Annotated in this window: 46 protein-coding genes and 1 pseudogene (2 of these 47 running past the window's edge); 16 read left to right on the top strand and 31 right to left on the bottom strand. The window is 73.5% G+C overall.

The genetic code is table 11. From position 1 onward, the window contains the following. Positions 1-22, top strand: partial view of a methylmalonyl-CoA mutase subunit beta gene (locus HCN51_RS00800; RefSeq protein ID WP_168005631.1) — the 3' end only. It extends 1,760 nt beyond the left edge of the window; only the last 22 of its 1,782 coding nucleotides appear in the window; the start codon falls outside the window, past its left edge; the stop codon is at positions 20-22. After that, positions 19-2,166, top strand: a complete 2,148-nt coding sequence (scpA, locus tag HCN51_RS00805) for a methylmalonyl-CoA mutase (protein ID WP_168005633.1) — start codon at positions 19-21, stop codon at positions 2,164-2,166. Before HCN51_RS00800 ends, scpA begins: the two co-directional genes overlap by 4 nt. A 47-nt stretch (positions 2,167-2,213) precedes the next feature. Here the strand turns inward: scpA and HCN51_RS61005 are convergent, their stop codons facing one another. Continuing rightward, complete coding sequence (locus tag HCN51_RS61005) at positions 2,214-4,412, bottom strand: protein kinase domain-containing protein (RefSeq protein WP_168005643.1); 2,199 nt, start codon at positions 4,410-4,412, stop codon at positions 2,214-2,216. A gap of 111 nt (positions 4,413-4,523) precedes the next feature. Between HCN51_RS61005 and meaB the strand changes: the two genes are divergently transcribed. From meaB to HCN51_RS62885, 3 genes and pseudogenes are all read left to right on the top strand, one after another. After that, on the top strand, positions 4,524-5,483 hold the full coding sequence (meaB, locus tag HCN51_RS00815; RefSeq protein WP_168005645.1) for a methylmalonyl Co-A mutase-associated GTPase MeaB: 960 nt from the start codon (positions 4,524-4,526) through the stop codon (positions 5,481-5,483). Between the two features lie 154 nt (positions 5,484-5,637). Then, entirely contained in the window at positions 5,638-7,839 is a 2,202-nt protein-coding gene (locus HCN51_RS00820) for a CehA/McbA family metallohydrolase (protein WP_240972293.1), read from the top strand. 4 nt (positions 7,840-7,843) lie between these two features. Beyond that, positions 7,844-8,032: pseudogene (locus HCN51_RS62885) on the top strand (hypothetical protein); the annotation flags it as partial. Between the two features lie 114 nt (positions 8,033-8,146). Here the strand turns inward: HCN51_RS62885 and HCN51_RS62890 are convergent. From HCN51_RS62890 to HCN51_RS00840, 4 genes are all read right to left on the bottom strand, one after another. Next, a complete protein-coding gene (locus HCN51_RS62890) occupies positions 8,147-8,308 on the bottom strand; it encodes a hypothetical protein (protein ID WP_428981526.1) in 162 nt (53 codons plus the stop codon). A gap of 95 nt (positions 8,309-8,403) precedes the next feature. Further along, entirely contained in the window at positions 8,404-8,802 is a 399-nt protein-coding gene (locus HCN51_RS00830; RefSeq protein ID WP_168005649.1) for an acyl-CoA thioesterase, read from the bottom strand. Next, positions 8,799-10,553, bottom strand: coding sequence for an AMP-dependent synthetase/ligase (locus HCN51_RS00835; RefSeq protein WP_168005651.1), 1,755 nt, complete (start codon positions 10,551-10,553; stop codon positions 8,799-8,801). The genes HCN51_RS00830 and HCN51_RS00835 overlap by 4 nt, the downstream gene beginning before the upstream one ends. Before the next feature lie 49 nt (positions 10,554-10,602). After that, positions 10,603-10,776: a hypothetical protein gene (locus tag HCN51_RS00840; RefSeq protein ID WP_168005653.1), complete on the bottom strand. Its 174-nt coding sequence runs from the start codon at positions 10,774-10,776 to the stop codon at positions 10,603-10,605. A 319-nt stretch (positions 10,777-11,095) separates the two neighbouring features. Here HCN51_RS00840 and HCN51_RS00845 point away from each other — a divergent pair, with 319 nt between their 5' ends. Together HCN51_RS00845 and HCN51_RS00850 are read left to right on the top strand one after the other, a co-directional pair. Continuing rightward, a complete protein-coding gene (locus tag HCN51_RS00845) occupies positions 11,096-12,688 on the top strand; it encodes an ABC-F family ATP-binding cassette domain-containing protein (protein ID WP_168005655.1) in 1,593 nt (530 codons plus the stop codon). A gap of 37 nt (positions 12,689-12,725) precedes the next feature. After that, positions 12,726-13,715, top strand: coding sequence for a hypothetical protein (locus HCN51_RS00850; RefSeq protein WP_168005657.1), 990 nt, complete (start codon positions 12,726-12,728; stop codon positions 13,713-13,715). 74 nt (positions 13,716-13,789) lie between these two features. On the opposite strand, the gene HCN51_RS00855 is transcribed toward HCN51_RS00850, so the two are convergent. Continuing rightward, complete coding sequence (locus HCN51_RS00855; protein ID WP_168005659.1) at positions 13,790-14,047, bottom strand: TFIIB-type zinc ribbon-containing protein; 258 nt, start codon at positions 14,045-14,047, stop codon at positions 13,790-13,792. 59 nt (positions 14,048-14,106) lie between these two features. Then, positions 14,107-14,961, bottom strand: a complete 855-nt coding sequence (locus tag HCN51_RS00860; RefSeq protein WP_168005661.1) for a phosphotransferase — start codon at positions 14,959-14,961, stop codon at positions 14,107-14,109. Between the two features lie 18 nt (positions 14,962-14,979). Between HCN51_RS00860 and HCN51_RS00865 the strand changes: the two genes are divergently transcribed. Beyond that, a complete protein-coding gene (locus HCN51_RS00865) occupies positions 14,980-15,873 on the top strand; it encodes a TIGR03619 family F420-dependent LLM class oxidoreductase (protein ID WP_168005663.1) in 894 nt (297 codons plus the stop codon). A gap of 117 nt (positions 15,874-15,990) precedes the next feature. Here the strand turns inward: HCN51_RS00865 and HCN51_RS00870 are convergent, their stop codons facing one another. From HCN51_RS00870 to murQ, 12 genes are all read right to left on the bottom strand, one after another. Then, positions 15,991-16,374, bottom strand: coding sequence for a VOC family protein (locus HCN51_RS00870; RefSeq protein WP_168005665.1), 384 nt, complete (start codon positions 16,372-16,374; stop codon positions 15,991-15,993). A gap of 9 nt (positions 16,375-16,383) precedes the next feature. Next, positions 16,384-17,559, bottom strand: coding sequence for a cytochrome P450 (locus HCN51_RS00875; protein WP_168005667.1), 1,176 nt, complete (start codon positions 17,557-17,559; stop codon positions 16,384-16,386). Between the two features lie 62 nt (positions 17,560-17,621). Continuing rightward, positions 17,622-19,691 (bottom strand): beta-ketoacyl synthase N-terminal-like domain-containing protein, encoded by a 2,070-nt coding sequence (locus tag HCN51_RS00880; RefSeq protein WP_168005669.1) that lies wholly within the window; start codon positions 19,689-19,691, stop codon positions 17,622-17,624. Next, positions 19,691-22,921: a non-ribosomal peptide synthetase gene (locus HCN51_RS00885; protein WP_168005671.1), complete on the bottom strand. Its 3,231-nt coding sequence runs from the start codon at positions 22,919-22,921 to the stop codon at positions 19,691-19,693. The genes HCN51_RS00880 and HCN51_RS00885 overlap by 1 nt, the downstream gene beginning before the upstream one ends. Further along, the gene (locus HCN51_RS00890; RefSeq protein WP_168005673.1) at positions 22,921-26,796 is read right to left on the bottom strand and encodes a non-ribosomal peptide synthetase; all 3,876 of its coding nucleotides are present in this window, start codon (positions 26,794-26,796) and stop codon (positions 22,921-22,923) included. The genes HCN51_RS00885 and HCN51_RS00890 overlap by 1 nt, the downstream gene beginning before the upstream one ends. Beyond that, entirely contained in the window at positions 26,793-31,409 is a 4,617-nt protein-coding gene (locus tag HCN51_RS00895; RefSeq protein ID WP_168005675.1) for a non-ribosomal peptide synthetase, read from the bottom strand. Before HCN51_RS00895 ends, HCN51_RS00890 begins: the two co-directional genes overlap by 4 nt. Next, positions 31,406-32,455: a MupA/Atu3671 family FMN-dependent luciferase-like monooxygenase gene (locus HCN51_RS00900; RefSeq protein ID WP_168005677.1), complete on the bottom strand. Its 1,050-nt coding sequence runs from the start codon at positions 32,453-32,455 to the stop codon at positions 31,406-31,408. Before HCN51_RS00900 ends, HCN51_RS00895 begins: the two co-directional genes overlap by 4 nt. An 11-nt stretch (positions 32,456-32,466) precedes the next feature. Continuing rightward, positions 32,467-36,063, bottom strand: a complete 3,597-nt coding sequence (locus HCN51_RS00905; protein ID WP_168005679.1) for a condensation domain-containing protein — start codon at positions 36,061-36,063, stop codon at positions 32,467-32,469. After that, positions 36,060-36,263 carry an MbtH family protein gene (locus HCN51_RS00910; RefSeq protein WP_168005681.1) on the bottom strand — a complete coding sequence of 68 codons (204 nt, stop codon included), beginning with the start codon at positions 36,261-36,263 and terminating at the stop codon, positions 36,060-36,062. The genes HCN51_RS00905 and HCN51_RS00910 overlap by 4 nt, the downstream gene beginning before the upstream one ends. 1 nt (position 36,264) lies before the next feature. Further along, positions 36,265-37,566: an MFS transporter gene (locus HCN51_RS00915; RefSeq protein ID WP_168005683.1), complete on the bottom strand. Its 1,302-nt coding sequence runs from the start codon at positions 37,564-37,566 to the stop codon at positions 36,265-36,267. 190 nt (positions 37,567-37,756) lie between these two features. Continuing rightward, complete coding sequence (locus HCN51_RS00920) at positions 37,757-38,800, bottom strand: serine hydrolase domain-containing protein (protein ID WP_168005685.1); 1,044 nt, start codon at positions 38,798-38,800, stop codon at positions 37,757-37,759. Between the two features lie 68 nt (positions 38,801-38,868). After that, the gene (gene murQ / locus HCN51_RS00925) at positions 38,869-39,768 is read right to left on the bottom strand and encodes an N-acetylmuramic acid 6-phosphate etherase (RefSeq protein ID WP_168005696.1); all 900 of its coding nucleotides are present in this window, start codon (positions 39,766-39,768) and stop codon (positions 38,869-38,871) included. A 58-nt stretch (positions 39,769-39,826) separates the two neighbouring features. Between murQ and HCN51_RS00930 the strand changes: the two genes are divergently transcribed. Then, positions 39,827-40,939, top strand: coding sequence for an exo-beta-N-acetylmuramidase NamZ family protein (locus HCN51_RS00930; protein WP_168005698.1), 1,113 nt, complete (start codon positions 39,827-39,829; stop codon positions 40,937-40,939). A 5-nt stretch (positions 40,940-40,944) separates the two neighbouring features. On the opposite strand, the gene HCN51_RS00935 is transcribed toward HCN51_RS00930, so the two are convergent. The 8 genes from HCN51_RS00935 to HCN51_RS00970 form a co-directional block, all read right to left on the bottom strand. After that, on the bottom strand, positions 40,945-41,796 hold the full coding sequence (locus tag HCN51_RS00935; protein ID WP_168005700.1) for a GNAT family N-acetyltransferase: 852 nt from the start codon (positions 41,794-41,796) through the stop codon (positions 40,945-40,947). Further along, positions 41,796-42,806: an ABC transporter ATP-binding protein gene (locus HCN51_RS00940; RefSeq protein ID WP_168005702.1), complete on the bottom strand. Its 1,011-nt coding sequence runs from the start codon at positions 42,804-42,806 to the stop codon at positions 41,796-41,798. Before HCN51_RS00940 ends, HCN51_RS00935 begins: the two co-directional genes overlap by 1 nt. Further along, positions 42,803-43,795, bottom strand: coding sequence for an ABC transporter ATP-binding protein (locus HCN51_RS00945; protein WP_230466379.1), 993 nt, complete (start codon positions 43,793-43,795; stop codon positions 42,803-42,805). The genes HCN51_RS00940 and HCN51_RS00945 overlap by 4 nt, the downstream gene beginning before the upstream one ends. Positions 43,796-43,799: 4 nt before the next feature. Continuing rightward, on the bottom strand, positions 43,800-44,705 hold the full coding sequence (locus tag HCN51_RS00950) for an ABC transporter permease (RefSeq protein WP_346433481.1): 906 nt from the start codon (positions 44,703-44,705) through the stop codon (positions 43,800-43,802). Beyond that, positions 44,702-45,709, bottom strand: coding sequence for an ABC transporter permease (locus HCN51_RS00955; protein WP_080040816.1), 1,008 nt, complete (start codon positions 45,707-45,709; stop codon positions 44,702-44,704). The genes HCN51_RS00950 and HCN51_RS00955 overlap by 4 nt, the downstream gene beginning before the upstream one ends. A 3-nt stretch (positions 45,710-45,712) precedes the next feature. Beyond that, the gene (locus HCN51_RS00960; protein ID WP_168005704.1) at positions 45,713-47,545 is read right to left on the bottom strand and encodes an ABC transporter substrate-binding protein; all 1,833 of its coding nucleotides are present in this window, start codon (positions 47,543-47,545) and stop codon (positions 45,713-45,715) included. Between the two features lie 145 nt (positions 47,546-47,690). After that, entirely contained in the window at positions 47,691-48,659 is a 969-nt protein-coding gene (locus HCN51_RS00965; protein ID WP_168005706.1) for a zinc-binding alcohol dehydrogenase family protein, read from the bottom strand. A 1-nt stretch (position 48,660) separates the two neighbouring features. Beyond that, on the bottom strand, positions 48,661-49,851 hold the full coding sequence (locus HCN51_RS00970; protein WP_168005707.1) for a M20 metallopeptidase family protein: 1,191 nt from the start codon (positions 49,849-49,851) through the stop codon (positions 48,661-48,663). Between the two features lie 53 nt (positions 49,852-49,904). Here HCN51_RS00970 and HCN51_RS00975 point away from each other — a divergent pair, with 53 nt between their 5' ends. From HCN51_RS00975 to HCN51_RS00985, 3 genes are all read left to right on the top strand, one after another. After that, positions 49,905-50,693 (top strand): HAD-IIA family hydrolase, encoded by a 789-nt coding sequence (locus HCN51_RS00975; protein ID WP_206066382.1) that lies wholly within the window; start codon positions 49,905-49,907, stop codon positions 50,691-50,693. 50 nt (positions 50,694-50,743) lie between these two features. Beyond that, complete coding sequence (locus HCN51_RS00980) at positions 50,744-51,367, top strand: hypothetical protein (RefSeq protein WP_168005709.1); 624 nt, start codon at positions 50,744-50,746, stop codon at positions 51,365-51,367. A gap of 150 nt (positions 51,368-51,517) precedes the next feature. Continuing rightward, positions 51,518-51,859 (top strand): hypothetical protein, encoded by a 342-nt coding sequence (locus tag HCN51_RS00985; RefSeq protein WP_168005711.1) that lies wholly within the window; start codon positions 51,518-51,520, stop codon positions 51,857-51,859. An 18-nt stretch (positions 51,860-51,877) separates the two neighbouring features. Here the strand turns inward: HCN51_RS00985 and HCN51_RS00990 are convergent, their stop codons facing one another. Beyond that, positions 51,878-52,411 (bottom strand): NADPH-dependent FMN reductase, encoded by a 534-nt coding sequence (locus HCN51_RS00990; RefSeq protein ID WP_168005713.1) that lies wholly within the window; start codon positions 52,409-52,411, stop codon positions 51,878-51,880. 194 nt (positions 52,412-52,605) lie between these two features. After that, entirely contained in the window at positions 52,606-53,535 is a 930-nt protein-coding gene (locus HCN51_RS00995; protein WP_168005715.1) for an acyl-ACP desaturase, read from the bottom strand. 77 nt (positions 53,536-53,612) lie between these two features. Here HCN51_RS00995 and HCN51_RS01000 point away from each other — a divergent pair, with 77 nt between their 5' ends. Further along, a complete protein-coding gene (locus tag HCN51_RS01000) occupies positions 53,613-54,053 on the top strand; it encodes an NUDIX hydrolase (RefSeq protein WP_168005717.1) in 441 nt (146 codons plus the stop codon). Between the two features lie 2 nt (positions 54,054-54,055). Here HCN51_RS01000 and HCN51_RS01005 read toward each other — a convergent pair whose 3' ends face one another. Continuing rightward, positions 54,056-54,685, bottom strand: coding sequence for a TetR/AcrR family transcriptional regulator (locus tag HCN51_RS01005; RefSeq protein ID WP_168005719.1), 630 nt, complete (start codon positions 54,683-54,685; stop codon positions 54,056-54,058). 65 nt (positions 54,686-54,750) lie between these two features. On the opposite strand from HCN51_RS01005, the gene HCN51_RS01010 reads away from it, so the two are divergent. Next, positions 54,751-55,551: an SDR family NAD(P)-dependent oxidoreductase gene (locus tag HCN51_RS01010; RefSeq protein WP_168005721.1), complete on the top strand. Its 801-nt coding sequence runs from the start codon at positions 54,751-54,753 to the stop codon at positions 55,549-55,551. 86 nt (positions 55,552-55,637) lie between these two features. Here the strand turns inward: HCN51_RS01010 and arfB are convergent, their stop codons facing one another. After that, entirely contained in the window at positions 55,638-56,045 is a 408-nt protein-coding gene (gene arfB, locus HCN51_RS01015) for an alternative ribosome rescue aminoacyl-tRNA hydrolase ArfB (protein WP_168005723.1), read from the bottom strand. Positions 56,046-56,215: 170 nt separating this feature from the next. Between arfB and HCN51_RS01020 the strand changes: the two genes are divergently transcribed. Together HCN51_RS01020 and HCN51_RS01025 are read left to right on the top strand one after the other, a co-directional pair. Continuing rightward, positions 56,216-57,046: a hypothetical protein gene (locus tag HCN51_RS01020; RefSeq protein WP_080040805.1), complete on the top strand. Its 831-nt coding sequence runs from the start codon at positions 56,216-56,218 to the stop codon at positions 57,044-57,046. Beyond that, positions 57,043-57,462 carry the 5' portion of an HAD family hydrolase gene (locus HCN51_RS01025; RefSeq protein ID WP_168005725.1) on the top strand. Its footprint extends 180 nt past the window's final position, so the window shows 420 of its 600 coding nt (coding positions 1-420); its start codon is at positions 57,043-57,045; its stop codon lies beyond the right edge, outside the window. The genes HCN51_RS01020 and HCN51_RS01025 overlap by 4 nt, the downstream gene beginning before the upstream one ends.

A 57,462-nucleotide genomic window follows, 5' to 3' on the forward strand; every position in this document is an offset into this window, starting at 1 on the left:
CGACCTGGAGGTGACCCGATGATCCCGGACTTCTCCGGCATCCCGCTCGACCCCCTCAAGGAGCGGCCGGCCCAGGCGCCGCAGCCGGCGGGCGAGCCGTGGGAGACGCCCGAGGGCATCGCCGTCAAGCCCCTCTACACGGCCGCCGACCTGGAGGGCCTCGACTTCCTGCGCACCTACCCCGGCGCCGCCCCCTACCTGCGCGGCCCGTACCCCACCATGTACGTCACCCAGCCGTGGACGGTCCGCCAGTACGCGGGCTTCTCCACGGCCGCCGATTCCAACGCCTTCTACCGGCGCAACCTCGCGGCCGGGCAGAAGGGCCTGTCGGTGGCGTTCGACCTGGCCACCCACCGCGGCTACGACTCCGACCACCCGCGCGTGGCCGGCGACGTCGGCATGGCGGGGGTGGCGATCGACTCCATCTACGACATGCGCCAGCTCTTCGACGGCATCCCGCTCGACCGCATGTCGGTGTCGATGACCATGAACGGGGCCGTGCTGCCGATCCTCGCCCTCTACATCGTGGCGGCCGAGGAGCAGGGCGTCGCGCCGGAGCAGCTGTCGGGGACCATCCAGAACGACATCCTCAAGGAGTTCATGGTCCGCAACACCTACATCTACCCGCCGGGCCCGTCGATGCGGATCATCTCCGACATCTTCGCCTACACCAGCGAGAAGATGCCGAAGTTCAACTCCATCAGCATCTCCGGCTACCACATCCAGGAGGCCGGGGCGACCTGCGACCTGGAGCTGGCCTACACCCTGGCCGACGGCGTCGAGTACCTGCGGGCCGGGGTCGCGGCGGGCATGGACGTCGACCGGTTCGCGCCGCGCCTGTCGTTCTTCTGGTGCATCGGCATGAACTTCTTCATGGAGGTCGCCAAGCTCCGCGCCGCCCGGCTGCTGTGGGCCAGGCTCGTCTCCGGCTTCGGCGCCGAGAACCCCAAGTCGCTCAGCCTGCGGACGCACAGCCAGACCTCCGGCTGGTCGCTCACCGCCCAGGACGTCTTCAACAACGTGGCCCGCACCTGCGTCGAGGCCATGGCCGCCACCCAGGGCCACACCCAGTCCCTGCACACCAACGCCCTCGACGAGGCGCTCGCCCTGCCCACCGACTTCTCCGCCCGCATCGCCCGCAACACCCAGCTCCTCCTCCAGCAGGAGTCGGGCACCACCCAGGTGATCGACCCGTGGGGCGGCTCCTACTACGTCGAGCGGCTCACCCACGACCTCGCCGAGCGCGCGTGGGCGCACATCGAGGAGGTCGAGGCCGCCGGTGGCATGGCCAGGGCCATCGAGGCGGGGCTGCCGAAGCTGCGCATCGAGGAGGCCGCCGCGCGCACGCAGGCCCGCATCGACTCCGGCCGGCAGCCCGTCATCGGCGTGAACAAGTACCGCGCGACCTCCGACGAGGACATCGAGGTGCTCAAGGTCGACAACAGCGCCGTCCGCGCCGAGCAGCTCGACAAGCTCGCCCGCCTGCGTGCCGAACGCGACCCCGAGGCCGTGCGGCACGCCCTCGACGCGCTCACCAAGGCCGCCGGCCACCCCGCCCCCGGCCTGGAGCACAACCTGCTCAAGCTGGCCGTGGACGCCGCCCGCGCCAAGGCCACCGTCGGCGAGATCTCCGACGCCCTGGAGCGGGTGTTCGGGCGGCACGCCGAGCAGGTGCGTACGATCACTGGCGTGTACCGCGACGAGTCCGGATCGGCCGGCAACATCGAACGCGCCCGCGCGGCCTGTGCCGACTTCGAGCGCGCCGAGGGCCGCCGGCCGCGCATCCTCGTGGCCAAGATGGGCCAGGACGGGCACGACCGCGGCCAGAAGGTGATCGCCACCGCGTTCGCCGACCTCGGGTTCGACGTGGACGTCGGCCCGCTGTTCCAGACGCCCGAAGAGGTCGCCAGGCAGGCGGTCGAGGCCGACGTGCACATCGTCGGCGTCTCGTCGCTGGCCGCCGGGCACCTCACGCTCGTGCCCGCGCTGCGCGCCGCCCTGGCCGAGCTCGACGCCGCCGACATCATGATCGTGGTGGGCGGCGTCATCCCGCCCGGCGACCACGACGAGCTGCGGGCCGCGGGCGCCGCCGCGATCTTCCCGCCGGGCACCGTGATCGCCGACGCCGCCCTCGACCTGCTCGAACAGCTCCGGAGCCGCCACTGACGCCGCCGGGGCGGCCCCAGGCCCGTCGGCAGGCCGTCAACGGGCCGTCAGTAGGCCGCCGCCTCGTCGCACATCGTGACCGAGATCGTGCGCTTGGCGGTGACCGGCGACAGGATGCGCAAGGTGACCGTGTGGGTGCCGCCCGAGCTCGTGAGCGGGCGCGGCGAGGTCAGGTACCGCCGGCCGTTCTCGGCGATGGTCGCCGTCGCGCGGCCGGCCGGGGCGCCGTCGATGAGCCAGGTGTAGGTGAACGTCACCGGGGCGCCCGTGCGGCGGACCAGCGCCTGCAGCGTCACCTCGCCGCCCGCCCAGCACTCGCCGTCCTGGGTGCCGCCGGGGCGCACGTACATCACCCGGAGCCGGTCCGGGGTGGCGGTGGGGGTGCCGGAGACGCCCACGCCGTCACTCGGGACCGTGCTGGGCGTGCCCTCCGACTGGGGGCTAGGCCTGGCCGTGCGGGTACGCCTCGGAGTCGGCTCCGCGGTGGCGGCGGAGGTCGTCGGCACGCCGGTGGTCACGGCGACGTTGTGGGTCTTCGGAGTGGGGGTGGTGGGGGTGAGCCAGACGATCGCGCCGGCCAGCGCGCACACGCACACGCCGGAGACGCCCGCGATGAGGACCTTCTTGACCGTACGGCCCCTGCGCCGCGCGGGCGGCGCCGGCTCGTCCCGTGGCGGCGGCGGGGGCGGCTCGCTCCCGTGGCCGGCGGGCGGGTACTGGGCCGTCGCCGGCTCGTCCATCGCCACCGGAGCGCCCAGCGGCATCCGCCCCTCGAACGCGCCCCCGGCCCCGAACGCCGCCGTGGTTGCCTGGGACGGGGCCCCCTGGGACGGGGCCGCCTGGGACGGGGCCGCCTGGGACGGGGCCGCCTGGGACGGGGCCGCGCCACCGAACGGCTCCGGCGCCTGCGGCGAGCCCGGCCGGCCGGGGGCGCCGGGCGGCTGCTCGACCGGCGACGACAGGTCGAACAGCGCCTGCAGCGGCGAGGTCGCCGGGCCGGGCCCCTCGTGCGCGCCCGCCGCCTCGACCCGCGAGCGGCCGTGCTCATGACCCAGCCCGTGCTCATGACCCAGCCCGTGCGCCTGGGCGGCACCGTGCGCCGGCGGCCCGCCCTGCGAGTGGATCCCGCCGTGCGCCTGCGGCCCGCCCTGCGAGTGGGCCCCGCCGTGCGTCTGCGGCCCATTGTGCGTCTGCGGCCCGCTGGGCGGCTGGCCTGTGGCATATGCCTGGTGCCCGCCCTGCGAAGGGGCCGCACTGTGCGGCTGGGCGGCTCCGTGCGGCTGGGCGGCGCCCTTCGCATGGGCGCCGCTGTGCGGCTGGGCCGCGCCGCGCCGGGGCAGAGGGTCGGAGGCGCCGGGCCGGGGCGCCACGGGGTGGTCGACGGTGTCCCAGGCGTCGCGCGCGTCCGAGGGCCGGGCCGGGGCCGGCTCGGGGGCCGGGGCGGCGTACGGGGCGGAAGGCCGGCGGGAGGGGGCGGTCAGGCGGAGGAGGACGTCGCGCATCGACGGCCGCCCCGCCGGGTCCTTGGTCAGGCAGGCCGTCACGACTTCGCGCAGCGGCCGGCCCAGGTCCCCGAGCACCGGCTCCTCGCGCAGGATGCGGTTGATGACGGCGGGCAGCGAGTCGTCCCCGAACGGCGGCACGCCGGTGGCGGCGAAGACGAGCACGGACGCCCACGAGAACACGTCGGCCGCGGCCCCGACGGGCCGCCCGGCGAGCTGCTCGGGCGCCATGTAGGCGGGCGTGCCGACGATGTTGCTGGTGGCCTTCATGCCGGAGCCGAGCGCCGCGGCGATGCCGAAGTCGACCACGCGGGCCCCGTCGGGGCCGAGCAGGACGTTGGCGGGCGTGAGGTCGCCGTGGACGACGCCGGCCTGGTGGATGGCGTCGAGCGCGGTCGCGGTCGCCACGGCGAGCCGCTGCAGCTCCGCCCCGCCGCGCCGGCCCGCCTGCTGCAGCGAGGGCCCGTCCACGTACTCGGACACGATGTACGGCCTGCCGCTGGTCGAGGCGTCGAGCACCTGCGCGAGGCAGAACGGCTCGACCTTGCGCGCGGCGGCGATGTCGGCGGCGAGGTGATCGTCCACGGCCAGCCCCTCGTGCAGCACCTTGACGGCGACGGGGGTTCCGTTGCGTGCCTGGCCGAGGTAGACGACACCGTGGCCGCCCGCGCCGAGCCGCCCGACCAGCCGGTAGGGCCCCACCGCTGCCGGGTCGCCCTCGCGGAGGGGTTCGACGTTGGGCATGAGGGGAGTGACTCCTGTGACGGCTGAGACAGAACATCGAGCACCCTACTGGCAAAAGTCAAGACTTGTCAGAAGTTAGGCTGATCAACTGCGAAGAAAGGGGTAAGTGGGGTGCACTCGCTGGAGGACTACGCCCAGGGTGTACGGGCGGGCTCCCGTACCTGGATCGCCCGTGCGATCACGCTGGTCGAGTCGACCAGGCCCGACCACCACGCGCTCGCGCAGCGGCTCCTCGTCGAGCTCACCCCGCTGTCCGGACGGGCGCGCCGGGTCGGCGTGTCGGGCGTGCCGGGTGTGGGGAAGTCCACGTTCATCGACGCGCTCGGCACCCGGCTGACGGCGGCGGGGCACCGGGTGGCGGTGCTCGCGGTGGACCCGTCCTCGACGAGGACGGGCGGGAGCATCCTCGGCGACAAGACCCGCATGGCCCGGCTGGCGGCGGACCCGGCGGCGTTCATCAGGCCCTCGCCGACCTCGGGCACGCTCGGCGGCGTCACCAAGGCCACCAGGGAGGCGATGGTGGTGGTGGAGGCGGCCGGGTTCGACGTCGTGCTGGTGGAGACCGTCGGCGTCGGGCAGTCGGAGACGGCGGTGGCCGACATGGTGGACACGTTCCTGCTGCTCACGCTGGCCCGTACCGGCGATCAGCTCCAGGGCATCAAGAAGGGCGTGCTGGAGCTCGCCGACGTCATCGCCGTCAACAAGGCCGACGGCGAGCACGAGCCGCCCGCCAGGAAGGCGGCGCGCGAGCTGGCGGGGGCGCTGCGGCTGCTGCGCTCCGACACGACCCCGCCTCCGGTGCTGACCTGCAGCGGCCTGACCGGCGACGGGCTGGAGGAGCTGTGGCGGCGGGTCCTGGCCCACCAGGACGCGATCGACCTGGAGGCCAGGCGCCGCCGCCAGCAGGTCCGCTGGACGTGGACGCTCGTCCAGGACCGGCTCCTGGCCGAGCTGCGCGGCGATCCGGGGGTGGCGGAGATCGCCGGCGAGGTGGAGCGCGAGGTGCTCGCGGGGGAGCTGACGCCGGCCCTCGCGGCGGAAAAAATTCTGTCCGTGTTCAAGAGGCTTTGACCCGCTTTCGGGCCGGGGCGGGCGCCGAAACGCTACTCCCCGGGTGGAGATACATCCTCCCTGGGTGTGAAAACCCTCCCTTCCCGATGACCTCCGGACGGGGCGCACCCGTGATGCGTGTCACGATGTCGCGCAACCGAGTGGGGAGGGCTACATGGGTGCGGAATCGACCGCGGGATCGACGCTGCCCGACAGGGTGACGGAGGCGCTGGAGGAGTACGGTCGCCTCCTGGACGAGCACGGCATCACCTGGGGCGAGCCGGAGATCCATTACGTGAAGTTCTTCGCCCGCCGCCGGGTGCTGCCGACCCGGCTGTTCGACCGGTTCTGGGAGCTCGTCCTGAAGGCGGTGGCGGAGAGCCACCCCGACGAGCCGCACGACCGGGTCGCCGCCCGGCTGTCCGAGCCCGACTACGACCGCGTGCTGCGCGACACGCTCGACGGCGAGCTGCCGGGGCACCTCGTCGCCGTGCGCGTCGAGCAGGACGACGTCCGCCTCGAAGGGGCGCCCCGCACCGTGCTCCTCCCCTCGGAGCCGTCGCCGGCCGCGCGGCGCCCCGGCGGGGGCCTGCCGCTCGTCATGCTGCCGGGCGGGGAGCGGCGGCCCGCGCGCCCGGGGGACGGGCTCGCGCCCGCCGCGCCGCTGCCCGGGCGCGGCGAGGAGCGGATCTCGCTGCTCATCGACTCCAGCCGGGACGCGCCCTGCCTGGTCAGCGTGGACGACGCGCAGCGCCTGCTCCCCCCGCACGGCGCCTGGCTGGCCGAGGTGGACGAGGACGGCCTGGTCATCGTCGACGGCGTCCGTGTCCGCCTGGACACGCTGCTGCGGCCCATCCCGTCGGCCACGCTGCGCCTGGTGGCCGGGGTGCCCTGCCGGTGGAGCGTGGTGGCCAGCGACGGCAGCGGCTGGTTCCCGCCCGACGTCCCGCACCGCTACGACTACCACGGCCGCCCGTACTTCCACGGCGACGACCTGCGCCTGGAGGTGCCCTGCCTGGAGCTGACGGTCACCGCCGCGCGCGGCATGGAGCACGGCGAGGCCACGACCAGGCTCGTCCCGCGCCCCGCCGGCGAGGAGCGGGTCGAGCTGACCCCCGCCCGCCTGTACGACGCCGCCGCCCGCGGCTGGTACGGCGGCGACCTGCACGTGCACCTCAACTGGGCGGGCGACCTGGTGGCCGTGCCCGCCGACGCGGCCGCCGCCCAGCACGGCGAGGACCTGCACGTGCTCAACCTGCTGGCCGGCAACGTCTCGGGCCGCCGCGTGTACGACCGGGAGGCGCTGGAGCACTGGGTCGACCGCGACCTGCCGTGGTCCGACGGCACCCACCTGGCCAGGATGGGCGTCGAGTACCGCAACGACCTGCTCGGCCACATCTACGCCTTCGCGCCCCGCTCGGCCCCCGGCCGCTACCACACGGGCTTCGACGGCGACGCCGACTGGCCGCCCAACGCCGACGGGCTGCGCGAGCTGCGCGGCCTCGGCGCGCTCGTCGGCTACAGCCACCCCTTCCGCGCCCCGATCACCGACGCCGACCCGCCCAAGGGCATCGTCTCGCCCGTGCCGCGCAACTGCGCCGCCCGCGAGCTGGTCGCCGACGCCGCGCTCGGGCTCGTGGACAGCCTCGACGTGCTCACGCACGCCTCGATCCCGTCCACGGCGTCGGTGTACCGGCGGCTGCTCGGCGCGGGCAACCGGCTGGCCGTGACGGCCGGCACGGACGCGATGATCTCCTTCACCCGCTCCGACACCCAGTCGAACCCGCCCGGCTGGGCCCGCGTCTACGCCCGCGTCGAGGGCGAGCTGACCGCCCGGTCGTTCGCGGCGGCGGTACGCGCGGGCCGTACGTTCGCCACCACCGGCCCCTGGCTGGAGCTGACGGTCGACGGCCACGGCCCCGGCCACGTGCTGCACGCCGAGCCGGGCGAGCGCGTCAGCGTCACGGCCACCGCCCTCGGCCCCGAGGTGGCCGCGGTGCGCATCCGCACCGCAGACGGCGTGCGGGCGGGCGCCGAGCGGCTGTCGCCCGGCGGGCGCGGCTGGGGCCGGGACCGGCTGACCGTGACGGCCGAGCTGCAGGTGGACGCGCCCACGTACATCGTGGCCGAGGTGCTGTGCGACCCGCACCCGCGCACGCTGACCGCCACCGGCTACGCCCTGACCAGCCCCGTGTACGTGGACGTGGACGGCCGGCAGGTGGCCCGGCAGGAGGACGTGCGCTGGTGCCTGGAGTGGCTGGACGGGCTGGAGGAGCTGATCAGGCAGCACGGCCGCCTGGCCAGCCCCTACCAGTTCGGCGACCACATGTCGCTGCTCCAGCAGGCCAGGGCGGTCTACCAGGGGCGGCTGGGCTGATCCGGTGGACGTCAAGGCCCTGCTGCCCGAGCCGGGCAGCGGGCGGTGGTGGCTGGCCGAGCGGTGCGCGCGCTCGCTGGTGGCGACGATGGGACGGCCGGACGACGGCCCGCCGTTCTTCCGGCCGCTGCCGGAGCTGGGTCCCTACTTCTACGTGTACGCCTTCCTGGGCGCGCCGCCGTACACGCTGGCCTACCACCGGGAGCCTGGGCATCCCGGCGGAGGTGTCGCAGGCCACCTTCGCCGACCTGGGGCGGCTGGTCGCGGTGCACCGCAAGCGGCACGGCAGTGGCGGCGTGCACGCGCCCTACTGGTTCATGCTGCACGCCAGGGGCACCCTGTACGCGCTGGGGCGGCTGCAGTTCAACCGCGACCGGCTCAGCCCCGGGATCGCGGCGGCGGTGCGGGCGTCGGGGCTGCCGGCGGGGCTGTCGGCGGGGCCGGGGGAGCCGTCGCTGGGCGTGCACATCCCCGGCTTCCTCGGCCCGCTGGTCCCTGCGCGCTGCCGCTGTGCTGGTGGCTGGCCTACCTGGTGCGCTCGCTGCCCGGGGCCAGGCGGGTGCTCTAGCCCGGCGGCGTCACGAGCATCGCGGGCAGCGGGGACGGGCGGCCGTCGCGCACGCACACGTACGTGACCGTGCCGACCGCCACCAGCTCCTGCCCGCGCCGCATCGTGAACGTCATCGTGAGCGACGTCGAGCCGATCCTGGCCGGCGCGCTCTCCACCGCCAGCACGTCGCCCAGCCGCGCCGGCGCGTGGTGCTCGCAGCCGCTCACCTTGACGACCAGGTCGGCGCCCTCCCGCAGCAGCCGCTCGTAGCCGCCCCTGGCGGCGAGCCAGTCGAGGAAGGCGTCCTCGAAGTACTCGTAGTAGCGGCTGGCGTGCACCATGGCCTGCGGGTCGCAGTGCCGCGGCCGTACCGGCAGGCGGGAGATCACCGCCAGGTCGTCCACGGCGGTCATGCGTAGAAGGAGTCGAGCACCTTGCCGTGCCGCTCCTCGACGGCCTTGCGTTTGATCTTGAGGCTGGCGGTCAGCTCGCCCGTCTCCACCGAGAAGTCCTCCGCCAGGATCGCGAACTTCTTGACCGTCGCGTAGCTGGCCTCCCCGGCGTTGACCTTCTTGATCGCCCTCTCGACCTCGGCGCGCATGCGCGGATGCTCGCGCAGCTCGGCCGGGTCGGCGGGCAGCGACTCGGCCTGCGCCCAGGGGGTGACCACGTCCATGTCGAGCGTGACCAGCGCCGTGACGTAGTTGCGCCGGTCGCCGTGCACGAACACGTGCGACACGAACGGGCAGGCCGCCTTGATCCGGCCCTCCAGGTACGTGGGCGCGACGTACTTGCCGCCCGAGGTCTTGATCAGCTCCTTCTTGCGGTCGGTGATGCGCAGCCGGCCGGCCTCGTCCAGCTCGCCGATGTCGCCCGTGTGCAGCCAGCCGTCCTCCAGCGCCTCCGCCGTCTCCTCGGGCAGGCCGTGGTAGCCGCGCATGACGCCGCGCCCGCCGATCAGGATCTCGCCGTCGTCGGCGATGCGCACCCGCGTGCCGGGGAACGGCGGGCCGACCGTGCCGAACCGCACCGACTCCGGCCGGTTGAGGAAGCTGCCCGCCGACGACTCCGTCAGCCCGTACCCCTCGAGGATGGTCAGCCCGGCCGCGTCGAAGAACTCGGCGACCTCCTGGTTGAGCGGGGCCGCGCCGGAGATGAAGAAGCGGATCCGGCCGCCGAACCGCTCGCGCAGCTTGGCGAACACCAGGCGGTCGGCCAGGGCGTACTCGGCGCGGGTGGTGACCGGGATCGCCGTGCCGCGCTGCCTGGCGCGGACGACCCGCCGGCCGGTCTCGCGCGCCCACGAGAAGATGCGCAGCTTGAGGCCGCCCTCGCGCCGCATGTTCGCCACGACCGTGTTGTGGATCTTCTCGAAGACGCGCGGCGCGGCGGCCATGACGGTCGGCCGGACCACGCCGAGGTTGTCGGCGATCTTGTCGATGCGGCCGTCGATCGCGGTCGGCACGCCGATGTCGATCATCACGACCTCCAGCAGCTTGCCGAACGAGTGCGACAGCGGCAGCCACAGGAAGTGCAGGTCGGAGGGGGAGATCAGGTCGATCTCGCGCACCGCGCCGGCCGCGTAGAGCCAGTTGTCGTGGGTCAGCTCGACGCCCTTGGGGCGGCCGGTGGTGCCGGAGGTGTAGATGAGGGTGGCCAGGTCGTCCTGGGCGATGGCGTCCACCATCGCGTCGTAGTCGCCGGCGCCGCCGCTCAGGGAGTCGAGGGTGATCACCCAGCCGTCGTCGCCGCCCGTACCGTCGATCACGATCACGTGCGTGACGCCGGGCAGCTCCTTCTGGACGGACCTGAGCTTGGCCACCTGCTCGTCGTTCTCGGCGATGACGATCGTGCTGCCCGAGTCGGTGATGACGAAGGCGGACTCGGCGGCCGTGTTCGACGGGTAGATCGTGGTCGTGGCCGCCCCGGTCGCCAGCACCGCGAGGTCGCAGAGGATCCATTCCAGGCGGGTGGAGCACAGGATCGACACGCGGGTGCCCGGCCCCGAGCCCAGCTCCGCCAGCGCCAAGGCCAGGTCGCGTACCCGCTCGCCCACCTCCCGCCAGGTCAGCGAGGTCCACCCGTCGGCCGAGGGGACACGATAGGCCTCGGCATCGGGCGTGGCCGCGATCCGGTCGCGCAACAGGGAGGGAATGCTGGACATGCCTGACCTCCTGGGGGTGTTGGCCCGACTCTAGGACGGCGGCACCGTCTCAGTCGATGCTCCTGACGGATCGTGATCTCGGCGTGGCGACACCGACCAGCCGCGCGGTGCGCACCTCCCAGACACCGCACGCGCACCTCAGGTACGACACCACCCCCTCCGAGGTGCGGTGGGCGGAGACGACGGTCATGGCCAGGGGGTCGTGCAGCTCTCTGGTGTGCATGATTCCAACGTGCGGTAAGGGCCTTGTGCATTTCAATGCTTACGGGGGATCGGGCTGCGGGGCTTGCCAGGTGATCGATCTGTCGCGTAAGCTGCCGGACGTCTTATCGCCGACCCCCGGGGGCAGCTGACGTGAGGATCTGAGGTCGCGGGCACCGCGCCGTTCGGCCCTGTCATGGGCATGCGCGCATCACCTGGACCTCGAAGGCATCCTCGCCCCTTCGCCGTGGACTCCGACTCCGAGTTCCCGCGTGTCGCGCATGTATGCGGTGATTCCCGCCAAGTCACGAAATTTCGATTTTTGTGATGGGAACCGCCTTATGCCTTATTCCATTGTCGTCGATCACGTCTCCTTCGCCTGGCCCGACGGCACCACCGTGCTCGACCGGCTCGACGCCGCCTTCCCCGCCGGACGTACCGGGCTCATCGGGGTCAACGGGTCGGGCAAGTCCACCCTGCTCAAGATCATCGCGGGCGAGCTGGACGCCCGGTCCGGATCCGTGTCCGTCTCGGGCGTGGTCGGCTACCTGCCCCAGAACGTGCCGCTCGGCGCCCGCCGTACCGTGTCGGACCTGCTGGAGATCAGCCGCACCCGGGCCGCGCTGCACGCCATCGAGCGCGGCGACGTCGCCGAGGAGCACTTCACCGCCGTCGGCGACGACTGGGACGTCGAGGAGCGCGCCCGCGCCGAGCTGGACCGGCTCGGGCTCGGCCACCTCGGCCTCGACCGCACGGTCGCCACCCTGTCCGGCGGCGAGACCATCATGGTCGCGCTCGCCGCGCAGCTGCTCAAACGGCCCGACGTGCTGCTGCTCGACGAGCCCACCAACAACCTCGACCTGGATGCGCGCCACCGGCTCCACGCCACCGTCGCCGCCTGGCAAGGGGTGCTGCTCGTCGTCAGCCACGACCGGGCGCTGCTGGAGCTGGTCGACCAGATCGCCGAGCTGCGCGACGGCTCCGTGCGCATGTACGGCGGCAACCTCAGCGCGTACGAGGAGCAGGTCGCCGCCGAGCAGGAGGCGGCCGAGCGCTCCGTCCGCACCGCCGAGGGCGAGGTGCGGCGCCAGCAGCGCGAGCTCATCGAGGCCAGGACCAGGATCGACCGCGGCCTGCGCAACGGGAGGAAGGCGTTCGAGAACAAGAAGGTACCGAAGATCGTCGCGAACACGCTCAAGGGCAAGGCCCAGGTGAGCGCCGGCAAGCAGCGGGCCCTGCACATGGAGAAGCTGGAGGAGGCCCGCGAGCGGCTCACCGAGGCCGAGCAGGCCGTGCGGGACGACGCCGAGATCCGCATCCAGCTCCCCGGCACGGAGGTGCCTGCGGGCCGCACGGTGCTCACCCTCCCGCTGGACCCGCCGCGCCGCACGGGCGAGGAGAGCGCGGCCGTGGTGCTGGAGACGCTGGTCGTGCGCGGGCCGGAACGGATCGCGCTGCTCGGGCCCAACGGGTCGGGCAAGACCACGCTGCTGCGGCGCATCGTCGAGCACGGCGCCCACGTGCCCGTCCGCTATCTGCCCCAGCGGCTCGACCTGCTCGACGACCGGCTGAGCGTGCTGGACAACGTGCGGGCCGTCGCGCCCTCCGCGTCCGTGAACGACGTACGTGCCGGCCTGGCCCGCTTCCTGTTCCGCGGCGAACGGGCCAACCAGGCCGCCGGCACGCTGTCCGGCGGTGAACGCTTCCGCGCCACGCTGGCCGCGCTGCTGTCGGCCGAGCCGCCGCCGCAGCTGCTCCTGCTCGACGAGCCGACCAACAACCTCGACATGGCCAGCGTCCGCCAGCTCTCCCAGGCGCTGGCCGCCTACCGGGGCGCGCTCATCGTGGCCAGCCACGACCTGCCGTTCCTGGAGACGCTCGGCATCACCCGCTGGCTGCGGCAGGATCGGGAGGAGGGACTGACCGAATCGTAATTGACGGTTGGGGATCAACCCGGCGATAGTGTGGCAGGTGGCTACACCCCGGCTGATCTCCAGCGTTCTCGTTCTGGCGACGCTCACCACCCTCGGCGCGTGCTCCTCCGGAGGGCTGTCCCCGACCGGCGGCGAGCCCAGGGTCACGGGCGTCGCCGGCGGCGACGGCGCCGTCCCGCAGACGGGGCCCGGAGAGAGCAGCACCGGCGGCCCGACCACGGCCGCGCTGACGCCCGAGGCGTACAAGAGCGAGCTGGAGAGCCGCAAGAAGGCGATGACCGACGCGATCACCGCACTGGCGGGGGCGCGCGGGCTCAAGGCGCTCGACCAGCGGGTGGGGCGGGCCGAGGAGGAGCTGGCCGGCGCCGCCGACGCCCTGTCCGCCCTCACCCCGCCCGAGGCCGTGCGCGCCCAGCACGAGACGTACGTGACCAGCCTGCGCGACGTCGCCACCGAGCTGGGCGCCACCTCCGGCAAGGTCGGCGCCCACGACCTGTGCACCTCCTCCGCCGTGCTCGCCGACCTCGGCGACAAGCTCGACGCCCTCGACGAGGCCGGCAAGGCGCTGCAGAGCGCCGGCGACTACCCGGCCGACGTCGTGTCCGTCAAGGCGGGCAAGCGGCAGAGCCGGCGGCTCAGCAACGGCTCGTTCATCCGCAGGAGCACGCTGAACGGGCGCAGCTCCCTGGAGATCGACAACGGCGGAACCCTCGACGCCGTGGTCACCGTGGTCAAGGGCAAGAGCAAGGTCTTCAGCGTGTACGTGCGCAAGAAGGCGAAGTTCAAGGTCAAGGGCGTGCGCGACGGCAGCTACAAGATCTACTTCACGCACGGGGCCGACTGGGACGGCAAGAACAAGGCGTTCACCCGCAACTGCAGCTTCGAGCGGTTCGAGAAGACGGTGAAGTTCAAGACCACGTTCACCGCCACGCAGATCCTCTGGCACGACTGGCGGATCACCCTGCACTCCATCTCCGGGGGCAACGTCCGCACCTCGGAGGTGGACCCGGACGACTTCCCGGGCTGACCCCGCACGCCTTTTGCACGGCGAGGGCCGCGCACCCCACCGGTGCGCGGCCCTCTTGTGTCAAGCAGATCGGATCAGGTGGAGAAGAGCATGCCCACCCAGCTGCGCTGACGGTGGTGGCCGTAGTGGCCGCCGCCGTGGTGCGGCGCACCCCAGGCCGGGCCGGGGGCGGGGGGCGGCGGGGGAGCCGCGTGGTACTGCGACTCCATCCGGGTCAGGGTCTCCAGCTCGCCGTAGTCGAGGAAGATCCCGCGGCAGTTGTCACACTGCTCGATGTGGACGCCGTTGCGCTCATAGGTCCGCATGTTCCCGCGGCACTTGGGGCACTGCATCTAAGTCGCTCTCCTTGACTTCGAGGTTTCAGGGTGAAACCTACCGCGCGCAACCCCCGTCATGCTCGGACGATTCTGTTGCACGATTCGATTAACGAGTGCTCCACCTCGTCGAGTTCCCGGCCCTCGCTCTCGGCGTTCATCACGGCCACGGCGGCGAGCTGAACGGTCAGCGCGCGGGCCGGCAGATCGAGCCGCGCCCACGGATCGTCGCCCTGCCCGAGCGCCGGCCCGCCCGACGCGAGGTACGCCCCGAGGAAGCGCTCCCACACGGCCGGTTCGAGCAGCCCCGCCGCGTACCAGGCGGCCGGCCGCGCCAGATCCCACGCCGGATCACCGACCCCGAGATCGTCCACATCGATGAGCAGCCATCGATCACGGTGCACGAGCTGCCCGAGATGCCAGTCACCGTGCGTGAGCAGCCCCGGCACCGGCGCCGCGTCAGGCAACTCCTTGAACGCCCGCCTGACCAGCTCCTCCACCGGCCCGTCACCCGTCATGCGCCCCACCGCCCGGGCGGCCCGCGCCGGCCCGCCCGCGGGCGGCAAGGCGGGCACCAGCGTCAGCGGAACGGCATGCAGCCGGGCCAGCAGCCGGGCCCCCTCCTCCCACGGTGCCGAGCCGGGATCGTCATGCGACACCGGCCGCCCCGCCGGCCACACCGTCACCGCCCGGCCGCCCGCCGCCAGCACCTCGGGCTCCAGCGGCGCCAGCATCACCCCGCTCACCGCGGCCGACGCGGCGGCCCGCAACCTCGGCCGCAACGACTCGGCGTCGTCGCGCGCCGAATGGGCCTTCACGACGACCTCGCCCATGCGTAACACGACGACGTCCGTACGCGTCGGGTGTAACACGGGCTCACCCGTGCCGCCGTACGCCTTGGCGATACCCGCCAGCTCCGCTTCAAGACCCACTCGTACAGACTAAGTGGCATGAGAGTCGGTTTCGCCGTGCCCGTGTCAGGGCCATGGGCCACACCTGAGAACCTGCGCCGTATCGCCGTCCGGGCCGAGGAGCTCGGCTATCACGAGCTCTGGACGTTCCAGCGGCTGCTCTACCCGGTCGGGCACCCCATGGGAGCCACCTACCGGGCCGTGCACGACCCGATCGTCACGCTCGCCCACGTCTCGGCCGTGACCAGCCGGATCCGGCTCGGCGTCGCGGTGATCAACGCGTACGTGCAGCCCGTCGTCCTGGCCAAGCAGCTCGCCACGCTGCAGACGCTCTCCGGCGGGCGGGTGAGCGCCGGGATCGGGCTGGGGTGGTTGCCGGAGGAGTTCGAGGCGACCGGGGTCGACATGGCGCGGCGCGGGCGCAGGGGCGAGGAGTTCGTCGAGGTGCTGCGCAAGGCGTGGAACGACGACGTGGTGGAGCACCACGGCGAGTTCTACCGGGTGCCGGCCGCGCACATCGATCCCAAGCCGCAGCCGGGGCCGCCGCCGATCCTGCTGGGCGGCACCGCCGACGTCGCGTTGCGGCGGGCCGCGCGGCTCGGCGACGGGTGGGTCAGCTCCAGCCGGGAGGACCTGGCCTCCATCGCCGCGCGGGTCGAGCTGCTCAAGTCCGAGCTGGCCGCCGCCGGCCGGGACGCGAGCGCGTTCCGGTTCGTGTGCCGGGGGTCCACGCAGGTGCGGGCGCACGACGAGGACCGGCCGCTGACCGGCACGTACGACAAGATCAGGCGCGATGTCGAGGCGCTGGCGGCGCGCGGGGTCACGGAGGTGTTCCACGACCTCAACTTCGACCGCGAGATCCCGGAGGCCGGCGCGAAGGAGGCGATGCGCCGGGCCGAGGAGGCGCTGGAGGCACTGGCACCCGCGTCCTGACCGCCGGGCGCCCTCAACGCTGCCGGGCCGCCGGGCGCCCTTGGCGCTGCTGGGCGGTCGGGCGTCCGCCGCGCCGCCGGGGCGTTCGTGCCATGACCGCCCCGGGGCTTCGGCGTGCTAGGCGCCGCCGCCGTACGGCACGGTGATGATCTCCAGGTTGTGGCCGTTGGGGTCGGACCAGTAGAGGCCGCGCCCGCCGTCGTTGGTGTTGATCTGGCCCTCCCGCCGGTGGTACGGATCGGCCCAGTACGTCAGCCCGCGCTCCTTGATCCGGCCCCAGATCTGGTCGAACTCGTCCTCGCTCACCAGGAACGCGTAGTGCAGCGACGGCAGGTCGCCGTCGGCCTGCACGACGTCGATGGACACGTCGTTGCCCAGCTCGACGACCCGGAACGGGCCGTACTCCGGCGCCGGCTCCAGACCCAGGAGCTCGACGAGGAAGGCGGCGGTCGCGTCTCTGTCCCTGGCCGGCATGATGGTGTGGTTGAGATGGACGGACATGGTTGCAGGCTACGTCAGCGCCACGGGCAGTGTCGCGACGCCGCTCACGAAGTTCGACGGCAGCCACGTCACCGGGCCCGTCACCTCGATCCGCGTCACCGTCGCCCGCAGCTCGGCCAGCAGCGCCCTGATCTCGGCACGGGCGAGCTGGGCGCCCAGGCAGAAGTGCGGGCCGTGGCCGAAGGTGAGGTGCCGGTTCGGCTGCCTGCCCACGTCGAAGCGGTCGGGGTCGTCGAAGACCGTCTCGTCGCGGTTGGCCGACACGGTCCACAACGCCACCACCTCGCCCTCCTCGATGCGCCGCCCGCCCACGTCGGCCGCGCGCGTGGCGACCCGCCCCACGTGCGCGGCCGGGGTCGTCCAGCGCAGGATCTCCTCCGTGGCCGGCTCGACCAGGCCGGGGTCCGCGCGCAGCCGCGCCCATTCCTTCTCGTACGTGGCCAGCGCCAGCACCCCGCCGGCCAGCGCCAGCCGGGCCGTCTCGTCCCCGCCGATGATCAGGTTGTAGCAGTTGAGCAGCACCTCCTCCTCGGTGAGGCCGGCCGAGACGAGCAGGCTGATGACGTCGTCGCCGGGGGCGGAGCCGCGCTCGGCCGCCAGGCGGGTGTAGTAGAGCAGGATCTCGCTCTGCGCCATCCTCGCCTCCAGGCCGGCGCCCTCGTCGCCGAGCATCGCCTGCGCGGTCAGCTCCAGCACGCGCCGCCGGTCCCGCTCGGGGACGCCGAGCAGCTCGCAGATCGCCCGCAGCGGCACCTGCGCGGCCACCTCCGCGACGAAGTCGCCGCCGCCCGCCCTGACCAGGGCCCCGAGCAGGTCGCGGGTGGCCTCGGTGATCGAGCGGGTGACCGGGCCGAGCGTACGGGGGCCGAATCCGGGGGTGAGGACGCGGCGCAGGGCGGTGTGCCTGGGGCCGTCCGTGACCACCAGCATCCTGCCCGCGCCCGGGTCGTGGCCGCGCAGGAGGGTGCGGAGCATGTTCCCCTTGAGCGAGGTGAACGTGTCCGGGTCCCGGACGACGCGCAGGACGTCGGCGTGCCGGGTGACGCTCCAGAAGCGGTCGTGCCTGCGCACCGGGTCGGTGGCGCGCAGCCTGCGCCAGAGGGGGGTGAGGTCGTAGGAGGCGTGCAGGTGGGGGTCGAGGAGGTCCAGGCCGTCGAGGACGGCGGGATCCGGCTGAGGTCTCATCGGCTCATCGACCCCTCGGCTCGACCCATCGGCTCGGCTCGCCGGCTCATCGGCTCGTCGGCTCATCGCTCGAACTCGTCGAGGAGGTCGCCCAGCAGGTCCTCCTCCTCGGCGTCGCCGTGGACGGCCCGCGCGATCAGCTCGCGCAAAGGGCGTTCGGTGAGGAACAGCTCGATGGGGACCTCCAGGGCGAAGCGGTCGCGTAGCTCGCTGACCAGGAAGACGGCGGTCAGGGAGTCGCCGCCGGCCGCGAAGTACGTGCGGTCGAGGTCGTGGTCGCCTTCCAGGGCCAGGGTGGTGCGGAACAGCTCGGTCACGGCCGTCTCCGTGCCGGCGTCCTGGCCGGGCCGCTCTTCCGGGGACTGTGCCGGGCGCAGGGTGAGGGCGCCGTGGCGGGGGCCGGCGAAGGGGTACGTGGGCAGGTGGGCACGGTGGCCGCCGGTGCCGGGCCAGGTCACCTCCTGCCCTGCCGTCCACGCCGCCGCGACGGCATCGATTCCCGTGTCCGCCCCCTGTCCCGCTTGGCCCGGGTCGAGTGGCCGGCCCGTGTCGAGGGCGGTGGCGAGGGCGTCCAAGGCGGTGGCGGCGTTCTCGTGGGTGGTGGCGGTCACGCAGGCGCGGGCGTCCAAAGCGGCGCGGCCGTGCGCGAGCGTGTGGGCGACGTCGGCCAGCGGGGGCGCGCCCGGCGCCCGCAGCGCGGCGGCCAGGCGGCGGGCGGCGGCGGCGAGCTGCGGCCTCGTCCGCGCCGACAGCGGCAGCACCAAAGACGGCGCTGCCACGGACGACATCGCCACGGAAGGCAGCGCCTCGCCCGCATCAGCCGGGCCGGTGGCGGGGGGCTCGGGGGGTTCCTCCAGCACCACGTGGACGTTCGTGCCGCCGATGCCCAGCGACGACACCCCCGCCAGCCGCGGCCCTCCCGACGGCGGGCGTTCCCACGGCTCGACCCGGGTGAGCAGGCGGAACGGGGTGTCGTCGAGGGCGAGGTCCGGGTGCGGGCGGGTGACGTTCACGGTGGGGACCATCGTGCGGTGCCGCAGCATCAGCGCCGCCTTGATCAGCCCGGCCACGCCGGCGGCCGCGTTCAGGTGCCCGAGGTTGGACTTCACCGACCCGATCGCGCACCCCCGCGCACCCTGGAAGGCTTCCGTGGCGGCCGTGACCTCGATGCGGTCGCCCAGGTCGGTGCCCGTGCCGTGGGCTTCGAGGAACTGGGCGTCCGCCGGGTCCAGGCCCGCCGCCGCCCACGCCTCGGCGATGGTCGAGGTCTGCCCGGCGACCCCGGGCGCGGTGAAACCGACCCGGCCGGAGCCGTCGTTGCCGGCCGCCGTGCCCCGGATGACGGCGTGGATCGCGTCCCCGTCCGCCACCGCGTCCTCCAGCCGGCGGAGCACCACCAGCCCGACCCCGTCGCCGCCGACCGTGCCCGCCGCCTTCTCGTCGAAGGGACGGCACCGCCCGTCGGGGGAGGAGATGCCGCCGGGCTCGTACACGTAGCCGCGCGGGTACGGCGAGTCGATGGACACCCCGCCCGCCAGCGCCAGGTCGCACTCCCCGCTCAGCAACGCCTGCACCGCCACGTGCACCGTGGCCAGCGACGTCGAGCAGCCCGTCTGGACGGTCATGCTCGGCCCGGTCAGCCCCAGCCGGTACGACAGCCAGCCCGCCATGAACTCCCGGTCGGTGAACACCCGCACGTGCATCGGCCCCAGCCGGGCCCGCAGCCGCCCGTCCACCTGGGCGGCGACGGCGTGCTCGCTCGGCCCGCCGCCCACGTACACGCCGGTGCGCAGCAGGGTGCGGCGCGGGTCGTGCCCGGCGTCCTCCAGCGCCGCCCACGCCGTCTCCAGGAGCTGCCGGTGCTGCGGGTCGAGCGCCGCCGCCTCGGTGGCGTTGAAGCCGAACAGCTCGTGCTCGAACCGGTCCGCCTCCGCCAGGAACCCCTTCGACGCCACGTACCCGGGCCCGCGCAGCTCGGCGGGGTCCACCCCGGCCGCGAGCAGTTCGTCCTCGGTGAAGTCCGCGACCGAGCAGACGCCGTCGAGGAGGTTGCGCCAGAGCTCGTCCAGGTCACGAGCCCCCGGGAAACGGCCGCTCATCCCTACGATCGCCACCGCCGGTACATCGCTCATCACTTCTCGCCTCTCTGCGTGCTCCTGCGGGCGGCCAGCCGTTCGCGCCTGCCCTGCCCCCGCCGCCTGGACTCGCCCAGCTCTCCGCCCGTGCTCCCGTTCGCGCCGGTGCCGTCCAGGCGGGCGGCCAGCGCCGCGACCGTGGGGTGCCGGAACAGGTCCACCAGCTTCAGCCCGCCGTCCTCGCCGCGCTCGCGCAGCGCCGCGAGGACGGCGAGCAGCCGGATCGAGTTGCCGCCCAGGTCGAAGAAGTTGTCGTGCAGGCCCACCTGGGTCAGGTCGAGCGCCGCCGCCCACACCTCGGCGATCCGCCGCTCGGTGGCGGTGACCGGGGCGACGTACGGGCTGTCCAGGTCGGGACGGGTGAGCGGCGGCTCCGGCAGCCGCCCCCTGTCGAGCTTGCCGGACGTGCTGACCGGCAGCTCCGGTACGAACACGACCGCGTCCGGCACCATGTAACCGGGCAGCCGCGCCCCCAGCCAGGCCCGCACCTCGGCCACGGTGGGCACCCGCCCGCCGGCAGCCTCCCCGCCCGGCACCTGGGCGGGCACCGCGTACACGGCCAGGCGGTCCCCGCGCACGGCCGCCGCCGCCACCGCCACGCCCGGGTGCGCGGCCAGGACGGTCTCGATCTCGCCCAGCTCGACGCGGAAGCCGCGCAGCTTGACCTGCGTGTCCACCCGTCCCAGGTACGACAGCACCCCGTCGGCGTCGTATCGGCCGAGGTCGCCGGTGCGGTACATGCGCTCGCCCGGCGGCCCGAACGGGTCGGCCACGAACCGCTCGGCGGTCAGCCCCGGCCGGTTGGCGTACCCGCGGGCCAGGCTCGCCCCCGCCACGTAGATCTCGCCGGTCACGCCGACCGGCACCGGCCGCAGCCGCTCGTCCAGCACGTACGCGCGCGTGTTCGGCACCGGCCGGCCGATCACCACGGGCCGCCCCCGGGCCAGGTCGGCCGTGGTGGAGTACACGGTGTTCTCGCTCGGCCCGTACGCGTCCACGACCCGCCGCCGTGGCGTCGCCCAGCGCTGCACCAGCTCGGGCGGGCACGCCTCCCCGCCGATGGCCAGCGTGCGCAGGTCGGGCAGCGCGTCCGGCGGGCACGGCAGCGACATGGCGGCCGACGGCGGCAGGAACGCGTAGGTGATCCGGGAGTCGCGCAGGCGGGCGTACAGGTCCTCGCCGAGCCGCTCGTCCTCGGCCGCCACGTGCAGCTCCGCCCCGGCCACGAACGCGAAGAACAGGTCGGACACGGCCACGTCGAACCCGAACGACACGTATTGCAGCACCCGGTCCTCGCCCGTGACGGGGAAGCGGGCGCGGACGGCGGTGGCGAGGTTCAGCAGCGCGCGGTGCTCGACCGCGACGCCCTTGGGGCGGCCGGTGGAGCCGGAGGTGTACAGGACGTACGCCGTGTTCGCCGGGGCGGGGCGGGCGTCGAGCACCGGGCCGATGGACGGGATCGGCCCGCCGGCGGCCACCGGTACCCCGAGGTCCTTCGGCCCGTCGGCGATCAGCAGCCGCACCCCGGCGTCCTCGACCATGAACCGCAGCCTCGTCTCCGGATGGCCGGGGTCCAGCGGGACGTACGCGCCGCCCGCCCGCAGCACCGCCAGCGCGGCCACCACCATCTCGACGCCCCTGGCCAGGCAGAGCCCCACGGGCACCTCGGGGCCGACGCCCGCCGCGCGCAGCCGCGCGGCCAGCTCGTCGGCGCGTTCCAGCAGCTCCCGGTAGGTGAGCCTGACCGCGCCGCACACCAGCGCGGTCGCGTCGGGCCGCTCGGCGGCGCGGCCGGCCACCAGGTCGGGGACCAGCTCGGCGGGGGCAGGGGCGGCGGTGCGGTTCCAGCCATGGAGTACGCGGCGGCGCTCGGCGGCCGGGAGGAGGTCGTGGGCGGTCACGGGCAGGTCAGGGCGGTCGAGCAGGGCGTGCAGCAGGGCCTCGAAGGCGCGCGCCCAGTGGCGGACCGTGGCCGCCTCGAACAGGTCCGCCCGGTGCACGAAGTGGGCGGCCAGGCCGTCGCCGTCCCGCTGCACGTTCAGGAGCAGGTCGAACTTGGCGTCGTCGAGCAGCAGCTCCATACGCTCGGTGACGGCGCCGGGCAGGTCGAGCCGGAGCGGCGCGTCGTCGTCGTAGGCCAGCATCACCTGCACGAGCGGGTCGTGGCTGAGCTGCCTGCCCGGGGCCAGCGCCTCGACCACCGCCTCGAACGGGGCCTCCTGGTGCGGGTGCGACTCCATGAGGCGGTCCCGTACCCGGGTCACGAGGTCCAGGAACGACGGCTCGCCCGCCACGTCCGCCCGCACCGCCAGCGTGTTGGCCAGCAGGCCGATCATGCCCTGGACGTCCGGATGGTCGCGGCCCGCGACCGGCACGCCCACCACGAAGTCCCGCTGCCCCGTGATCCTGGCCAGGAAGGCGGCGAACGCGGCGAACACGGCGGTGAACGGGGTCGCGGTCCGCTCGGCCGCGACCTCCGCCAGGCGGCGCCGGAGGTCCGGCGGCAGGTCGAGCCGGTGCACGCCGCCCGCCGTGGACTGCACGGCCGGGCGGGGCCGGTCCGTGGGCAGCGCCAGCGTCCTGGGGACGTCGGCGAGCGCGCCCGCCCAGTACGCGACGGATCCGTCCAGGGCGTGCGCGTCGAGGCGGGATCGCTGCCAGGCGGCATAGTCGGCGTACTGCAGGGCGGGCGGCTCGGGCAGGAGGCCGCCTGGGAGACCGTCCGGAGGGCTGCCGAGAAGGTTGCCCGAGCGGACGCTTGTGCGGTAGGCGCCGGCGAGCTCCTGGAGGAGCAGGCGCAATGACCAGCCGTCGCACACCAGGTGGTGCGCCGTGAGCAGCACGCGGTGACTGCCGTCGGCGAGCGCGTACACGACGCACCGCAGCAACGGCCCCGCCTCCACGTCGAACGGCGCCGCCGCCTCCGCCCGCAGCACCTCCTCCACGGCGGACACGGGAACGCCCCGCTCCACCCGCACCGCCGCCCTTGCCTCCGCGGCCACGACCTGCACGTACGCGCCGTCGGCCGGCCGGAACACCGTGCGCAGCGACTCGTGCCGCGCCACCACCGCGTCCAGGGCGGCACGGAAGGCGGCCACGTCGAAGGGGCCGCGCACGGCGAAGGCCACGGGCACGTTGTACTGGGCGGTGCCCGGGTGGAGCTGGTCCAGCACCAGCATCCTGGCCTGCGCCGGCGACACGGGGAACTCGTACTCGACCGGAGCCATCACACACTCCCCAGGATCGGTTCGATGACCCGCGCGATCTCGGCCGCCGGGCCGGGCCGCAACAGGTCGCTGTGGCCGCAGTCGAGGTCGTGCACCCGCACGCGGGCGGGCGCCCACCGCGCCGCCTTGACCGGGGACGCCAGACCGCCCGGCTGGGCCGTCGCCGCGAACAGCAGCACCGTCCCGTCGAACGGCGGCGGCCGGTAGGTGACGGCCAGCCGCAGATGCCCGGCCACCGCGTCCGCCACCGCCGACAGCCGGTCGTCGTCCAGCCCCGACAGCGGCCCCTCGCTCCCGCGCACCGCCGCGAACACCCGCGCCCGCTCCAACGGCCCCGGCTGCGCGTACGGGTGCAGGGTGCGCGTGCGCAGCAGGATCGTCAGCGCCTCCTGCTCGGCGTCCGCCGGGTCCGCGCGCGTGCCCGGCGGCCACGGCACCGCGTCCAGCGACGCCACCAGCCCGACCTCCTGCCCGTCCGCGCGCAGGCGGGCGGCCATCTCGTACGCGAGCAGCCCGCCGAAGGAGTGCCCCAGCAGCAGGTACGGCCCCGCAGGACGGACCGCCCGCACCCGTCGCAGGTAGTCCTCCGCCAGCTCCCGCATGCTGCCCGGCGGCACGTAACCCGGGTCCTGGAGCACCGGCGACTGGAGCGCGTACACGGGACGGCCCGGCGCGAGATGCGGGATGAGCGCCGTGTAGGACCAGCCGATGCCCCGCCCCGGATGCACACAGAACAACGGCACCCCGCCCTCCCCCTCGCGCAGGGCCAGCAGCGGCGACAGGTCCAGCTCCGGCGCGGCCCGATCGAGACGCACGGCCAGCGCCGCCGGGGTGGGCGCCTCGAACAGGGCGGCTATGGAGGTGCGCAGGCCCAGCTTGGCCTCGATGGCGGCGGTCAGCCGCATGGCCAGCAACGAATCGCCGCCGGCCTCGAAGAAGTCCGTGTCCGCGCCCACAACCGGCGGGGCCGTCGGCGCAGTCGTGGCCCTGGTCGCAGTCGTGGCCGTTGTGGCTGTCGTGCCGCTCAGCACCTCGGCGAACAGCTCGCACAGCTCCTTCTCGCGCGGCGTCCCCGGCTCGGCGGCCGGCCGGCGGGCCGGCGGCTCGGGGTCGGGCAGGGCCGCGCGGTCCACCTTGCCGTGCGGGTTGAGGGGCAGGCGGTCGAGGAGGACGTACCGGGCGGGCAGCAGGTGCTTCGGCAACCGCCCCGCAACCTGCCCCCGCACCCGCTCCAGCCGCTCACCGCCGCCGCGCAGCACGAGGTACGCCACCAGCCGCCGCCCCGCCGGAGCCGCGCGGCCGGAGCCGCCCGGTTCGCCGCCGGTCGCGACGACGACGGCGCGGTCCACGTCCGGGCAGGACTCCAGGGCGGCCTCGACCTCGCCCGGCTCCACGCGGTACCCGCGGATCTTCACCTGGCCGTCCGCCCGCCCGGCGAACTCCAGCACCCCGCCGAACGTCCACCGCGCCAGGTCCCCCGTCCGGTACATCCGCTCGCCCGCCGCGAACGGATCCGCCACGAACCGCTCCGCCGTGCGCCCCGGCCGCCCGAGGTAGCCGCGGGCCAGGCCGGCCCCGGCGAGGTACAGCTCGCCGACGGTGCCGATCGGGGCGGGGCGCAGGCGGGCGTCCAGGACGTACGCGCGCATACCGTCCAGCGGGCGGCCGATCGGGACGGGACCGGCGCCCGGCTCAGGCCCCACCGGGTGGCTGGTCGCGAACGTCGTCGTCTCCGTGGGCCCGTACCCGTTGACGATCCGCGCCCCGCGCCGCGCCAGCCGCGCCACCGCGTCCGGGGCCAGCACGTCGCCGCCCGCCCAGATCTCCGGGACGCCGGCGAGCGTGCCCGGCGCCAGGTCGGCCAGCGTGCGGAACAGCTCCGCCGTCAGCCACACCGCGTCCGGCCGGACCTGCTCGATCGTGTCCGCGCGCAGCGGGCCGGGCGGGGCGATGACGACGGTGCCGCCGTTGAGCAGCGGCGTCCACAGCTCGTACGTGGCGGCGTCGAAGGTGTGCGGGCTGTGCAGCAGGACCCGGTGATGCCCGGCGAACCGGTGGTCGAGCGCCAGGTCCAGGATGTTCGCGTGGGTGACGACGACGCCCTTGGGCGTGCCGGTGGAGCCGGAGGTGTACATGACGTACGCGGCGGCGTCCGGCCGCACGCCCACCGCCCCGAACCCGCCTCCGTCTCCGCGCGACCCGTCCTCGCGTGACCCGTCCTCGCGCGGCCCGTTCTTGTCCCGTTCCGTCGGCGCCGCCTGGGCGTCGTTCTCGTCCAGCTCGGTCAGGACGACCTGCGCCCCGCTGTCCTCCAGCAGCCACGTCAGCCGGGCCTGCGGCTGCCCGGGGTCCAGCGGGACGTAGCAGCCGCCCGCCTTCAGCACCGCCAGCTCGGCCACCACCAGCTCGGGGGAGCGCTCCATGAGCAGCGCGACCGGCGTCTCCGGGGCCAGGCGCAGCCGTGCGGCCACCCGGTCGGAGCGGGCGTCCAGCTCGGCGTAGGTGAGCGTCCGCCCGCCGTGCTCGACCGCCACCGCGTCCGGCGCCCGCGCCACCTGCACCGCGAACCGCTCCGGCACGGACCCGCCGGCGGCTCGCTCGGGCCGGTCGGTCGCCTCAACGGTGGCGCCGCCCCACGACGACAGCAGCCGGTGCTCCTCGGGCGGGAGCACGTCGGCGCCGTCCACGTCCGCGGATTCGAGTGCCCGCACGAACCGGGCCAGAACCGCCTCCGCCTCGGCGCGGCTCACCAGGTCGGGGCGGTGGCCGAGGCGCAGCCAGAGGCGTTCGCCCGCCACCACCGTCAGCGTGAGCGGGTAGTGGGTGGCGTCGTGCACGCCGGTCAGGCGCAGGCCGCCGCCCTCGGAGAGGCCGTCGCGCGGGTAGTTCTCGAAGGCGAGCAGGGTGTCGAACAGCTCGCCGGTGCCGCGCTGCACGTCCGCCAGGCGTACGTGATGGCAGGCGGTGAGCCGCGCCTGCTCGTCCTGGAGCCGCCGCAGGAGGCCGGGTTTGTCGGTCCTGACGCGGACCGGCAGGGTGTTGATGAACAATCCCACCATCGACTCCACGCCCGCCACCTCGGGCGGACGTCCCGACACCACCGCCCCGAACACCACGTCGTCGCGCCCGGTCATCCGCGCCAGCACCAGCCCCCAGGCGGCCTGCACGAGCGTGTTCACCGTCACGCCCGCCGCGCGGGCCCGCCGCCGCACGGCTTCGCCCAGCTCCGGGGGCAGCTCGCGCTCCACCGCCTCCTGCCGCGCGCTCGCCGCGCCCGCCCCGGGCCTGACCAGGGTGGGCCCCGGCAGCCCGGCAAGGGCCTGACGCCAGGCGTCCAGTGCCGGCCCGGTGTCCTGGCCGCGCAACCACGCCAGGTAGTCGCGGAACGGGGGCGCGGGCGGCAGCGCGGGGCCGCCCGCGTACAGGGCGGCCAGCTCGCGGGCCAGGATCGGCATCGACCAGCCGTCCACCAGCAGGTGGTGCATCGTCAGCACCAGCTCGCGCCGCCGCACCAGCGTGGCCCGCACCAGCGGCGGGCGCGTCACGTCGAACGGCCGCAGCAGGTCGGCCTCCAGCATCCGCTCCAGGTCGGCCTCCGTCGGCGGCTCCACCTCCGTCCACGGCACGCGCACCCGACGCGGGACGAGCTGCACCGGCCGGTCGAGCCCCTTGTGGCGGAAGCAGGCGCGCAGGTTGGGGTGACGTTCGAGCAGCGACTCCAGCGCCGCCCGCAGCCGCGCCGGATCGGCCTCGTCCTCGACGGTGAACCTGGCCTGCACCACGTACGCGTCGGCGCCGCCTCCGTACAGGGCGTGGAAGAGCAGGCCCTCCTGCGCGGGGGAGAGCGGCAGCACGTCGGCCAGCTTGCCGCTCACCAGCGGCCGTCCAGGTCCGTTTCCAGGCCCGCGTCCAGATCGGCGTCCAGGCCCGCGTCCAGATCCGCCTCCAGATCCGCCTCCAGGGCTTCGAGCTGGCTCTGGGTCAGCTCGACCAGCGGGAAGTCCGAGCGGGTGGCGCCGCCCTCACCGCGCTGGGCGGCCAGCTCGGCCAGCGCCGCCTCCCACCGCTCGGCCAGCTCCGCGACGCGCTCGTGGCCGACGAGCTCCGCCGCGTAGGACCAGCTCGCCGTCAGGCGGGTGCCGTCCGGGCCGGTCAGGGCCACCGCGTCCAGCTCCACCGCGTACGCCATCGGGAGGTCCGGCATCCCCACCAGCTCGCCCTCGAACCTGCCCAGGTAGTTGAAACGCAGGTCGGGGGAGGGGAGCGCGCTCAGCCTGGCCGCCGTGTCCGGGTTGAGGTAGCGGAGGAGTCCGTGGCCGAGGCCCGCGCCCGGGATGGCGCGCAGGGTCTCCTTGACGCGTTTGAGCGCGTCGGCGGGGCTGCCCGTGACGTCGAGGCTGACGGGGTACTGGGCGGTGAACCAGCCGATCGTGCCGGACAGGTCGACGTCGTCCGTGAACGGCTCGCGCCCGTGCCCCTCGACCTCGACCAGCACCCCCTTCCCGCCGCGCCACCGGGTCACGGCGATGGCCAGCGCCGTGAGCAGCACCTCGTTCGGGCCGCAGCGGAAGGCGGCGGGAAGGTGGGTGATGGCCTGCTCGGTGAGAACGGGCGGGAGCGTCCTGGTCAGCACGGTACGGGCCCGGCCGCCCGCGCGCCCGCCCGGGCGGTCGGGGCTCAGGAGGGGCTCGCCGCCGGCCGCCATGCGCTCCCACAGCGGCAGCTCGGCCACCACCCGCTCCGGCCGCACCGCCTCGCCGGCCAGGAGACGGGCCCATCGCGCGAACGACGTCCCGGGGGCCGGGGCGATTTCCCGGCTCAGGGCGGAGTTCCCGGGGAGGAGCGAGGCATCGGGCAGGGCAGGGGCGTTGAGGAGGGCGGCCAGTTCCGGGCCGAGGATGCGCCAGGAGACGGCGTCCACGGCCAGGTGGTGGGCGGTGAGCAGCAGCCGGTCGGGGGCGGTCCAGGTGGCGGCGAGCATGGCGCCCCGCTCGGGCTCAGGCCGCACCGCCTCCTCACCCGCGCGGTCGGGCGGGACCTCCGCCGCCTCTTGGGCGTGGCCGGACGCGGCCTCCTGCCACGTCCTGCGGAACGGGACCTCGGCGGCCTCCTCCGGGGGCGGCACCTCCAGCTCCCAGTCGTCGTCCGAGTGCCGCAGCAGGCGCATGCGCAGGGCGGCGTGCCGGGCCGTCAGGGTGCGCAGGGCCGTCCGGACGCGTTCCTCGTCGCACCCCTCCGGCACGGGCACCACCAGGGACTGGGTGAAGGTGTCCAGCGGGCCGCCGTGCTCGCGCCACCAGTGCATGATCGGCGTGATCGGGAACCGGCCGACCGGCGAGTCCGTGACGGCGCGTTGAGCGGCGCGGGCCAGGGCGGCCAGCGCGGCCGGGGTCCTGGCGACGAACACCTCGCGCGGCGTCAGCCCGAGCCCTCGCTCGCGGGCCCGGCTGACGAGCTGGATCGCCGCGACGCTGTCGCCACCCAGCCGGAAGAAGTCGTCCTCGGCACCCACTTCCGGCAGGCCCAGCAGCTCGGCGAAGAGCCCGCAGAGGGCCGACTCGCGTTCGGTGACGGGCTCGCGTGACGTCCCGGTGAGCGGGCCGGGCGCGGGCAGGGCGGCCCGGTCCAGCTTGCCCCGGGACGTGAGCGGCAACGCCGCCAGCACCACGAACTCGCTCGGCACCATGTGCACGGGCAACGTGGCCATGGCATGCGCCAGCACCTCACCGACATCGATCCCGGCCCCGGCGGTGCCGGTGGCTGAGCAGGGGACGAGGTAGGCGATGAGGCGGTCGTCGTGCCAGGTCACCGCTGCCCGCGCGACCGCCCCGTGCGCGGCGAGGGCCGCCTCGATCTCGGCCGGTTCGATGCGGAAGCCGCGTACCTTCACCTGGTCGTCGGCCCGGCCGAGGAACTGGAGCTGCCCGTCGGGACGCCGGTGGACGAGGTCGCCGGTGCGGTACATGCGCTCGCCCGGCGGCCCGTACGGGTCGGCGACGAAGCGTTCGGCGGTGAGGCCGGGGCGGCCGAGGTAGCCGCGGGCCAGCCCCGCCCCGGCCACGTACAGCTCGCCGGGCACCCCCACGGGCACGGGGCGCAGGCGGGCGTCCAGGACGTACAGGCGGGTGCCGGTGAGCGGGCGGCCGATCGGGGGGAGGGTGCCGTCCGGGGTGAGGGGGTCGCTGACGCCGGCGGCGACGGTGGTCTCGGTGGGTCCGTACGCGTTCCAGAAGCCCTTGCCCGCCCACGCGGACACCAGCTCGGGCGGGCACACGTCGGCCCCGGAGGACAGGCCGCGCAGGTCGGGGTAGTCGCCGGGCGGCACGGTGGCGAGCACGGCCGGAGGGATCAGCCCGAACGTGACCCGCCGCTCCCGCAGCACCCGCCCCAGCTCGTCCCCGACCAGCGGCCCGGCGGGCGGGACGACGAGCGTGCCGCCGGAGCCGAACGCCAGGCACAGCTCGCCGATCGAGATGTCGAAGGTGGGCGCCCCGAGGTGGAGCACGCGGCTGCTCTCGTCGAGCCCGAACGCCGTCACCAGGGAGTGCGCCAGGCAGGCGACGCCCGCGTGGCTTACCACGACGCCCTTGGGGCGGCCGCTGGAACCGGAGGTGTAGATCACCCACGCGGCACCGCGCGGGTCGATGTCCGGAAAAGTCGTGACAGCTTCGGAACGGGTGTCAGGGGTGAGGCGGTCCACGTTCAGGCCGGGAAGGGTGTCCGGCTCGGCGACCAGCAGGTGTGCTCCCGCGTCCCCGATCAGGTACGCCACCCGTTCCGCCGGATCGTCCAGATCGACCGGCAGGTACGCCCCGCCGGCCCGCTGCACCGCCAGGATCGCCACCACCATGGCCAAGGACCGGCCCAGCCCCAGCGCCACCACCCGCTCGGGCCCCACCCCGCGCTCCACCAGCGCCCCGGCCAGCCGGTCCGCCCGGTCCAGCAGCTCCCGGTAGGTGAGCCGGCCGTCCTCGGACTCCACGGCCACGGCGCCGGGGGTGCGGGCGGCCTGGCGGGAGACCAGCCCGTACAGGGTGGTCGGCTCGGGTATCTCGGGGGCGGCGGTCACAGACGGGGCGGGCGCCAGCGGGGCCTCGGAGACGGGGGCGTCCGGGGCGGTCACCAGGGCGGCGAGCAGGGTGGTGAAGCTGTCGGCCCAGGCCCGGACGACGTCCGGCGCGTACACGTCCGTCCGGATCTCCAGGCTCGCCTCGAACCCGTCGTCGCCGTCCCGCACGATCCCGATCAGGTCGTGCTCCCCGCCCGTGTGCACCCGTTCGGGATCGGCGATCTCGCGCAGCCTCGCCACGCTCTCCTGGCGCGGCAGGTGCATGAACACCCACTGGAACAGCGGCGACCGCCCGGCCACCCGCTCCGGGTCCACCGCGCGCACGATGCGGCCCACGGGCACGTCGGCGTGCGCGAGCAGCCGCGGGAAGTCGGCGGTGAAACGGGCCAGCAGCTCCGCGAACGTCGTGCGCTCGCCGATGCGCCAGCGCACCGGGACGGAGTTCATGACGTAGCCGATGACGCGGTCCAGGCCCTTGGCGGACCGGTTGGCGACGGGCGTGCCGGTGATCAGGTCGGGCTCGCCGGTGAGCCGGTGCGCGAAGGCCGCGAACGCCGTCATCAGCACCCCGTACACGGTGGCCCCGCGCTCCCGGGCCAGCGCGCGCACGGCGGCCTCGACGCGGGCGTCGATCCGGAAGGCGACCTGCTCGACGCCGAAGCCCCGGCCGGGGACGGCGGGGCCGACGGTGAGAGGTCTGGGCGGGTTCGCGAGGTAGTCGCGCCACCAGGCGAGCTGGGCGTCGAACACCCCGGCCGCCTCCAGCTCCCGCTGCCGGCACGCGAAGTCGGCGTACTGGACGGAGGGCCTGCGCAGGCGCGGCGGCACCCGGTCGCGGACGTCGCGGTAGGCCTCGGTCAGCTCGCGGTGCAGCACGTCGAACGACCACCAGTCGGTCGCGATGTGGTGCAGCGCCAGGACCAGCGTGGCGCGCGTGTCGTCCACGGTGATGAACTGGCCCCTGATCAGCGGCCCGCCGTTCAGCTCGAACGTGCGGCGGCTGAAGGCGTGCAGCGCCTCACGCAGGCCGACGCCGGTGCCGCGCAGGTCGAGCCGTTCCAGCTTGAACGGCTCCGCCGGCGCGCACTCCACCCGCAGGTCGCCCACCTCGCCCGCGATCCGCATGCGCAGGCTGTCGTGGTGCCCCTGCACGATCGTCAGCGCGGCCTCCAGGTCGGCCGGGTCCACGGGGGTGTCGAAGTGGTAGGAGCAGCACAGGTTGAGCGCGGCGGTGTCCGGATAGAGCGACTCGTACACCCACAGGTCCTCCTGCGCCGGGCTGAGCCGCACCGGGCCGGACGGGTCGCGCGGCGGCACGATGTCGGGGACCGCCTCCAGGCGGCCCGCCTCGACCAGGCGGCGCAGCAGCTCCACCCGGCGCTCGGGGCTCAGCGCGGCGAACCGGTCGGCGGTGCTCATGCCATCCTCCCCGCCTCAGCGAGACCGGCCAGCCGGCGCAGGCTCGCCAGGACGTCGTCCCTGCCGAGCCCGAAGTCCACGAAGCAGGCCACCTCGTCGCAGCCCAGCTCGGCCAGGTCCGCCAGGCTCTTGCGGCACGTCTCCGGCGAGCCGATGAGGCTGCCCCAGGACAGGTAGCGCCGGAAGGCGAACTCGGTGAGCGTCCCGAGCTGCTCCTCGCTCAGCGCGGCGGCGCGGGCCCCCTTGTTCGCGGCGGTCTGCGCGACATATGACCTCAGGTACGCCTTCAGCGGCCCGCCCGCCCGCTCTCTGGCCTCCTCGTCGGTGGCGGCCACGTAGGTGTGCGCCATGAGCGTGACCGTGCCCGTGGGAGGGGCGCCGGGTTGCTCGGGGGCGGTGGCGTAGGCGTCGCGGTAGAGGCGGATCCTGGCGGCCAGCTCGTCGCGGGTCTGGCCGATGGTGGCGCCGAGGATGTTCGTCCGCATGCGGCCGGCCGCCTCCCACGTCCGCGGGCTGCCGGAGGTGGTGGTCCACAGCGGCAGGGCGCCCGAGTACGGCCTCGGCTGCGTGGTCACCGCGACCTGCTCGCCGGTGCCGTCGGTGAACTCCGCGGCCTCGCCCGCCCACAGCCGCCGCAGCAGCGCGAGGTCGCGGAACGCGCGTGCCCTGCGGTCCTCGTACGCGGCGGGGGCGAGCACGAAGTCCCTGGAGTGCCAGCCCGTCGCCACCGAGACGCCGATCCGGCCGCGTGACAGGTTGTCCACCACCGCCCAGTCCTCGGCGACCCGCAGCGGGTGGTGCAGGGGCAGCACGAGGCTGCCCGCGCGCAGGTGGATGCGCTCGGTGACGGTGGCGAGGGCGGCGCTGAGCAGGGACGGGTTCGGGAAGACCTGGCCCACCTGCTGGAAGTGGCGCTCGGGGGTCCAGACGGCCTTGAAGCCGAGCTGGTCGGCGGCCCGGGTGATGACCAGGATGTCGTCATATTTCGTGGCGTGTCCGGTGCTGCCGGCGTCGTCGGCGCCAAAGAACATCACGCTGAGATCCATGGACGTGCTCCTCACCGGGGGCGGGTGCGCGGGGTTCTGGGCAGGCGGGCGATCCCGGCCCCGCCCGGCCCGGTGGTCGGTGCTGCGGCCGGCCCAGTGGGCGGTGTCGTGGCCTGTGCGGCCAGGGCGGCGGCCAGGGTGGCGACGGTGGGGGAGTTGAAGAGGTGGGTGGCGGTGACGGGCAGGCCCTGAGCGGCCAGGCGGGCCGCGACCCGTACGGCGCTCAGCGAGTTCCCGCCCAGCGCGAAGAAGCCGTCGTCCCTGCCCACGCGCGGCACGCCCAGCACCTCGGCCCAGACGGCGGCGATCCGCCGCTCCAGCTCGGCGTTCGAGGCGCCGGCAGGGGCAGCAGTTACAACCGGGGTGCTCCCCACTTGGGGCTCGGTGACGCTGGACGCGGGGGTGGGTTCGGGTAATGGGGGAGTCTCAAGGCGCGTGACCGGGGTGTCGGGGGAGGTCGCCATGACGTCCAGGACCTGGAGCAGGGCGTCGGCCAGCCACTCCATCACCGCCCGGTCGAAGGCGTCCGTGCGGTACTCCAGCGTCACCGCGATCCCGGCCGGCGCCCCGCCGGGCAGGTAGTCGTCGGTCACGTCCACCAGCAGCTCGAACCGGGCGGCCCCCGTCCTGACGACCTCCACCCGCGACTCCACCCCGGGCAGCGACAGCTCGGCCCGCAGGTTGTTCTGCAGGGCCAGCACCACGTCCACGAGCGGGTGCCGGCCCGGGTGGCGGGCCGGGTTCAGCTCGTGCACGACCCGCTCGAACGGCACCTCCTGGTGGGCGAACGCCTCCAGGTCCGCTTCCCGGACGCGTGACACCAGCTCGCCGGCGGTCGGGTCGCCCGACAGGTCGGTACGGAGCACGAGCAGGTTCACGAAGAACCCCACGAGGTCGTCCACCGAGCCGCCCGACCGACCCGCGACGGGCGCCCCGACGGCCACGTCGTCGCCCGCGCCCGCCCGGCGCAGCACGACGGCGAGCGCGGCGTGCAGCACCATGAACAGCGTGGCCCCGCGCCGCCGCCCCAGCTCCACGAGCCGCGCGTGCAGCCCGGCCCCGACCTGCCGCACCACGGTGTCCGCCGCCGCCCAGGCGGGCCGGCCGGGCGCGTCCCCCGCTGCGGCGGGTCGGCCGGCGGCGTCCCCTGCCCGGTCGGGCCGATCGGCGGCGTCCCCTGCCCGGTCGGGCCGATCGGCCGCGTCCACCGCCTGCGTGGGCGGTGCCGGGCGGCGTGGCAGGGGCGGCCGGTCGGGCAGGCCCTTCAGCGTTTTGCGCCAGTACGTCAGCTCGGCCTCGCCGACGGCGTCCACCCGTTCCCGGTGCCGTACGGCGTACTCGGCGTAGCGGACGGGCAGGGGCGGCCAGGCGGCGGGCAGGCCGTCCAGGCGCGCCCGGTAGGCCAGGGACAGGTCCCGCATGAGGGGCGGCAGCGACCATCCGTCGACGGCGATGTGGTGCATGACCAGCAGCAGCGCGCGCTCGTCCGGCCCCGTCGTGAACAGCACCGCGTGGATGGGCAGCTCCGCCCCCAGGTCGAACCGGTGCCGGGCCGCCTGGGCGATCCGCTCGTCCAGCTCGGCGGCCGGCACCTCGGCGACGGTGAACCCGGGCGTCGCGGCGGGCAGCACCCGCTGTGCGGGCTCCCCGTCGTGCACGGTGAAGACCGTCCGCAGCGGCTCGTGCCGGGCCACCACGTCCTCCAGGGCGCCGCGCAGCGCGGGCACGTCCACGGGGCCGTGCAGGCGGACGAGCATGGGCATGTTGTAGGCGACGCCCGCGTCCACCTGGTCGAGGAACCACAACCTGCGCTGCGCCGCCGACAGCGGGACGGCCGCGGCGGGGGCGGGCGGAGGCGGCTGGGCGGCCCGCGCGATCGGTGCCGGCTGGGCGGATGGCGGGGAGGGGGCGGCGGTTTCGGGGGCGGATGAGGGGGCGATGTGGGTGGCGATGGCGGCGACCGTGGGCGTCTCGAAGAGCGTCCGGACGCCCACCTCCGCTCCCAGCTCCCCATGGATGCGGCTGAGCAGCCGGGCCACCATCAGCGAGTCCCCGCCGAGCGCGAAGAAGTCGTCGTGCACCCCCACCCGGGGCACCCGCAGCACCTCGGCGAACAGCCGGCACAGGGCCCGCTCCAGCTCCGAGCGCGGCTCGCCCCGCCCGGAAGAGGGCTCGTCCTGCCCGGAAGAGAAGGACGCGGGCGCGGGGAGGGCGGCGCGGTCGAGCTTGCCGGTGCCGGTCAGGGGCAGCGACTCCAGCTCCACGAACGCCGACGGCACCATGAACTCGGGCAGCACCGCGGCGGCGTGCGCCCGCAGCTCCTCCACCCCGCCGGGACCGCCGGGCCGGGGCACCACGTACGCGACGAGCCGCCGGTCGCCCGGCACGTCCTCCCTGGCGAGCACGCACGCCCGCGCCACCCGGGGGTGGCGGGCGAGCACGGCCTCGACCTCGGCCGGCTCGATCCTGAAGCCGCGGACCTTCACCTGCTCGTCGGCCCGCCCCACGAACTCCAGCGCCCCGCCGGGCCCCCGCCGCACGAGGTCGCCGGTGCGGTACATGCGCTCGCCCGGCGCCCCGTAGGGGTCGGCGACGAAGCGTTCGGCGGTGAGCGCGGGCCGGCCGAGGTAGCCGAGCGCGAGGCCGTCCCCGGCCGCGTACAGCTCGCCGACCTCGCCGTCGGGGACGGGCCGCAGCCGGGCGTCCAGGACGTGCACGCGCTTGCCGCGCAGCGGGGTGCCGATGGGGACGGGTCCGGAGACGGCCGTCACCGGGTGGGTGGTCAGGAAGATCATGCCTTCGACGGGCCCGTACCCGTTGCGCAGGCGCAGCCCGGGGTGGCGGTCGAGGGCGCGGCGGACGTGCCCGGGCGACAGGGCCTCGCCGCCGACGATGAGGTGGCGGAGCCCGGCCAGCGCGCCGGGGCACTCGTCCACGATCACGTTGAACAGGCTCGCCGACAGGTACATGGCGGTGACCCCGTGCTCGGGGATCAGCCGCGCCAGCACGAGCGGGTCGGGGCGCGGCCCGGGGTAGAGCACGCACGTCCCGCCGGACAGCAGCGGCCCCCACAGCTCCAAGGCGAACGCGTCCCATGAGGTGGGCGAGCACTGCAGCCACACCGCGTCGAACGGCGCGTACTCCTGGCCGGTGACGGTGGCGGTGATCGCCCGGTGCGGCGCGGCGACGCCCTTGGGGCGGCCGGTGGAGCCGGAGGTGAACATCACGCACGCGACCCCGTCGTGCCGGGCCGCCCCGGGCAGGCGTTCCAGGCCGGTGGGGGACAGGACGGCGGTGGCGCCGGCGTCGGCGACCATGCCGCGCAGCCGTTCCTCCGGGAAGGCCGGGTCGAGCACCAGGTAGCCGGCGCCGGCCTTGAGCACGGCCAGCAGCGCGACCACCAGCTCGACGCCGCGCTCCATGCGCACCCCGACCAGCCGGCCGGCCACGTCGCCGAGCCCGGCCGCCCGCTCGCGGGCGCGCGCGTCCAGCTCGGCGTAGGTGAGCCGCTCGGCGCCGCAGATCAGCGCCGTCCTGCCGGGAGTGCGGGCTGCCTGCGCGGCGAAGACCTCATGGACGAGCCCAGGTACGTTGACGTCCACGGTCACGCCCGGGTGAGGCTCGCCGGGCGCAGGTCCGTCCAGTGTGTCTCGATGTGGGCCAGGCACGCGGCGCGCGGGCTCGCCTCCAGCGCCACCCGCCAGCCGGCGGGCACGTCGAGGTGCGCGGGCCAGAGGGAGTGCTGGTTCTCGTCGTTCACGAGCACCAGGTAGGTGCCGTTCTCGTCCTCGAAGGGGTTGGTCGTCATGTCAGCCTCCCGCGGGTTGCTTCTCGAGGTCGGGGGTCAGCACGTCGATGTCGCGTACGGCGCGGCGGGCCAGCCCCCACAGGGCGGCGGCGGCGCCGAGCAGGCCGGCGACGAGCAGCATGGCGGCCATGCCGCTGCCGGGCCCGGTGCCGACCAGGGGTCGCAGCAGGCCCGCCAGGCCGGTGCCGGCCGCGGCCTGGGGCTCGAAGACGTGGTCGGCGAGCGGCCCGGAGCAGGCCATCGCGACCGGGGAGGAGATCTGCGAGACGAACATGACGGCCCCGAACACCCGGCCCTGCCGCTCCTCCGGCACCTTGGTCTGGATGATCGACTGCATGGAGCCGTTCACGATCGGCATGATGAGCGCGCCGACGAGGATGGCCGCGGTCCAGGCGACGACGCCGTGCACCAGGGCCATGACGATCTGGGCGCTGACGCACATGCCGACGACGCCGAGCATCATGCCGCGCACCCGGTTCTTGGGCCCGCCCCAGGCCGCGAGCAGCAGGCCGCCGGTGATGCCGCCGACGCCGATGCCGGCGTTCACGCTGGCCAGGACGGACACCTCGCTGCCGGTCCTGGCCAGGATCATGGGCTGCACCACGGCGAACCCGAACACCATCACCAGGTTGACCGTGAAGAACACGAGGATGAGGCCGCGCAGGCTGGGCTGGGCGAACAGGTACCGCAGCCCCTCCAGGGAGTCGGCGCCGAGCCGCTTGCGGGCGCCCGCCTCGCCGGGCTCGTCGCCGCGCAGGCGCACCAGCCGTACGGTCAGCAGCGCGACGGCGAAGCTGACCAGGTCGATCCAGAGCACCGCGCCGAGCCCGCCGGTGACCACCAGCAGCCCGGCCAGCGCGGGCCCGCCGACGTCGGCCACGCTCTTGGCGGTGGCCAGCAGCCCGTTGGCCCGCTGGAGCTGGTCCTTGCCCACGAGCATCGGCACCGCCGACGACAGGGCGGGGAATTGGAAGGCGGCGGCGGCGCCGAGCAGCGCGACCGTCAGGTAGACCTGCCACAGGTGCAGGTCGCCGAGAAAGTACACGGCCGTCATGGCGGCCACGGCCACGAGCCCGCCCGCGTCGGCGAGCTGCAGCGCGGTGCGCTTGCGGCAGCGGTCCACGATCGCGCCCGCCGTGGGGCTGAGCAGCATCTGGGGGAGCAGCGCGCACAGGGAGAGCGCGACCACCTGGGTGGCCTGGTGGTCGACCGTCCACGCCTGAATGACCAGGGAAAAGCGGAGAACGGAATTTCCGATCAGGGTGACGACCTGGCCGCACCAGACGAGGCCGAATTTCCCCATCCCGGTGAATCGTCGAAATAAACGTGCATGCAGGGACGACAGCGTTCCGCCCATAAGGCCCCCGGGTCTTTCCGGTGGTGCAAGGCGTCCCCCCGTGTACGGGCGCCTCCTGGGTACCTTCACACACGTTTTCGAGTGCGGGCAATAAGCCCGTCGTATTCCCGTAATTACCGGCGGTCAAAAATCCAGGTCAAGCCAGCCGCCGTGCTTCCGCCGCGACCGCGGCGCGCAATTCCCGGATGCCGGGGCGGCCCCGCACGGGGTGCACGGCGTTCGTCAGCAGCACCACGCTCAGGCGGCGGGCCGGGTCGATGACCAAGGAGGTGCCGGTGAAGCCCGAGTGGCCGTACGCGCCGTCCAGGGGGCCGGTGATGCCGGGGTCGCCGATGCGCACGCCCAGCCCGTGCCGGAAGGGGGCGTCGCGGACGCCCTGGTCGCGGGTCATCTCGGCGACGCTTGCCGGGCTCAGCACGGGGCCGCCGCCTTGCCGCAGCATCTCGCCGAAGGTCAGCAGGTCCGCGGCGGGCGCGAACACGCCGGCGTGCCCGGCCACGCCGCCCAGCGCGTACGCGGTCTCGTCGTGCACCACGCCGCGCACGCAGCCCGGCCCCGGGCGCCCCGCCTTGCACTCGGTGGCGGCGATCCCGTCGGGGCGGGCGGGCCGGTAGCCGGTGCCGGTCAGCCCGAGCACGCCGGTGATCCGGGCGCGGACCAGGGCGTCCAGCGGCGCGCCGCCGGCCAGCTCGGCCAGCCGGCCCGCCATCACCATGCCGACGTCGCTGTAGAGGTACGGCCCGCCGACCGGGTGGAGGATCGGCGTGCGCACCATGGCGGCCATCCGCGCCCCCGCGTCCGCGGCGGGCAGCTCCCGGTCGATGCGGCGGGTCGGGGGCAGGCCGGCCGTGTGGGTGAGCAGGCGGCGCGGCGTGATCCGCGGGTCGGCCTCGGGGAGCAGGGCGGTCGCCGGGTCGTCGAGGCCCAGGCGGCCCTCCTCGGCCAGCGAGAGGAGCACGACCGTGGTGAAGAGCTTGCTGATCGAGGCCAGGTCGAAGACCGAGGTGAGGCTCGCGGGCGGCCGCTCCGTCGCCAGACTCCCGCCGGCGTCGGCGTACCGGACGAGCTCCCCGGTGGCGGCCGAGGCCGCCACGGAGCCGTCCACGGCGATCATCGCGACCGCGGCCGCGCACACCCGCGGCACCGCGTCCGCGAGGATCGCCTCCAGCCGGTCGCTCATCGGCCCCTCACCGCGCCCGCCGCGCCCGCCGCTTCCCGCCGATCGCTCATCCCCGTCCCTCGGAGTGCTCAGCCGCTGAGCGCGTCGCTGAGGCGTTCGCCGTGCGACTCCAGGAGCGCGCGGGCGCCGTCGGCGTCGAGGCCGTGCTGGATCATCAGCACCGCGACCTTCGCCTGCCCCCCGGCCGCGTCCAGCGCCGCGCCCGCCGTCTCCCGGTCCGCGCCGGTGATGTCGGCGACCATGCGCATGGCCCGCCCGGCGAGCTTGCTGTTCATGGCCGACATCTCGATCATCTTGTTCCCGTACGTGCGGCCCAGCTTGACCATCGAGATCGTGGAGATCATGTTCAGGACGAGCTTCTGCGCGGTGCCGGCCTTCAGCCGGGTGGAGCCGGTCACCACCTCGGGCCCGACGACGACCTCGATGCCGTGGTCGGCGGCGGCCGAGAGCGGCGCGTCGTCATTGCAGGACAGGCCGACGGTGAGCGCGCCGCGGCTCCTGGCCTCCGCCAGCGCGCCCAGCACGAAAGGGGCCCGCCCGCTGGCGGACACGCCCACCACCGAGTCGAGCGGTCCCACCTCCAGGTCCCCGATCGCGGCGGCGCCGGCTCCGGCGTCGTCCTCGGCGCCCTCGACGGAGCGGGTCAGCGCGTCGGGGCCGCCCGCGATGATGCCCTGCACGAGCGACGGGTCGGTGCCGAACGTGGGCGGGCACTCGCTGGCGTCGAGCACGGCGAGCCGCCCGGACGTGCCGGCGCCCACGTAGACGAGCCGGCCGCCTTGGCCCATCCTCTCGGCGATCGCGTCGATGGCGGCCGAGATCGCCGGGATGGCCACCGCGACGGCGGCGGGCACGGCGGCGTCGGCCTGGTTCATCAGGCGGGCGATCCGCTCGGTCGGCAGCCGGTCGATCTGGCTGTAGCGGGGGTCGCTCTGCTCGGTGGACAGCTCGGGCAGCGGATCAATCATGTCGCTAATTTCCACCCTCTACTTCTCTCTTGTAAATATCTTTCAGACAATGGGTTGCATGCCGCACGTACGAACCGGAGCAGAACGCCTGGCCGCCGACCCCTCCCTCGCGGGAGGCGGCCGGCTCGGGCTGATCACCAACCCCACCGGAGTCCTGCCCGATCTCACCCCCACGGCCGACGCCTTGCAGGCCGCCGGAGTGAAGCTGACCGCGTTGTTCGGCCCCGAGCACGGCCTGCGCGGCACCGCGCAGGCGGACGGGGCCGAGGGTGACACCGTGGACGAGCGGACCGGGCTGCCGGTGTTCGACACGTACCGGCTGCCGGGGCGGGAGCTGGACCGGGTGGTGGCCGCCGCCGGCGTGGACACGCTGGTCTTCGACATCGCCGACGTCGGCGCCCGCTTCTACACCTACGTCTGGACGATGTACGACCTGATGGAGTCGGCCGCCCGGCTCGGCCTGCGCTTCGTCGTCCTGGACCGGCCGAACCCCCTCGGCGGGACCGTCGAGGAGGGCCCGCCGCTCGACCCGGCGTACGCGAGCTTCGTGGGCCGCTTCCCGCTGCCCCTGCGGCACGGCAGGACGGCAGGGGAACTGGCCCGGCTGTTCGGGCTCGACGTGGACCTGACGGTCGTCACCATGGAGGGCTGGCGGCGCGAGATGACGTTCGCGGAGACGGGGCTGCCCTGGGTGATGCCGTCGGTCAACATGCCGACCCCCGACACCGCGCTCGTCTACCCGGGCACCGGCCTCATCGAGGGCACGAACTTCTCCGAGGGGCGCGGCACCACCCGGCCGTTCGAGCTGGTCGGGGCGCCGTACGCGGACGCGCGGTTCGCCCCCGCCCTGTCCGCGCTGGGCCTGCCGGGGGTGCGGTTCAGGGAGGTGTGGTTCACGCCGACGTTCCACAAGCACGCCGGCACCCCCGTGCGCGGGGTGCAGCTCCACGTGCACGACCGGGACGCGTTCAGGCCGGTGCTCACGGGCCTGGCCCTCCTGCACGTGGCCCGCACCCTCTACCCGGACGACCTGCGCTGGCAGGGCCCGGACCTGTTCCTGGACCGCCTGTGGGGGTCCGGCACCCTGTCGCGGTGCCTGGAGGAGGGGGCCGACCCGCGCGAGCTGTGCCCGCCGCCGGGCCGCCCCGAAGGATCGCTGCTCTACCGCTGAGACCATCACGCCAGGTCGCGCCGGTAGAGCCAGAAGACGCGCTCCGCTCGCGCGCCCACCGCGCGCGAGTAGAACCGCAACGGCCCCACCCACCCGATCTGGGCGCTGTCCTGCCCCGCCGCCCGCTGCTCCGCCAGGCACCGGCGCAGCAGCACCCGGCCCAGGCCGAGACCGCGCGCGGCGGGGGCGGTGCCCATCGGGCCGAACCAGGCCGGCCGCGCGCCCCAGGCGGCGAAGCCCAGGATCTCGCCGTCGCGCTCGGCGTAGTGCAGCCCGGACGCGGTGACCGCCTCCCAGGCCCACCGCTCGTTCCAGTGCTCCTCGACGAACGCGGCCACCCGCGCGCGGTCCTCCCCGGCCGCGCGCACGGTGACGCCCGCCTGCTCCAGGCGTGCCACCTCGTCCTCGGTGGACAGGTCCACACCCAGGTCGGCGGTCATGTTCCAGGCCACGTGGTAGCGCTCGTAGCCGAGGCTCTCGGCCAGGCACGCGGCGGCGGTGTAGCGCACGTCGATGCCGGGCCAGGCGTAGCACGGCGGGTTCCCGGCGAAGCGGGCCTGGCGCGCGCCCTGCTCCCGCAGCCAGTCCTCGGCCGCGCGCACCAGCGCCGTCCCGCGCCCCGCGCCTCTGGCCTCCGGACGTACGGCGAGCAGGTCGAGGTGCCCGACGGCCGGATCCTTGTCCGACATCGAGGCCAGCACCACGCCGCCGTCCACGGCCAGTGCCGTCCACCGCCTGCCCTCCGGAGGATGCGACAGGTGCCGGACCAGGGCGGCCGCCTCCCCGGTGTCCAGGGTGAGCGCGGCCTCGGCGATCGCGGCCGCCTCGGCGAGCCGCGCCGGCTCGACAGAGAACATCACACCTCGCTCATCGGGCGGGCGATCACGCTGCGCCGCTCGGGGTAGAAGCACGCGTGCTCCTGCGGCACACCCTCGGTGACCTGCAGCAGCGGCCGCTCGGCCGTGCACCGCTCCTGCCGGAACGGGCAGCGCGGGGCGAACAGGCAGCCGTCCTGCGACCGGCTGTCGTCCAGCGACTCCAGCGGCACCACCGGCTGCTCGCCGGGCAGCTCCAGGCCGTGGAGCACCGGGATCGCCGACAGCAGCGACTGCGTGTACGGGTGCACCGGGTCGGCGATGATCGTGTCCACGGGGCCGCGCTCGACGACCTGGCCGCGGTAGATCACGTACAGCTCGCCGTCGTCGCCGATGTAGCGGGCCGTGGCCACGTCATGCGTGATGAACAGCACGCTCACGCCCAGCCGCTCGCGCAGGTCCTTCAGCAGCGCCAGGATGCCCAGCCGGAGCGAGACGTCGATCATCGAGACCGCCTCGTCGGCGACCAGCATCTCCGGGTCCACGGTCAGCGCGCGGGCGATGACGACCCGCTGGCGCATGCCGCCGGAGAGCTGGTGCGGGTAGCGCGACAGCACCGTGCCCGGATCGAGGCCGACCAGCGTCAGCACCTCGGCCGCCCGCTCCTCGATCCACGACTTCGGCCGGCCGGTCTGCCTGGCGCGCAGGCTCAGCGGGGCGTGCAGCGTCTGGTGGATGGTCCTGGTCGGGTTCAGGGCCGAGTACGGATCCTGGTGGATCATCTGGATCTTGCGGAAGTGCGGCTGGCGCTGCTTGGGCTTGAGCGCCGACATGGACACGCCGTCGATCGCGATCTCACCCTCGTCGTACGACTCCAGCCCCGCGATGATCCGCCCCAGCGTCGTCTTCCCGCAGCCGGACTCCCCGATGAACGAGGCCGCGCCGCCCTTGGGGATCGCGAAGTCCACGCCCCGCAGCGCCCGCACCTCGCGGGCACCGAGCAGCTTGCCGCGCTGCTTGAAGGTCTTGACGACCCCGGTTCCGGTGATCATGCGTGCTCCTTCACGGTCACGGTCACGGCGTGGCAGGCCACGGTGCGCGGGCCGTCGGCCACCGCCTGCGGGTCCACGGTGTCGCACACGTCCATGCGCAGCGCGCAGCGCTCCCTGAACACGCAGCCCTCCTTGGGCACCGTGGCGAGGGTCGGCGGCCGGCCGGGCAGCGCCTGGGCCTCGTCGATGTCGCCGACGAGCCGGGGGATGGCCCGGATGAGGCCCTTCGTGTAGGGATGCCGGGGCGCGCCGAGCACCTCCCGGGTGGGGCCCTGCTCGACCAGGCGGCCGCCGTACATGACGGCCAGCCGGTCGGCGACCTCGGCCACCACGCCGATGTCGTGCGTGATGACGAGCGTCGTCAGGCCGCGCTCGGCGTGCACCTCGCGGACGATCTTCAGGATGTTCGCCTGGGTGATCATGTCGAGCGCGGTCGTGGGCTCGTCCAGCACGACCAGGTGCGCGTTGAGCACGAGGGCCAGCATGATGCCGACGCGCTGGCGCATGCCGCCGGACAGCTCGTGCTGGTGCGAGTCCAGCACGCGGGCGCCGTCGAGGCCCATCCTGCCCAGCAGGTCCTTGGCCTCGCGGACCAGGCCGCGCAGGTCCTCCACGCCGTGTGAGCGGCCCAGGTCGAGCAGCTGCTTGCCGACCGTCTTGAGCGGGTTGAGCGAGTTTTGCGCGGCTTGGAAGACGTAGCCGATGTGCCGGCCGCGCGCCTTGCGGAGCTGCTCGCCCGCCAGGCCCACCACGTCGCCCAGCCCGTCGATCTCGACGCGGCCCGCCGCGATCCTGCCGGGCGGCTGCACGGCGTTGAGCAGCGACAACGCCAGCGTGGACTTGCCGGACCCGGACTCGCCGACGATGCCGGTGATCGAGCCGGGCTCCAGCGTCAGGTCGATGCCGCGGACGGCGGGCAGCTCACCCGCGGGGGTCTTGTAGACGACCGTCAGGCCGTCGATGCGCACTCCCGGCGCTTGCTGAACCACGTGCCTACTCCTCGCGCAGCCGGGGGTTGAAGATCTCGTCCATGGCGTCCACCACGAGCACGATGGCCAGCGTCAGCAGCAGGATCGCCAGCAGCGGCCCCAGCAGGTAGCCGAGCGCGGTCGGCGTGACCATGGCGCCGGCCTGGAAGACCGCCAGGTTGAGCATGACGCCCCAGTTGTCCGACTCGTACGGCAGCACGCCCAGGAAGAACAACCCCACCTGCGAGTAGACGGCCCCGGTGACCGAGATGAGCATGTTCATCGCGATGTACGGCGCCATGCTCGGCAGCAGCTCCCTGCCGATGATGTGCGACGTGGACAGCCCCAGCCCGCGCGCCGCCTCGATGAAGCCGCGCTCGCGCAGCGACAGCGTCTGCGAGCGCACCGCCCGCGCCACACCGCCCCACCCGAGCAGCCCCAGCACCAGGCCCATCTGCAGCGGGCTGCCGAACTGCCACACCGTCGCCAGCACCAGCAGCAGCGGCAGGCCGGGGATGGTGAGCTTCATGTCCGTCAGCCGCATGAGGACGGTGTCCCAGCGGCCCCGCTTGAACCCGGAGAACAGGCCGATCGCGGTGCCCGCGACGACCGTGATGAGCGCGGTGACCGCGGCGGTCAGCAGCACGTACCGGGAGCCCTTGATGACCAGCGCGAGCACGTCGCGGCCCTGCGGGTCGGTGCCGAACCAGTGCTCCCAGCTCGGCGGCTGCGTGATCGAGGAGGTGTCGCCCGGCAGGTGCTCCGGCAGGAGCATCGGCCCGATCACGGCCATCAGGATGAAACCGGCGAGGATGACCACCCCGGCCATCCGGCTCGGCTTGCGCTTCATGACCCGCCACACGCCGCGCCAGAAGTTGCGCCGCATGGTCGAGGCGGCCGACGCCGTTTCGGGGACGAGTGTGGCGCTCACGACGCCTCCTCTCCGCTGCGGACCCGTGGGTCGATCACGGTGTAGAACAGGTCGGCCACGATGTTGGCGAGGATGGTCGCGACCGTGATCAGCAGGAACGCCCCGCTCATCAGCGCGTAGTCGCGGTCCTGGACGCTGCCGATCAGCAACCAGCCGAGCCCCGGATAGTTGAAGATCTTCTCGATGAAGACGGCGCCGCCGAGCAGCAGGCCCAGCGACAGGGCCAGCAGCGTGAACAGCGGCAGGATCGCGTTGCGCGTGATGTAGCGGAAGACGATCGAGCGCTTCATGCCGCGCAGCTCCGAGGCCAGGATGAAGTCGTCGCCGAGCACGGTGACCACGCTCGACTTCATCGCCAGGATCCAGCCGCCGTACGCCGACAGCGCGTACGTCACGACCGGCAGCACGGCGTGCTCGGCCATCGAGCCGATGTAGCCGGCGTTGAAGCCCGGCTCGTACAGGATGTCCACCGTTCCCTCGGCGGGCAGGATCGGGATCAGCGTCGCGAAGATCACCACGAGCAGCATCGCCAGCACGTACTGCGGGATGCCGTGCAGCAGCGAGCCGGAGATCGCCAGCGCGTCGCCCAGCTTGCCGGTGCGCTTGATGGCCGCGAACACGCCGAGGATGATCCCGACGAGGAAGCTCAGCAGCGTGCCCAGCAGCACCGGTAGAACGGTCCACTTGGCCGCCTCGGTCAGGACGTCCAGCACCGGCGTGCCCGGCCTGCTGACGGAGACGCCGAGGTCGAGCCGGAACAGGCCGCCGAGGTACTCGGTGTACTGCTGCCAGAGCGTGCCGTCGGGCTGGAAGCCGTACAGCACCTTCACGGCCTGGCTGGCCGCCTGCGGGGCCATGCCGCCTTCGATGAGCTTCTCGTACCGGGCGGCCATGGGGTCGCCCGGGATGTTGTTGACGATGAAGAAGGTGATCGTCGCCACTACGAGGATCATGACGACACCGCGGGCCAGGTGGCCCGCGAGTCGCCGTGCGATGAGCGTCATAGGCTACTGCTTCGCCTTGATCAGACCTTGCTGGATCCACACGCCCGCCATCAGGACGTTGCCGCCGCCGCGCAGCAGCTCGTCGTCCTTCGGCCAGCCCGTGAAGCGGTTGTTGTTGACGAACTGGGTGTTGACGTAGTCCCAGAGCTGGATGACCGGCAGGTCCTGGTTGGCGGCCTTGGCGAGCTGGGCCATGATCGGCTTGGCCTCCGCGTCGCCGACCGAGTTCAGCTTGGCGGTCAGCTCACCGGGGTTGATCTTCGCGCCGTCGACCTCGATCTCCTCGGGGCCGCCCATCCAGTTGCCGTTCTTGCCGGGCGCCGCGTGGGTCACCTTGTTGCCGATGTTCGTCCAGCCGTTGGAGGCGCCGTAGAGGCGCTGGTAGATGTCGTACGGCGCCGGGCCGAGCGCCATCAGCCAGAAGCCGACGTCGTACTTGCCGGCGTTCAGCTCCGACAGGTAGAGCGGGTAGTCGGCGGTCGTGACGACCTCCGCGTCCACGCCCGCCTTGGTGAGCTGGGTCTTGATGTTCTCCTGCGCCGACAGCCAGTCGGAGAAGCCGGCCGGCGCGTGCATGGACACCTTCCAGGCCGAGCCGTCGGCCAGCGTCCACTTGCCGTCCTTCTTGGTCAGGCCGGCCTGCTCGAACTCCTTCTCGGCCTTGGCCACGTCCGGCTTGTACGGCTCCAGCTGCGGCAGCGTCTCCGGGATCCACGCCTGCGCGGCCTTCTGGTGGATGCCGCTGGTCGTGACGGCCGGCGTGCCGCCCTCGGGAGAGGCGACCTTCGTGACCTCGTCGCGGTTGATGAGGTAGGCCAGGCCGCGGCGCACGTGCACGTTGTCGTACGGCTTCTTGGACTGGTTGAAGGCCATGCTCACGGCGACCGGCGAGTAGCCCTTGATGATCTCGTTGCCGGGGGCCTGCTTGATCCGGTTCATCACGTCGGTCGGGGTGGCGGTGAAGCCCGCCTGGTCGAGCTTGCCCTGCGTGAGGTAGTTCCAGATCTGCTCGTTGCCGGTGTAGTTGAGGAACTTCACCTGCGCGGGCGCGACGTTCGCGGCGTTGTAGAAGTTCGGGTTCTTGACCAGCAGCGCCTCGGACGGGTTGACCCGCTCCAGCACGAACGGGCCGGCGGAGACGTCCTTCGGCGGCGCGAAGGCGATGACCTTCTCACCGAGGGCGGTGATCTCCTCGCGCGCCTTCTCGGCGTCCGCGCCGTCTCCCCTGGCGGCCTTCAGCTTGTCCCAGAAGTCGGCCGGCAGCACGCTGCTCCACACGTGCGCGGGCAGGACGTTGGTGTCGAGCACGCCGCGGGCGAACTTCGGGCTCGGGTTGGCCATGTCCTGGGTGATCTTCAGGGTCTGCGGGTCGACGACCGTGACGTCGGCCGCCGCGCCCGCCGCGCCCGGCGTGATCGAGAAGGCGGTGCTGCCCTGCGTGTAGGCGATGCCGATGGACATCTTGACGTCCTCGGCGGTGACCGGCTTGCCGTCGGACCACTTGGCGTTCGGCTGCAGCTTCAGCGTGATGGAGGAGTTGTCGGGCGCGATCTCCCAGCTCGCCGCGATGCCGGGCAGGGCCTGGTTCGGGTCGGTCAGGTGGTTCTTGACCCAGCCGATCCGCATCGCGTTGAAGCCCACGAAGGAGTTGCCCTTGGGGTTGTACGGGTTGGCCGGCGCCGTCGCCTCAAGACCCGTGCGGGTCACGTCGATCGTGGTGAAGAGCCCGCCGCCACCACCGCCCGAGCCGCCGGACTTGTTGGTGGTGCCACCACTGCACGCCGCAGTCGCGGTGGCAAGGCCCAGCAACGCCACTACCGCTGCCAGTCGCTTCATTTGCCGCTCCGGGGGATGTCTCTAGGGATTGACCGGACATTACGATCGGGCCCGATCGGCGTCAATAATCTCCAGAGGTTGTGAGGCTAATGTAACTTTCCTTCATCAGTGTATGGACTGGTGCTTATCTCCATCAAGTGCCTGTTCAGGCCATGACCAGGACCGCGGCCCCGTTCACCCGATCGGCCGCCAGGTCGCCCAGCGCCCGGTCCGCCTCCTCGAACGCGTACGGCACCGCCATCACGTGCGGCGGATGCGCCAGCGCCAGCTCCAGGTAGGCCCGCCCGTCGGCCCTGGTGTTGGCGGTCACGCTGCGCAGCGTGCGCTCCTGGAACAGGTGCCGCTCGTAGTTCAGCACCGGCACGTCCGTCAGGTGGATCCCCGCCACGGCCAGCGTCCCGCCCCGGTCGAGGGCCTCCAGCGCCGGCGGCACCAGCTCGCCCACCGGCGCGAACAGGATCGCCGCGTCCAGCGGCTCCGGCGGGGGACCGCCGGTGGCCGAGGCGGCGCCCAGCTCCAGCGCCAGCTCCCGCGACGCGGCCGACCTGCTCACCGCGTGCACCACCGCGCCCTGCGCGATCGCCGCCTGCGCCGTCAGGTGCGCCGACGCCCCGAACCCGTAGATGCCGAGACGGCCGCCCGGCGGCAGGTCGCACCGGGCCAGCGCCCGGTAGCCGATGATCCCGGCGCACAGCAGCGGCGCCAGCTCCACCGCCGGCCGGTTGCCGGGCAGCGGATAGACGTAGTCGGCGGGCGCGACGACGTACTCGGCGTAGCCGCCGTCCGCGTCCCACCCCGTGTAGGTCGAGCGCGGGCACAGGTTCTCCATACCCCGCCGGCAGTAGCGGCACGTGCCGCAGGTGGAGCGCAGCCACGCCACGCCCACCCGCTCGCCCGTGCCCTCCACCCGGCCCACCACCTGGTGGCCGGGCGAGGTGCGCGGGCGGCGCGGCGCCAGATCGCCCTCCGCCAGATGCAGGTCCGTCCGGCACACGCCGCACGCCTCCACCCGCACCAGCACCTCGCCGGGCCCCGGCACCGGCACCTCCCGCTCGACCAGCTCCAGAGGCCCCGACGCCATCGGGCCCGGCCGCCCGACCACCCAGGCGCGCACGTCAGGCCGACAGCCGCGCGTACGCGAGCTGCGCGTAGAGCGCCGCCCCGTCGGGCAGCACCGCGTCGTCGAACACCGCCTCGGGGGAGTGGTTGTACGGCGCCGTCGCCGGATCCCGGTCCGGCGGGCACGCCCCCAGGAACACGAACGCGCCCGGCACGTTCTCCAGCACGTACGAGAAGTCCTCCGACCCCATCACCGGCTGCGGCGAGACGAAGTAACGCCCCGGCCCGAACAGCTCGTCGGCCGTCCGCCCCACGAACCCCGCCTCGCCCCCGTCGTTCACCGTCACCGGGTAGCCGTCGTTGAACGACGCCTCCACCTCCAGCCCGTGCGCCGCCGCGATCCCCCGCACGACCTCCACCAGCCGCCGCTTGACCAGCACCCGGTTGTCCCTGCTGAACGTGCGCACCGTCGCCTCGAACCGGGCGTCGTCCGGGATCACGTTGTCGGCCGACCCGCCGTGGAAGCTGCCCACCGTCACCACGACCGGGTCGAACACGTCGAACGTCCTGGTCACCATCGTCTGCAGCGCCGTCACCATCTCGCAGCCCGCCTGGATCGGGTCGAGCGAGCGGTGCGGGCTCGACCCGTGCCCGCCGCGCCCCTTCACCGTCACGCAGAACGTGTCGGCCGCCGCCATGATCGGCCCCGGCCGCGACGCGAACAGCCCCGGCGGCAGCATCGCCGACACCACGTGCATGCCGTACGCCGCCACCGGCCGCGCGCCCGCCGCGTCCAGCACGCCCTCCTCGATCATGTACCGGGCGCCGTGGTGCCCCTCCTCGCCCGGCTGGAACATGAAGATCACATCGCCGGCCAGATCCTCGCGCCGCCCGCTCAGCAGGTGCGCCGCCCCCGCCAGCATCGCCGTGTGCAGGTCGTGGCCGCAGGCGTGCATCTGGCCCGGCAACTGGGAGACGTAGGGCAGGTCGTTCTTCTCGGTCACGGGCAGCGCGTCCATGTCGCCGCGCAGCAGCACCGCGGGGCCCGGCCGCCCGCCCCGCAGCACCGCGGTGACCGAGCTCAGCTTCGTGCCCGTCCTGATCTCCAGCGGCAGCCCCTCCAGCGCCGCCAGCACCTTCTCCTGGGTGCGCGGCAGGTGGAGCCCGAGCTCCGGGGTCGTGTGCAGCGAGTGCCTGAGCCGGACCAGCTCGTCCCGCAGGTCCTGGGCGGATTCAGAGAACGACATGAGGAACATTGTTCATGTGCCGGGCGGGAAGTCGATAAGGCGCGCTCGGTACGATGGGCCACGTGACTCAGCGTAAGCGGATCGACTCCTGGTTGTCCGACATGGACGGCGTCCTCGTCCACGAGGGACGACCGGTCCCAGGTGCGGACGAATTCATCAAGCGGCTCAGCGAATCCGGCAAGAAGTTCCGGGTGCTGACCAACAACTCGATCTACACCCAGCGCGATCTGTCGGTACGCCTGGCGGGCGCGGGCCTCGACGTGCCCGCCGAGTCCATCTGGACCTCCGCCCTGGCCACCGCCCAGTTCCTCGACGACCAGCGCTCCGGCGGCTCGGCGTACGTGATCGGCGAGGCCGGGCTCACCACGGCGCTGCACGAGGTCGGCTACGTGCTGACCGACCTCGACCCCGACTACGTGGTGCTCGGCGAGACCCGCACCTACAGCTTCACCCAGATCACCCGCGCCATCCGGCTCATCGAGGGCGGCGCCCGCTTCATCGCCACCAACCCCGACCCCATCGGCCCCTCCACCGAGGGCTCCCTGCCCGCGTGCGGCGCCGTCGCGGCCATGATCACCAAGGCGACCGGCGTGGAGCCGTACTTCGTCGGCAAGCCCAACCCGCGCATGATGCGCAGCGCGCTCAACGAGATCGAGGCCCACAGCGAGACCACGGCCATGATCGGCGACCGGATGGACACCGACATCGTCTCGGGCATGGAGGCCGGGCTGTTCACGATCCTCGTGCTCACGGGGGTCACCCAGCGCCACGAGATCGACCGGTTCCCCTACCGCCCCTCGCTCGTCGTGGACTCGGTGGCGGACCTGATCGACCTCATCTGACCGCCCTTACCTGACGCTCGCTGACAGGTACGCATGACAGGCTCGGCCCCATGACCCGCGTCTACCTGGAGACAGGCCCGAAGAAGGTGTTCGCCTGCGCCCTCGACTGGCCCGGCTGGTGCCGCGCCGACAAGGGCGAGGAGGCGGCGCTCGACCGGCTCATGGACTACGCGCCCCGCTACCGCGTCATTGCGGAGCGGGCCGGCCTGGCGTTCGACCCCGGCGACCCCCGGGTGGTGGGGCAGGTGCGGGGCACCTCGATGACGGACTTCGGCGTCCCCTACGAGGTGCCGGACCTCGACCTGGAGCCGCTGCCCGCCGCCGAGGCCGAGCGGTCGGTGGCGCTGGTGCGGGCCGCCTGGGAGCTGTTCGACGAGGTCGCCGCCGTCTCGCCCGAGGAATTGAGCAAGGGCCCGCGCGGCGGCGGCCGCGACCGGACGAAGATCGTCGACCACGTGGAGAACGCCGAGCGCGCCTTCGCCAGGAAGGTGGGCGTGCGGCACAAGCCGTACAAGTCGGTCGCGGACCGGGACGCGATGCGGGCGGAGCTGGCGGAAGTCCTGTCGCGCCCCTGGGAGCCGCCGGCGGCGACCGACTGGCCGCCCCGCTACGCGCTGCGCCGCATCGCCTGGCACGTCATCGACCACCTGTGGGAGATCGAGGACCGCCGGTGACGGGGTGGAGATTCCTCCACCCGCTTGTAACCTCTGCCGCGCGCCGGGTGGAAAGAACCACACCCGGCCCTCCTTCCGCGCGCCTGGCGCCTTGACGGCCTGCGACGATGGGCTGACGCGAGACCGTACGGCGGGAAAAGGCAGGAGTGCGTGGACATACGGGCGGAGATCCTCGATCTGAAACTGCGCGTCGAGGATCTCGAGACCGCCGCTGAGCGGGTCAGGGAGTCGCAGGAGCAGGAGACGCTCCTGCGCGAGGTCATCGACCGGACCAAGAGGGCGCAGGCCGAGATGAGCGCGCTCAGGGCCGACCTCGCCGAGGTCAGGAAGCTGCTCGGCGGCGGCGGGCCGGGCGCGGAGGGCGACGTGCGCACGGAGATCGCCGTCGAGTTCGAGGTCATCCGGTCGAAGGTCGAGCACGAGTTCAACTTCCTGCGCTCCGAGGTCATGGACCTGGCGATCAAGGTCGACCGGCTGACCCCCGACGAGTGACCCGCAGGAACAGGCGCTTCAGAGGGAGAGTGCGGGCTCCATCATCTCGGCCGGGCAGAGCTGCCTGATCACGTTGCGCACCTGCGTGCGCAGGCCGGGAGCGGCCAGCCGGCCCGCCTCGTCGAAGTGCGGCCACGTCGGTGAGATCACCAGCTCGGCCCCCATGACGACCGCGCCGGCGCCCAGGAGCTGCTTGTACAGCTCCGCCTGCGCCCACATGGCCCCGCAGGCCCGCGCGCTCGCGCTCATCACCGCCACGTGCTTGCCCGACAGGCCCTCGCGCGCCGCCATCCAGTCCAGCGCGTGCGTCAGCTCCACCGGCAGCAGGCTGTGCTCGGGTGCGGTCAGCAGGACGGCGTCACCGCCCGCGACCAGCGTGACGAGGTCCCTCGCCGCGGCCGGCACGGGCCCCGGTCGGTAGGCCGGGATCTCGCCCAGTCCGCGCCACACCTCGAAGCCGACGCCAGGCGGCAGCTCGCCGCCCGCCGCGTCCAGCAATCTGGTGATGAATGACCCCGCGTGGAGGCTGGCGGCGATCCCGATGATTTTCACCCTCTGCTCCCCAGGGGTTCCGGTGTTACCGGGAACCTGCCCGATGTGCCGGATGTCCAAGACCATCTGCGGGTCAAGAGGGGCACAGACATTCCCGTCCGTACGGGATGCCGGGCACGCCGAAGGGGGCACCGGCGCTTGGGGGGCTTGCTGCGGCGCCGGGTGCCGGGGACGTGCGGAGGGGTGGTGCGGCCCTACTGGCGGGCGGCGGCGCGGGCGCGGCGCTCCTCGCGGCGCTCCACGAACCGGGCGGCCGTGGCGTCCGCCTTCGCCAGGAACGCCGACAGCTCCTCGCGCGCCTTCTCACCCTCGGCGTCGAGCCCGGTCTTGTCGAACACCGACCACTGGCGCAGCACCGGCATGAGCACGTCGTCGAGGTGCAGGCGCAGGTCGTAGATGCCCTCGTTCGCGATGATCATGGCCTTGCGGGCGAAGCCGTCCATGCCCTGGCCGGGCATCTGGAACGTGGTCACCACGTCGGTCACGGCGCGCATGGTCTGGTTCGGGTCGAGCTCGAAGGCCGCCTTGAGCAGGTTGCGGTAGAAGAGCATGTGCAGGTTCTCGTCGGCGGCGATCCTGGCCAGCAGCCGCTCGCAGCCCTCCTCGCCGGACGCCCGGCCGGTGTTGCGGTGCGCGATGCGGGTGGCGAGCTCCTGGAAGGAGACGTACGCGAGCTGCTGCAGCATCGTGTCGTACTCCGTCATGAAGCCGCTCTCCATGTGCGCCATGCGGGCCCGCTCCAGCGCCACCGGGTCCACGGCGCGGGTGACGGTGAGGTAGTCGCGCAGGGCGGTGCCGTGGCGGTCCTCCTCGGCGGTCCAGCGGTGCACCCACGTGCCCCAGGCGCCGTCGCGGCCGAACGTCGTGGCGATCTCGTGGTGGTAGCTGGGCAGGTTGTCCTCGGTGAGGAGGTTGACGATGAGCGATACGCGGGCCGCCTCCGGGATCTTGGAGTGGCCCTCCTCCCAGGCTTCGCCCCCGTAGATGCCGTCGAAGTTGCGGCCTTCGCTCCACGGGATGTACTCGTGCGGGAACCACTCCTTCGCCACCTTCTCGTGGCGGTTGAGCTCGACCTCCACGACCGGCTCGAGGGCGTGGAGGAGCTCCGTCTGAGTCATCGCCATAAAAGATCTTCTCCTTCAGGTTACGGTACCGTAGGTTAGGCTACCGGAAGGACATAACGGTCAAATAAGGTGTATGTATGCGACCTAGTGTCCGTGGTGTCCTGCTCGACCACGACGAGCGCCTGGTTCTCTTCCGGCGAACGGTCCCGGGCCGCGCCCGCTACTGGTCCGTGCCCGGCGGCCACGTCGAGCCGGAGGACGGCTCTCTGGAGGACACGCTCCGCCGCGAGCTGCTGGAAGAGCTCGGCGCGACCGTCTCCGGCGTGACCTTCCTCGTCAGCGTCTCCTACCCGTGGCAGGGCGAGGTCAAGACCCAGCACGTCTTCGGCTGCCGGCTGGTGTCCATGGATCCGGAGCTGCGGCACGGCCCCGAGTTCGAGGATCCGTCCCGGGGTCTATACGAGGTGGAGCGCGTCCCGCTGCGGCGCTCGGAGATCTTCTCCCGCAACCTCATCCCGCAGGCGGTGGCCGGCTACCTCTCGGCCAGCATCACCGCCCTGCCCCGCCTCATCGGCTGACTTCACTCACCCTTCGGGCGGGGCCGCGGCGAGCGGCCTCGGGCCGCCTGTGGCGAGCCGCCTTCGGCGAGCAGGTCGAAGAGTGATTCGAGCCGTTCGGTGAGCTTCTCCGGCTCCGCCTCCGCCAGCGCCGTCGTGCCGAGGACGCGGCGCATCAGCCAGACCCCGGCCTGCACGGAGAGCATCAGCTCCGCCCGCACCCCGGCGTCCGGGCCGGACAGCTCCTCGTTGAGATGCCGCCCGGCGTGCAGCGCGATGGCCTCGCGCATGATCCGCGCCGCCTGCGGACTGGCCGCCGACCTCAGCACGAGCAGGAACGGCCCCAGCTCCTCCGCCCCCGGCGCCGTGCGCCGGACCAGCGCCCGCGCCGTCTCGCCGGGAAGCTCCGCGCCCATGCCCGCGATCACCGTGCGCGGCGCGAACGCCACGTCGACGGCCTCGGCGAACAGCCGTTCCTTCGATCCGAAGTAGCGGTTGATGAGCATCGCGGTCACGCCCGCGCTCTGGGCGATCTCGCGCACCCCGACGCCGTCGTAGCCGTGCCGGGTGAAGGCGGCGACGGCCGCGTCCAGGATGGCCTGCCGGGTGGCGGCGGCGTCACGGCGGCGCCTGCCGGGTGCGGGGTCGGTCATGTCTACGAGTGTATACTTTTCAGGAAGTCTACGACTGTAGACATGGCTGACGAGGTGAGGACACCATGGATCTGCGACTGACAGGCAAGCGCGCGCTGGTCACGGGCTCCAGCTCCGGGCTGGGCGCGGCCATCGCCAAGGCGCTGGCGGGCGAAGGGGCCGACGTCGTCGTCCACGGCCGCGACCGCACCCGGACCGAGGCCGTCGCGGGGGCCGTCCGGGCGGCCGGGGGCAGCGCCGCCGTCGCGATCGGCGACCTGGCCACCGACGAGGGCGCCGATGCCGTGGCCGCCGCCGCGCTGGCCGGCGGGCCGATCGACATCCTGGTCAACAACGCCGGCGCCTACCCGCACGCCTCGTGGAAGGAGGCCACCGCCGCCGACTGGAGCCGGACCTACGAGATCAACGTCGTCTCCGCCGTCCGCATGATCCTGCGCGTGGTGCCCCGCATGCACGAGCGCGGCTGGGGCCGCGTCATCCAGATCGGCGGCGGGCTCGCCCTCCAGCCGGGCGCCGACCTGCCGCACTACACCGCCACCCTGGCCGCCCGCCACAACCTCACGGTCTCCCTGGCGCGCGAGCTGAAGGGCACCGGCATCACCGCCAACACCGTCGCGCCCGGCGCCATCCTGGTCGACTCCGTCCAGGAGCTCCTGACCGGGCTCGCGCCGGCCCGGGGCTGGGGCGAGACGTGGGCGGAGATCGAGCGCAACGCCATCGAGGAGCTGGCGCCCAACGACATGGGACGCATGGGCAGGCCCGAGGAGATCGCCGCCGCCGTCCTCTACCTCAGCGGCCCGCTCGCCGACTACGTCACCGGCACCACGCTGCGGGTGGACGGCGGCGCCATCCGCGGCGTCCACTGACCGCGCGGACAGTGCCCACTGACGGTGCTCACTGACAGCGCCTACGGACCGCGCGGGCAGACCTACCGGCCGTGCGTCGCAGGGGTCTACGGGTCGCGGCGCAGGCGCTTGACGTCGGAGCGATGCTTCTTGGCGGCGATCCGCCGCTCCACGGCGCCCCGGCTGGGCTTGGTCGGGCGGCGGCGCTTGGGCGGCGGCGCCACGGCCTCGCGCAGGCGCTGCGCCAGGCGGTGGGCGGCGGCCTCCCGGTTGCGGAGCTGGGAGCGGTATTCGGAGGCCGCGATCGTGATCGTGGCGGACCCCAGCCGCTCCAGGGCGCGCGCCTTGAGCGCGGGCGGCAGCGCCGTGCTGGCGGCCACGTCGAAGGTGAGCTCCACCCGGCTGTCGGTGGTGTTGACGCCCTGGCCGCCCGGACCTGAGGAACGGGAGAAGCGCCAGACGAGCTCGATGTCGGGGATGACGATCGAGTCGTTGACGACCAGCGGGCCGGGCATGCGCGGAGCTCCCGTTCTCGAAGAAGAAGCGGCTGTAGTGACATGTCACCGTATCCGGCGGGCCCATGCCGCCCGCAACGGTATTTCCCCGGACCGGGGCCGCCCGTTCTGCAAACCGGCTGCAAGCGGCGTGTGCCAGTATTCCGGCAAAAAGATCACGGGGAGGCGCGGTGGCCGTCATCGTCGGCGTGCACGGGATCGGCAAGTACAACTACTACCTCGAAGCAGGCAGGTCCGCGACGGGGGCGGCCGAGGCCATGCGGCGGAAATGGGACCGCTACCTGCACATCGGGCTCGGCGGCGAGCCCCGGGCGTACTTCGCCGAGATCGCCTACTTCTCCCACCTGCTGCACGACGGCGACGACGGGTACGGCGCCTACGGCGGGGACGCGCCGAGGAAGGCGATGGAGCTGCAGGCCCAGCAGGTGCTCGTCGACTGGGCGCGGCACCTCGGCGTGGGGGAGCACGTCACCGGGGCGCTCAAGTCGTTCACCGGCTGGCTGCTGGAGCGGCTGGACAGCCGGTCGGCCGCGTTCGCCAAGCTGTTCGCGCCCGAGGTGGCCGCGTACCTCACCGACCAGGCCAGGCGCGAGAAGTCGCGGCGGGCCGTGGCCGAGTGCATCAGGAAGAACCGGCCGAAAGTGGTGATCGCGCACTCGCTCGGCAGCGTCGTCGCCTACGAGGCCCTGTGGGCGGAGCCCGACCTGGAGGTGGACCTGCTGCTGACGCTCGGCAGCCCGCTCGGCATGCGCAACGTCATCTTCGAACGCCTCCTGCCCGCCCCCGTCAACGGCCGCGGCGAGCGCCCCAGGAACGTCAAGCGCTGGGTGAACATCGCCGACAAGGACGACATCGCCGCCATCCCGCCCGCCCTGGCCGCCAGCTTCACCGGCGTGGACGTCGAGCAGCTCGTCAACCTCGACTGGATCGACTTCCACACCGCCGAGAAATACCTGGGCTGCCCCGCGCTCGACCCGCATCTGCGACCATTCCTGGCATGACGTGGATAGTCTTCGACTACGGCGGTGTCCTTTCCCTGCCCCAGCCCGACTCCGACGCCGAGGCCATGGCGCGGGCCGTGGGGGCCGAGCCTGAGGAGTTCAAGCGCGGCTACTGGGAGCACCGCCTGGAGTTCGACCGGGCGAGCCTCACCCCGCACACCTACTGGGCGGCGGTGCTGGGCCGGCCCGCCACGCAGAGCGAGGTCGCCCGGCTCGTCGCCATGGACGTCGCCAGCTGGGCCTACCCCAACCAGGGCACGATCGCCCTGCTCGGCGAGCTGATCGAGGCGGGCACGGACGTGGCGCTGCTGTCCAACGCGCCCGTGTGCGTCGGAGACGGCCTCGACGAGCTGCCCTGGATCGCCGCCATCGGCCACCGGTTCTACAGCGGCAGGATGGGTCTGGTGAAGCCCGAC

The organism is Nonomuraea composti, from assembly GCF_012034275.1.
Classification (GTDB): Bacteria; Actinomycetota; Actinomycetes; order Streptosporangiales; family Streptosporangiaceae; genus Nonomuraea; species Nonomuraea composti.

Excerpts from the sequence above, each read along its gene's own strand:
- HCN51_RS00900 (WP_168005677.1), bottom strand. The coding sequence starts at position 32,455 with ATGGATCTCAGCGTGATGTTCTTTGGCGCCGACGACGCCGGCAGCACC.
- scpA (WP_168005633.1), top strand. The coding sequence starts at position 19 with ATGATCCCGGACTTCTCCGGCATCCCGCTCGACCCCCTCAAGGAGCGG.
- HCN51_RS00940 (WP_168005702.1), bottom strand. The coding sequence starts at position 42,806 with ATGATCACCGGAACCGGGGTCGTCAAGACCTTCAAGCAGCGCGGCAAG.
- HCN51_RS00835 (WP_168005651.1), bottom strand. The coding sequence starts at position 10,553 with ATGTCCAGCATTCCCTCCCTGTTGCGCGACCGGATCGCGGCCACGCCC.
- HCN51_RS61005 (WP_168005643.1), bottom strand. The coding sequence starts at position 4,412 with ATGCCCAACGTCGAACCCCTCCGCGAGGGCGACCCGGCAGCGGTGGGG.
- HCN51_RS01005 (WP_168005719.1), bottom strand. The coding sequence starts at position 54,685 with ATGACCGACCCCGCACCCGGCAGGCGCCGCCGTGACGCCGCCGCCACC.
- HCN51_RS00855 (WP_168005659.1), bottom strand. The coding sequence starts at position 14,047 with ATGCAGTGCCCCAAGTGCCGCGGGAACATGCGGACCTATGAGCGCAAC.
- HCN51_RS00970 (WP_168005707.1), bottom strand. The coding sequence starts at position 49,851 with ATGTCGTTCTCTGAATCCGCCCAGGACCTGCGGGACGAGCTGGTCCGG.
- murQ (WP_168005696.1), bottom strand. The coding sequence starts at position 39,768 with ATGATTGATCCGCTGCCCGAGCTGTCCACCGAGCAGAGCGACCCCCGC.
- HCN51_RS00880 (WP_168005669.1), bottom strand. The coding sequence starts at position 19,691 with ATGAGCGATGTACCGGCGGTGGCGATCGTAGGGATGAGCGGCCGTTTC.
- HCN51_RS00920 (WP_168005685.1), bottom strand. The coding sequence starts at position 38,800 with ATGAGCGACCGGCTGGAGGCGATCCTCGCGGACGCGGTGCCGCGGGTG.
- HCN51_RS00980 (WP_168005709.1), top strand. The coding sequence starts at position 50,744 with ATGACCCGCGTCTACCTGGAGACAGGCCCGAAGAAGGTGTTCGCCTGC.
- HCN51_RS00820 (WP_240972293.1), top strand. The coding sequence starts at position 5,638 with ATGGGTGCGGAATCGACCGCGGGATCGACGCTGCCCGACAGGGTGACG.
- HCN51_RS00845 (WP_168005655.1), top strand. The coding sequence starts at position 11,096 with ATGCCTTATTCCATTGTCGTCGATCACGTCTCCTTCGCCTGGCCCGAC.
- HCN51_RS00840 (WP_168005653.1), bottom strand. The coding sequence starts at position 10,776 with ATGCACACCAGAGAGCTGCACGACCCCCTGGCCATGACCGTCGTCTCC.
- HCN51_RS00915 (WP_168005683.1), bottom strand. The coding sequence starts at position 37,566 with ATGGGGAAATTCGGCCTCGTCTGGTGCGGCCAGGTCGTCACCCTGATC.
- HCN51_RS01010 (WP_168005721.1), top strand. The coding sequence starts at position 54,751 with ATGGATCTGCGACTGACAGGCAAGCGCGCGCTGGTCACGGGCTCCAGC.
- HCN51_RS62890 (WP_428981526.1), bottom strand. The coding sequence starts at position 8,308 with ATGTGCACGCCCAGCGACGGCTCCCCCGGCCCCGCCGACAGCCCCGCC.
- HCN51_RS00960 (WP_168005704.1), bottom strand. The coding sequence starts at position 47,545 with ATGAAGCGACTGGCAGCGGTAGTGGCGTTGCTGGGCCTTGCCACCGCG.
- arfB (WP_168005723.1), bottom strand. The coding sequence starts at position 56,045 with ATGCCCGGCCCGCTGGTCGTCAACGACTCGATCGTCATCCCCGACATC.
- HCN51_RS00885 (WP_168005671.1), bottom strand. The coding sequence starts at position 22,921 with ATGGCTCCGGTCGAGTACGAGTTCCCCGTGTCGCCGGCGCAGGCCAGG.
- HCN51_RS00830 (WP_168005649.1), bottom strand. The coding sequence starts at position 8,802 with ATGACCGCCGTGGACGACCTGGCGGTGATCTCCCGCCTGCCGGTACGG.
- HCN51_RS00930 (WP_168005698.1), top strand. The coding sequence starts at position 39,827 with ATGCCGCACGTACGAACCGGAGCAGAACGCCTGGCCGCCGACCCCTCC.
- HCN51_RS00910 (WP_168005681.1), bottom strand. The coding sequence starts at position 36,263 with ATGACGACCAACCCCTTCGAGGACGAGAACGGCACCTACCTGGTGCTC.
- HCN51_RS00895 (WP_168005675.1), bottom strand. The coding sequence starts at position 31,409 with ATGAGCACCGCCGACCGGTTCGCCGCGCTGAGCCCCGAGCGCCGGGTG.
- HCN51_RS00865 (WP_168005663.1), top strand. The coding sequence starts at position 14,980 with ATGAGAGTCGGTTTCGCCGTGCCCGTGTCAGGGCCATGGGCCACACCT.
- HCN51_RS00870 (WP_168005665.1), bottom strand. The coding sequence starts at position 16,374 with ATGTCCGTCCATCTCAACCACACCATCATGCCGGCCAGGGACAGAGAC.
- HCN51_RS00955 (WP_080040816.1), bottom strand. The coding sequence starts at position 45,709 with ATGACGCTCATCGCACGGCGACTCGCGGGCCACCTGGCCCGCGGTGTC.
- HCN51_RS00875 (WP_168005667.1), bottom strand. The coding sequence starts at position 17,559 with ATGAGACCTCAGCCGGATCCCGCCGTCCTCGACGGCCTGGACCTCCTC.
- HCN51_RS01000 (WP_168005717.1), top strand. The coding sequence starts at position 53,613 with ATGCGACCTAGTGTCCGTGGTGTCCTGCTCGACCACGACGAGCGCCTG.
- HCN51_RS00935 (WP_168005700.1), bottom strand. The coding sequence starts at position 41,796 with ATGTTCTCTGTCGAGCCGGCGCGGCTCGCCGAGGCGGCCGCGATCGCC.
- HCN51_RS00995 (WP_168005715.1), bottom strand. The coding sequence starts at position 53,535 with ATGGCGATGACTCAGACGGAGCTCCTCCACGCCCTCGAGCCGGTCGTG.
- HCN51_RS00975 (WP_206066382.1), top strand. The coding sequence starts at position 49,905 with ATGGGCCACGTGACTCAGCGTAAGCGGATCGACTCCTGGTTGTCCGAC.